General features: G+C 40.0%; 56 protein-coding genes, 1 pseudogene and 1 other annotated feature (2 of these 58 cut by a window edge). Of the genes and pseudogenes, 47 read left to right on the forward strand and 10 right to left on the reverse strand.

All coding sequences use genetic code 11. The features are described from left to right. The 4 genes and pseudogenes from J7E38_RS16095 to J7E38_RS16105 all read left to right on the forward strand — a co-directional run. Positions 1 to 171, forward strand: partial view of an immunity protein YezG family protein gene (locus tag J7E38_RS16095; RefSeq protein ID WP_214706702.1) — the 3' portion only. The gene continues 240 nt to the left of window position 1, outside the view; only the last 171 of its 411 coding nucleotides appear in the window; its start codon lies off the left edge, out of view; the stop codon is at positions 169 to 171. 72 nt (positions 172 to 243) lie between these two features. Continuing rightward, complete coding sequence (locus J7E38_RS16100; protein WP_214706701.1) at positions 244 to 708, forward strand: hypothetical protein; 465 nt, start codon at positions 244 to 246, stop codon at positions 706 to 708. Between the two features lie 62 nt (positions 709 to 770). Then, positions 771 to 989 (forward strand): annotated as a pseudogene (locus J7E38_RS24355) (hypothetical protein); the annotation flags it as partial. 11 nt (positions 990 to 1,000) lie between these two features. Then, on the forward strand, positions 1,001 to 1,462 hold the full coding sequence (locus J7E38_RS16105) for a YrhA family protein (RefSeq protein WP_214706700.1): 462 nt from the start codon (positions 1,001 to 1,003) through the stop codon (positions 1,460 to 1,462). Between the two features lie 173 nt (positions 1,463 to 1,635). Here J7E38_RS16105 and J7E38_RS16110 read toward each other — a convergent pair whose 3' ends face one another. Further along, positions 1,636 to 2,124, reverse strand: coding sequence for a helix-turn-helix domain-containing protein (locus J7E38_RS16110; protein WP_214706699.1), 489 nt, complete (start codon positions 2,122 to 2,124; stop codon positions 1,636 to 1,638). 141 nt (positions 2,125 to 2,265) lie between these two features. Between J7E38_RS16110 and J7E38_RS16115 the strand changes: the two genes are divergently transcribed. The 9 genes from J7E38_RS16115 to J7E38_RS16155 all read left to right on the forward strand — a co-directional run bounded on the left by J7E38_RS16115 (position 2,266) and on the right by J7E38_RS16155 (position 15,881). Beyond that, the gene (locus tag J7E38_RS16115) at positions 2,266 to 3,564 is read left to right on the forward strand and encodes an MFS transporter (RefSeq protein WP_144475569.1); all 1,299 of its coding nucleotides are present in this window, start codon (positions 2,266 to 2,268) and stop codon (positions 3,562 to 3,564) included. A 37-nt stretch (positions 3,565 to 3,601) separates the two neighbouring features. After that, on the forward strand, positions 3,602 to 4,576 hold the full coding sequence (locus J7E38_RS16120; RefSeq protein ID WP_214706696.1) for an ornithine cyclodeaminase family protein: 975 nt from the start codon (positions 3,602 to 3,604) through the stop codon (positions 4,574 to 4,576). Between the two features lie 399 nt (positions 4,577 to 4,975). Then, positions 4,976 to 8,818 (forward strand): KAP family P-loop NTPase fold protein, encoded by a 3,843-nt coding sequence (locus J7E38_RS16125; RefSeq protein WP_214706695.1) that lies wholly within the window; start codon positions 4,976 to 4,978, stop codon positions 8,816 to 8,818. 586 nt (positions 8,819 to 9,404) lie between these two features. Beyond that, positions 9,405 to 9,704 (forward strand): nucleotide pyrophosphohydrolase, encoded by a 300-nt coding sequence (locus J7E38_RS16130; protein WP_214706694.1) that lies wholly within the window; start codon positions 9,405 to 9,407, stop codon positions 9,702 to 9,704. A 6-nt stretch (positions 9,705 to 9,710) separates the two neighbouring features. Next, positions 9,711 to 11,660 (forward strand): DUF2075 domain-containing protein, encoded by a 1,950-nt coding sequence (locus J7E38_RS16135; RefSeq protein WP_214706693.1) that lies wholly within the window; start codon positions 9,711 to 9,713, stop codon positions 11,658 to 11,660. Between the two features lie 179 nt (positions 11,661 to 11,839). Then, entirely contained in the window at positions 11,840 to 13,063 is a 1,224-nt protein-coding gene (locus J7E38_RS16140; protein WP_214706692.1) for a YHYH domain-containing protein, read from the forward strand. A 12-nt stretch (positions 13,064 to 13,075) separates the two neighbouring features. Continuing rightward, positions 13,076 to 13,747, forward strand: a complete 672-nt coding sequence (locus tag J7E38_RS16145; RefSeq protein ID WP_214706691.1) for a PH domain-containing protein — start codon at positions 13,076 to 13,078, stop codon at positions 13,745 to 13,747. Positions 13,748 to 14,028: 281 nt separating this feature from the next. After that, positions 14,029 to 14,625, forward strand: coding sequence for a hypothetical protein (locus J7E38_RS16150; RefSeq protein WP_214706689.1), 597 nt, complete (start codon positions 14,029 to 14,031; stop codon positions 14,623 to 14,625). Positions 14,626 to 15,050: 425 nt separating this feature from the next. Continuing rightward, positions 15,051 to 15,881 (forward strand): hypothetical protein, encoded by an 831-nt coding sequence (locus J7E38_RS16155; RefSeq protein ID WP_214706688.1) that lies wholly within the window; start codon positions 15,051 to 15,053, stop codon positions 15,879 to 15,881. Positions 15,882 to 16,046: 165 nt separating this feature from the next. Here J7E38_RS16155 and J7E38_RS16160 read toward each other — a convergent pair whose 3' ends face one another. Together J7E38_RS16160 and J7E38_RS16165 are read right to left on the reverse strand one after the other, a co-directional pair. Further along, positions 16,047 to 17,198, reverse strand: a complete 1,152-nt coding sequence (locus tag J7E38_RS16160) for a toll/interleukin-1 receptor domain-containing protein (RefSeq protein WP_214706687.1) — start codon at positions 17,196 to 17,198, stop codon at positions 16,047 to 16,049. A 141-nt stretch (positions 17,199 to 17,339) separates the two neighbouring features. Continuing rightward, positions 17,340 to 17,855: a hypothetical protein gene (locus J7E38_RS16165; protein ID WP_214706686.1), complete on the reverse strand. Its 516-nt coding sequence runs from the start codon at positions 17,853 to 17,855 to the stop codon at positions 17,340 to 17,342. A 527-nt stretch (positions 17,856 to 18,382) separates the two neighbouring features. Here J7E38_RS16165 and J7E38_RS16170 point away from each other — a divergent pair. The 12 genes from J7E38_RS16170 (at position 18,383) to J7E38_RS16225 (ending at position 28,482) form a co-directional block, all read left to right on the forward strand. Beyond that, a complete protein-coding gene (locus J7E38_RS16170; RefSeq protein WP_214706685.1) occupies positions 18,383 to 19,210 on the forward strand; it encodes a hypothetical protein in 828 nt (275 codons plus the stop codon). Positions 19,211 to 19,427: 217 nt separating this feature from the next. Then, the gene (locus tag J7E38_RS16175) at positions 19,428 to 20,591 is read left to right on the forward strand and encodes an FAD-dependent monooxygenase (protein WP_214706684.1); all 1,164 of its coding nucleotides are present in this window, start codon (positions 19,428 to 19,430) and stop codon (positions 20,589 to 20,591) included. A gap of 343 nt (positions 20,592 to 20,934) precedes the next feature. Beyond that, a complete protein-coding gene (locus J7E38_RS16180) occupies positions 20,935 to 21,174 on the forward strand; it encodes an SseB family protein (protein ID WP_214706683.1) in 240 nt (79 codons plus the stop codon). After that, positions 21,171 to 21,680, forward strand: coding sequence for an enhanced serine sensitivity protein SseB C-terminal domain-containing protein (locus J7E38_RS23955; protein ID WP_214706682.1), 510 nt, complete (start codon positions 21,171 to 21,173; stop codon positions 21,678 to 21,680). Before J7E38_RS16180 ends, J7E38_RS23955 begins: the two co-directional genes overlap by 4 nt. Positions 21,681 to 21,691: 11 nt before the next feature. After that, a complete protein-coding gene (locus J7E38_RS16190) occupies positions 21,692 to 23,092 on the forward strand; it encodes a hypothetical protein (protein WP_214706681.1) in 1,401 nt (466 codons plus the stop codon). 14 nt (positions 23,093 to 23,106) lie between these two features. Next, positions 23,107 to 23,493: a hypothetical protein gene (locus J7E38_RS16195; protein WP_214706680.1), complete on the forward strand. Its 387-nt coding sequence runs from the start codon at positions 23,107 to 23,109 to the stop codon at positions 23,491 to 23,493. A 58-nt stretch (positions 23,494 to 23,551) separates the two neighbouring features. Further along, the gene (locus tag J7E38_RS16200) at positions 23,552 to 23,776 is read left to right on the forward strand and encodes a hypothetical protein (protein ID WP_214706679.1); all 225 of its coding nucleotides are present in this window, start codon (positions 23,552 to 23,554) and stop codon (positions 23,774 to 23,776) included. Positions 23,777 to 24,140: 364 nt separating this feature from the next. Further along, complete coding sequence (locus tag J7E38_RS16205) at positions 24,141 to 24,623, forward strand: DUF2975 domain-containing protein (RefSeq protein WP_214706678.1); 483 nt, start codon at positions 24,141 to 24,143, stop codon at positions 24,621 to 24,623. Positions 24,624 to 24,633: 10 nt separating this feature from the next. Continuing rightward, a complete protein-coding gene (locus tag J7E38_RS16210) occupies positions 24,634 to 24,849 on the forward strand; it encodes a helix-turn-helix domain-containing protein (protein WP_041964742.1) in 216 nt (71 codons plus the stop codon). 53 nt (positions 24,850 to 24,902) lie between these two features. Next, positions 24,903 to 26,150: a hypothetical protein gene (locus J7E38_RS16215; RefSeq protein WP_214706677.1), complete on the forward strand. Its 1,248-nt coding sequence runs from the start codon at positions 24,903 to 24,905 to the stop codon at positions 26,148 to 26,150. 147 nt (positions 26,151 to 26,297) lie between these two features. After that, entirely contained in the window at positions 26,298 to 26,804 is a 507-nt protein-coding gene (locus tag J7E38_RS16220; protein WP_214706675.1) for a hypothetical protein, read from the forward strand. Between the two features lie 346 nt (positions 26,805 to 27,150). Then, positions 27,151 to 28,482 (forward strand): CoA-disulfide reductase, encoded by a 1,332-nt coding sequence (locus J7E38_RS16225; RefSeq protein ID WP_215038717.1) that lies wholly within the window; start codon positions 27,151 to 27,153, stop codon positions 28,480 to 28,482. A 228-nt stretch (positions 28,483 to 28,710) separates the two neighbouring features. Here the strand turns inward: J7E38_RS16225 and J7E38_RS16230 are convergent, their stop codons facing one another. Further along, positions 28,711 to 29,259, reverse strand: coding sequence for an EcsC family protein (locus tag J7E38_RS16230; protein ID WP_214706671.1), 549 nt, complete (start codon positions 29,257 to 29,259; stop codon positions 28,711 to 28,713). A 120-nt stretch (positions 29,260 to 29,379) separates the two neighbouring features. Between J7E38_RS16230 and J7E38_RS16235 the strand changes: the two genes are divergently transcribed. Together J7E38_RS16235 and J7E38_RS16240 are read left to right on the forward strand one after the other, a co-directional pair. Beyond that, positions 29,380 to 29,643 carry a hypothetical protein gene (locus J7E38_RS16235; protein WP_214706670.1) on the forward strand — a complete coding sequence of 88 codons (264 nt, stop codon included), beginning with the start codon at positions 29,380 to 29,382 and terminating at the stop codon, positions 29,641 to 29,643. 132 nt (positions 29,644 to 29,775) lie between these two features. Continuing rightward, the gene (locus tag J7E38_RS16240) at positions 29,776 to 30,564 is read left to right on the forward strand and encodes a hypothetical protein (protein WP_214706669.1); all 789 of its coding nucleotides are present in this window, start codon (positions 29,776 to 29,778) and stop codon (positions 30,562 to 30,564) included. 141 nt (positions 30,565 to 30,705) lie between these two features. Here J7E38_RS16240 and J7E38_RS16245 read toward each other — a convergent pair whose 3' ends face one another. Further along, entirely contained in the window at positions 30,706 to 31,506 is an 801-nt protein-coding gene (locus tag J7E38_RS16245; RefSeq protein ID WP_214706668.1) for a nuclease-related domain-containing protein, read from the reverse strand. Positions 31,507 to 31,690: 184 nt separating this feature from the next. Between J7E38_RS16245 and J7E38_RS16250 the strand changes: the two genes are divergently transcribed. The 9 genes from J7E38_RS16250 to J7E38_RS16295 all read left to right on the forward strand — a co-directional run bounded on the left by J7E38_RS16250 (position 31,691) and on the right by J7E38_RS16295 (position 38,646). Beyond that, complete coding sequence (locus tag J7E38_RS16250; protein ID WP_214706667.1) at positions 31,691 to 32,050, forward strand: ASCH domain-containing protein; 360 nt, start codon at positions 31,691 to 31,693, stop codon at positions 32,048 to 32,050. A 101-nt stretch (positions 32,051 to 32,151) separates the two neighbouring features. Continuing rightward, on the forward strand, positions 32,152 to 32,460 hold the full coding sequence (locus J7E38_RS16255; protein WP_214706666.1) for a hypothetical protein: 309 nt from the start codon (positions 32,152 to 32,154) through the stop codon (positions 32,458 to 32,460). A gap of 58 nt (positions 32,461 to 32,518) precedes the next feature. Then, entirely contained in the window at positions 32,519 to 33,178 is a 660-nt protein-coding gene (locus tag J7E38_RS16260; protein WP_214706665.1) for a hypothetical protein, read from the forward strand. A 250-nt stretch (positions 33,179 to 33,428) separates the two neighbouring features. Continuing rightward, a complete protein-coding gene (locus J7E38_RS16265; protein WP_214706664.1) occupies positions 33,429 to 34,322 on the forward strand; it encodes a vanadium-dependent haloperoxidase in 894 nt (297 codons plus the stop codon). A 332-nt stretch (positions 34,323 to 34,654) separates the two neighbouring features. Continuing rightward, positions 34,655 to 35,290 carry a YczE/YyaS/YitT family protein gene (locus J7E38_RS16275; RefSeq protein ID WP_214706662.1) on the forward strand — a complete coding sequence of 212 codons (636 nt, stop codon included), beginning with the start codon at positions 34,655 to 34,657 and terminating at the stop codon, positions 35,288 to 35,290. A gap of 21 nt (positions 35,291 to 35,311) precedes the next feature. Continuing rightward, entirely contained in the window at positions 35,312 to 36,037 is a 726-nt protein-coding gene (locus tag J7E38_RS16280) for a hypothetical protein (RefSeq protein WP_214706660.1), read from the forward strand. A gap of 260 nt (positions 36,038 to 36,297) precedes the next feature. Then, the gene (locus J7E38_RS16285; RefSeq protein WP_214706659.1) at positions 36,298 to 36,798 is read left to right on the forward strand and encodes an RNA polymerase sigma factor; all 501 of its coding nucleotides are present in this window, start codon (positions 36,298 to 36,300) and stop codon (positions 36,796 to 36,798) included. Then, positions 36,795 to 37,565 (forward strand): hypothetical protein, encoded by a 771-nt coding sequence (locus J7E38_RS16290; RefSeq protein ID WP_214706658.1) that lies wholly within the window; start codon positions 36,795 to 36,797, stop codon positions 37,563 to 37,565. The genes J7E38_RS16285 and J7E38_RS16290 overlap by 4 nt, the downstream gene beginning before the upstream one ends. Before the next feature lie 244 nt (positions 37,566 to 37,809). After that, positions 37,810 to 38,646, forward strand: coding sequence for a DMT family transporter (locus tag J7E38_RS16295; protein WP_214706657.1), 837 nt, complete (start codon positions 37,810 to 37,812; stop codon positions 38,644 to 38,646). Positions 38,647 to 38,946: 300 nt separating this feature from the next. On the opposite strand, the gene J7E38_RS16300 is transcribed toward J7E38_RS16295, so the two are convergent. Next, positions 38,947 to 39,282 (reverse strand): hypothetical protein, encoded by a 336-nt coding sequence (locus J7E38_RS16300; protein ID WP_214706656.1) that lies wholly within the window; start codon positions 39,280 to 39,282, stop codon positions 38,947 to 38,949. A gap of 289 nt (positions 39,283 to 39,571) precedes the next feature. Here J7E38_RS16300 and J7E38_RS16305 point away from each other — a divergent pair, with 289 nt between their 5' ends. From J7E38_RS16305 to J7E38_RS16320, 4 genes are all read left to right on the forward strand, one after another. Continuing rightward, entirely contained in the window at positions 39,572 to 40,318 is a 747-nt protein-coding gene (locus tag J7E38_RS16305) for an enhanced serine sensitivity protein SseB C-terminal domain-containing protein (RefSeq protein ID WP_214706655.1), read from the forward strand. An 11-nt stretch (positions 40,319 to 40,329) separates the two neighbouring features. Then, positions 40,330 to 41,559 carry an HNH/ENDO VII family nuclease gene (locus tag J7E38_RS24360; protein ID WP_214706653.1) on the forward strand — a complete coding sequence of 410 codons (1,230 nt, stop codon included), beginning with the start codon at positions 40,330 to 40,332 and terminating at the stop codon, positions 41,557 to 41,559. A gap of 15 nt (positions 41,560 to 41,574) precedes the next feature. Further along, complete coding sequence (locus J7E38_RS16315; protein ID WP_214706651.1) at positions 41,575 to 42,024, forward strand: SMI1/KNR4 family protein; 450 nt, start codon at positions 41,575 to 41,577, stop codon at positions 42,022 to 42,024. Positions 42,025 to 42,158: 134 nt separating this feature from the next. Beyond that, positions 42,159 to 42,407 carry an Imm59 family immunity protein gene (locus J7E38_RS16320; RefSeq protein WP_214706649.1) on the forward strand — a complete coding sequence of 83 codons (249 nt, stop codon included), beginning with the start codon at positions 42,159 to 42,161 and terminating at the stop codon, positions 42,405 to 42,407. An 80-nt stretch (positions 42,408 to 42,487) separates the two neighbouring features. On the opposite strand, the gene tatC is transcribed toward J7E38_RS16320, so the two are convergent. From tatC to J7E38_RS16335, 3 genes are all read right to left on the reverse strand, one after another. Beyond that, entirely contained in the window at positions 42,488 to 43,225 is a 738-nt protein-coding gene (tatC, locus tag J7E38_RS16325) for a twin-arginine translocase subunit TatC (RefSeq protein WP_214706647.1), read from the reverse strand. A 65-nt stretch (positions 43,226 to 43,290) separates the two neighbouring features. Beyond that, positions 43,291 to 43,482, reverse strand: a complete 192-nt coding sequence (locus J7E38_RS16330; protein WP_214706645.1) for a twin-arginine translocase TatA/TatE family subunit — start codon at positions 43,480 to 43,482, stop codon at positions 43,291 to 43,293. Between the two features lie 32 nt (positions 43,483 to 43,514). Next, positions 43,515 to 45,263 (reverse strand): alkaline phosphatase D family protein, encoded by a 1,749-nt coding sequence (locus tag J7E38_RS16335; protein WP_214706643.1) that lies wholly within the window; start codon positions 45,261 to 45,263, stop codon positions 43,515 to 43,517. A 418-nt stretch (positions 45,264 to 45,681) separates the two neighbouring features. Here J7E38_RS16335 and J7E38_RS16340 point away from each other — a divergent pair, with 418 nt between their 5' ends. Then, the gene (locus J7E38_RS16340; RefSeq protein ID WP_214706641.1) at positions 45,682 to 48,066 is read left to right on the forward strand and encodes a glycoside hydrolase family 31 protein; all 2,385 of its coding nucleotides are present in this window, start codon (positions 45,682 to 45,684) and stop codon (positions 48,064 to 48,066) included. A 156-nt stretch (positions 48,067 to 48,222) separates the two neighbouring features. Beyond that, positions 48,223 to 48,618, forward strand: a complete 396-nt coding sequence (locus tag J7E38_RS16345) for a hypothetical protein (RefSeq protein WP_214706640.1) — start codon at positions 48,223 to 48,225, stop codon at positions 48,616 to 48,618. A gap of 525 nt (positions 48,619 to 49,143) precedes the next feature. Here J7E38_RS16345 and J7E38_RS16350 read toward each other — a convergent pair. Further along, on the reverse strand, positions 49,144 to 50,877 hold the full coding sequence (locus tag J7E38_RS16350) for a methyl-accepting chemotaxis protein (RefSeq protein ID WP_214706637.1): 1,734 nt from the start codon (positions 50,875 to 50,877) through the stop codon (positions 49,144 to 49,146). Positions 50,878 to 51,367: 490 nt separating this feature from the next. Further along, positions 51,368 to 51,619: a binding site (T-box leader), on the forward strand. A gap of 54 nt (positions 51,620 to 51,673) precedes the next feature. Here J7E38_RS16350 and ilvE point away from each other — a divergent pair. From ilvE to ilvC, 5 genes are all read left to right on the forward strand, one after another. Further along, positions 51,674 to 52,567, forward strand: a complete 894-nt coding sequence (gene ilvE, locus J7E38_RS16355) for a branched-chain-amino-acid transaminase (protein WP_215038697.1) — start codon at positions 51,674 to 51,676, stop codon at positions 52,565 to 52,567. Positions 52,568 to 52,591: 24 nt separating this feature from the next. Further along, on the forward strand, positions 52,592 to 54,259 hold the full coding sequence (gene ilvD / locus J7E38_RS16360) for a dihydroxy-acid dehydratase (RefSeq protein WP_214706634.1): 1,668 nt from the start codon (positions 52,592 to 52,594) through the stop codon (positions 54,257 to 54,259). Between the two features lie 362 nt (positions 54,260 to 54,621). Continuing rightward, complete coding sequence (gene ilvB / locus J7E38_RS16365) at positions 54,622 to 56,340, forward strand: acetolactate synthase large subunit (protein ID WP_214706633.1); 1,719 nt, start codon at positions 54,622 to 54,624, stop codon at positions 56,338 to 56,340. Continuing rightward, a complete protein-coding gene (gene ilvN / locus J7E38_RS16370) occupies positions 56,337 to 56,633 on the forward strand; it encodes an acetolactate synthase small subunit (RefSeq protein WP_214706632.1) in 297 nt (98 codons plus the stop codon). Before ilvB ends, ilvN begins: the two co-directional genes overlap by 4 nt. A gap of 29 nt (positions 56,634 to 56,662) precedes the next feature. Beyond that, positions 56,663 to 57,671, forward strand: the 5' portion of a protein-coding gene (gene ilvC, locus J7E38_RS16375; protein WP_215038699.1) for a ketol-acid reductoisomerase. Its footprint extends 5 nt past the window's final position; 1,009 of the gene's 1,014 nt are visible here — the first part of the coding sequence; the start codon lies at positions 56,663 to 56,665; its stop codon lies beyond the right edge, outside the window.

Raw genomic sequence — 57,671 nt, forward strand, 5'->3', positions numbered from 1 at the left:
TTTTCTAGATTATGGGTGGAATTCAGGGAGCAAGAACAAGAACGGTGGACAAATTTAACTTTTATATTAGAAAACACCGGTAAAATGAAGATTGATTATGGCTATCAAGATATTTCTGAACTTAGCCCTGTGGAAAAACAGGATAAATGGGAAGCGGAATATCTACAGTAAAATATTACTATGAAGAAGCTTCTTTTCTTTTACTTGAAATGCCGAGATGATATATACAACTAGGGTGATTATGTGAAAGTATTTGAGGATTATTTTTCAGAATTACAAACGGACATGGTGGCTATTTGTTTAGAGTATGTCGAAAATAAAGCAGATGAAATCTTTATTTATTGTTCGTATGAACCCACAATGTATGTTTTTGATTTTTTCTATAGAATTAATGGAAAGGTTGTCCATAAACATCAACTAAACAAGGCTGTAAATGAATTGGATAGTCAAAAACCAGTTTATGATATTTCGAGAGAAAGACAGAAGGCGGCACTGCGAATTGGTAATCAAAATTTAAAGCTCATCCATAAAAAATGTGAAGAGTTCAGTAAAGAAATGCCTGCAGAAATTAAATTTTATTATAATGTAAAACAAAACAGTTTAAAAGGAAACTATAGATATGATTTAGTTTATTCGAATGATGGTGAACTATTACCTGATGATATTTTTGATTCTTGGTTCCATGAAGTAGAAAAAACTAATTTGTAAAACTACACCTTGATCGGCTATATGCCTTTCAAGGTTTTTTAAATTTAAAAAGGATTTATAGTAACCCCAAAGGTTGGCAAGTACATCATAATTTACCCTTGGATGATGGGGGAACAAATGAATTCACTAACTTGGTCTTAATTAAAAATGATCCATTTCATAAAGCTATTACAAATGAACAAAATTCATTAACAAGAGGATTATTACCTGGAGAAAGCAAAATTATTAAATGGCCAATAATTAAGGAGGAATTGTATCCTCCAAAGGCTATTAAAGAATGAGGAGGTTTATTATGTCCAATTTGAGAGAACTTTTAAATGAAATTGAGAAAGTGGAGCAGAGATATGGGAGCTCCTTGAGAAAACCCTCATCAGAAGGAGAAATAATGAAACTTTGCCAAACCTTCAAGGATAAGTTTGATGAAGTGGATTTACCTAAACAATATATCGAGTTTTTGAGGATTGTTAATGGTTTGGATTTTAATGGATTGGTCATCTATGGAGTAGACCAAGATTTACTAGACGGTGAGGCTGAGGAAGAAATACAGGGTTTTATCGAGTTGAATGATCTTTGGCATGAGAATAATTGGCAAAGAAAATACCTCTTTTTTGGAGACTCTGATACAGCATGGTATTGTTTTGATAGTGACGAGAAAATATATTATGAGCTTGATAAGCCTTCAGGTACGATCATGGACTCATTCCAAGATTTTAATTCTATGATTAGTAATGCCTTGGAAACGAGTTTATTATAATTTATATATTCAGTTTGGGAGCAAAGGAAGATTCTTTGCTCCCATCTTAATTAACGAGGTAATCATTGCCTGTAGGAAGACCGGACAAATAGGAGAACTGAGGAAAGCAAAAATAAAAATATAGGGAAACCTTCTTCCCGCCATATTATTCCGTCTTTAAGCACTGAACCTTTTTACCTTGAAGACACGACAAGGAATCGGATCGTCTCATCTGTATGGTTATACCAATAATGCGTTTCGCTGGCTGAAAAAAACCAGGAGTCTCCTTGGTGTAGTTCAATCATCTTGGTACCTATTTGCAGTGTCAATGTTCCTTCTATTACATATACAAATTCATGTCCGCTATGTGCAAAGGGTTGTCCATCGCTTTGGTTTGCTGGGAGAGTGACGAGTATTGGATGGAAGTCTGGGTTTGGGACTTGCTGTGTCAGGTCTTTATAATGAAATGATGGTCCACTCACTGGCTCATTGTTACTTGGAAAAAAGGTACTTGGATTGACGCCCAGAACTTCAGATATTTTTCGCAGGGACTCCAGTGTGACGCTGGACTTTCCGCGCTCTACTTGTGATAAAAAGCTTATAGATACACCTGCCCCTTCGGCAAGTTCTTTTAAGGTCATATTTTTCTCTTTACGGATTTCTTTCAGTCGTACACCGATCATAAATCTCACCTTCCTAATTCCTATTTTTCCCTTATATATGGATTGTGTCAATCTGAACAAAGTTGACAGAAAATTAACCATTATCTAAAATTTAATTGAAGTACTACTTCAATTTTAAAAAAGGGGGAAGGAAAAATGCAATTGGATAAGAAAACGACTTATCGTGTATTGATCGCCAGCCTTGTTGGCAGTTCCATTGAATGGTTTGACTATTTTCTATATGGAACGATGGCCGCACTTGTATTTAACCAATTATTCTTTGTCAACGAGGATCCAACAGTAGGCTTGCTTTTAGCGTATGCATCATTTGCCCTTTCGTTTTTCATCCGGCCATTTGGAGGAATCATTTTCAGTCATATCGGGGATCGAATCGGCCGGAAAAAGACACTCGTTTTAACATTGAGCTTGATGGGTGCCGCGACATTCGCAATGGGTATTCTGCCTACATATCAAGCCATCGGTGTAGCTGCACCAATCATTTTGATTACCCTTCGTCTGATCCAGGGGCTTGGAATCGGCGGGGAATGGGGAGGAGCTCTGTTGCTTGCGACTGAGTATGCTCCAGCAGAACGCAGAGGATTCTTCGGTTCGATTCCGCAAATGGGTGTGACGATCGGGATGGTGATGGGTACACTCGCTCTTTGGCTCATGAGCTTATTGCCAGAGCAGCAATTCATGTCATGGGGCTGGCGCGTGCCATTCATCTTTAGTGCATTGCTCGTGGTCTTCGGTTTATGGATCCGAAAAGGAATCGATGAGACACCAGAATTCAAGGAAGTTCAGCAAAAAGGTGAAATTCCAAAGCTGCCAATCGTCGATACCCTTCGCTATTACTGGAAAGAAGTGCTGATTACCATCGGTGCGAAAGTGGTGGAGACGGCTCCATTCTATATTTTCAGTACATTCATTGTATCCTATGCGACAAGCACGCTAGGATTCAGCCGCTCCGCTGTGTTAGGTTCGGTCATGGTTTCAACCGTCATTACGACGATCCTTATTCCAATCATGGGAAGTCTGTCAGACCGCGTTGGCCGCAAGAAAATGTATATCGCCGGCACATTAGCGATGATGGCTTTCGCTTTCCCATACTTCTGGATGATCCATCAAGGCAGTGTACTCATGCTGGTGTTGGCGACGATCATCGGCCTGGGGATCATTTGGGCTCCGATTACGGCAGTACTTGGAACCATGTTCTCGGAAATATTTGATGCAAAGGTTCGCTATACCGGGGTCTCACTAGGTTACCAAATCGGGGCCGCAGTCGCCGGGGGAACAGCGCCGCTCGTTGCCACAGCGCTGCTCGCATCATTCGATAATTCCTACGTCCCGGTTGCACTCTACATCATGTTCACTGCAGTGGTGTCACTGATTGCCATCTGGGCAGTGAAAAGCCGCGTTGAACCAACCGTAATCACTGGTAAAATGAGCTCGGCCAAATAATTTGGCCGAGTTTTTACATACGAAGGAGAGATTCTAAATGCTTATATTGAACGAACAACAGATCCAATCCATTTATAAAATCGAAGATGCCATACGAGACGTCGAAGCCATGTTGGTGGCCATTCATGAAGGACGTGTTGAAAATCCTCACCGGACGGTACTGAATGTCCCTGAACGAAACGGATCGGTTCTCTATATGCCAAGTTCAGATGGAACATCAATGGCAGCGACCAAAATTGTCTCGATTTTTCCTGATAACAGCTCAGCCAATCTTCCGACCACACAAGGAGCCATTTTACTCACAGAACTCCAAACAGGAAGACATATAAGCTTACTGTCCGCTTCCTATCTGACACGCTTGAGAACCGGCGCATTAAGTGCCATTTCAGCCCGCCACCTCGCAAGGCCAGACAGCCAAGTGCTGACCGTCATCGGCACAGGCGGAATGGCGTTCGAGCAAGTACTGGGAATCGTGAACGTGCTGCCGATCCAAGACATTTATCTAATAAACCGTTCTATCGATAAAACATACACATTCGGCGAAAAGCTCAAAGAGGCGGGTATTACCGCTAAAATTCATACCGGAGTCGACCGGAACGAAGCCGTCGCCCAGTCCGATGTCATTTGCTGTGCGACACGATCAACCAAAGAAGTATTTGATGCACATTATGTAAAAGCAGGGACACATATCATCGGCGTAGGCAGTTACTTACCCGAAATGCGTGAAATCCCACTAGGCGCGATTGAAAAAGCAGCATTGATTTATGCAGATGATTATGACGGGATGAAAGCAGAAGCTGGAGAATTCATTGATGCTGCGGAACGAGGGAAATGGTCGTTTGATCAGCTTTCTGGGACATTGGCTGAACTTCATGTGAATCCAGTGGAACGTGGTGTTGATGATATTACTATTTTTAAATCAGTTGGAGCGGCGCATTTTGATCTGGCTGTGGCTAAGGGGGTTTTTGAGAAGGCGGGGGAAATGGATAAGGGTGAGGAGATATATTTGTAGGATAAGGAGAAGGGTTTAAGGGAAATGAGGACGGATTTCACGTCCCCTTTTTATTTAGATGTTTTTTAAAATCTGAAACATTAATTTTTTGCTGACAGAGCAACCACTTCAGACTGAAATATTTCGCCTTAAGAACAGTAACTTAAGTTCATCCTCCTTATAGCTCAACTAATTGAAACTTCATCCAAAAGATTCTAAATGCCTTGCTATTTCGATTCCCGAATGAGACGCGAAAACAGTCCCTGTGGCTCACTTCTATTTACGAGCTTAAATTCTTTTTCAAATGCCATATATATAAGAACTCATTGAGTATTTCCTTATCTTGTTAATTGGAGTAAACTAGAAATATGGTTTATTTTGGTGAAAATTGTTGAAATGGGTGAATGGGAGGATCATATATTGAATGAAAAATACTTTTTAAAAGACACTGCTTTAATAGATAAAAATAAAGATGCTTTTCATCACATAGATTATGTTAAAAATGTTAAAACAATAATAGAAGAACATACACCACCTTATAATATTGCATTAATAGGAAAGTGGGGTGTAGGTAAATCCTCAATAATAAATTTGTTAAAAAGGGAATTCCAAGGAAGAGATGAATATAAGATTCATGAAATAAATGCCTGGAAATATGAAAATGATTCTTTAAGAAAATCATTCCTTAAGAACCTATGGAAAACCTTTAATAATGAGCAGGATATAACTGTTTATAACCGAATAACAAATGCAATTAAACAACTGATAGTTGAGGTAACACCTAAAGAAGAAAAAATTTCGCTTAAGGAAGCTTTTACTAACTTTAAGCCTTATATACTGATGTTGACTACTTTATGGTTACTATCCAGTGTAGCTTTTTTATTAGCATTTTTTTTAGTTGATGTAGGAACTTATTTCATATTAAACAAGGATTTCAGTTTTGAATTTTATAAATCTATTGATTACTTTAAAGACAAAATTTGGATACCTTTAGCCATCCCGCCTTTTTTTGCATTATTTATGAATTATATTAATAGTTCTATACAAAAAAAGTCTACTGTAATCCAGATGAACAGACCTATTGAGACTCCCGATGAATATGAGGAACTATTTAAGAAAGAGATAAAAAAATATAAAATTGAGAATCCGAATTTCAAAAAACTGGTAGTAATTATAGATGATCTCGATAGATTAAGTCCAAAGAAAGTTGTAGATGCATTAGATGCAATAAAGGCATTTGTTGATGTTGAAGAATGTATATTTATAGTTTCGTGCGATGAACAAATACTAAAGAAAGCCTTAGAAAAACAAAGACTTTCAAAAACGTTTGAAGAGATTGACGGAGAGTTATTTTTAGATAAGTTATTTCAGTTTAGGATACCGTTACCACCTATAATTGAAAGCGACATGAAAGAATACTCTAGGAATTTAGCTATGCAAGAGGTACCTGACTTGGTTAATATGTGTAATGGTAAATTTAACGAAATAATTAATATATTAATTCATCCAGCAGCTACAACCCCTCGTCAAGTAAAGAAACTATTGAATACTTTTGCTAATAATTTACTCATTGCAAAAAGGAGAGAAGGAAGAAAACTTGAGAATGACCTTTTAACTGGTGACAATGGAATTAGAATTTTAGCCAAATTATCAGTTTTACAGTCTGATTATAGTGATGTTTATAATGGGTTAGTTAGTAACTATAAACTGCTTGATGAGATTTTAGATTTCTACAATGGTGAAGAAGTAACCAATGAAGTTACCTTAAGCTATTTCTACAAAAAAAATAACAAAATAAAAGATGAGTATGAGGGGTTAATTAATTTCTTACTTAGGACTCAACATATTACTACTGAAAACATCGGTCCATTCTTGTATTTAGGACAAGGTTCTGTTGGTTTATTAGCAGGTGACGAAAAAGAACGCCATTTACGTAAAAATTTATTAGGTGCCAACGAAAGAGGCATTATTCCATATTTGCAATCAAGTCATGCTGAAACAATGGCGAAGGCTATTATTGAACAAATAAAAATAACATCCATTGAAGATTTATTGTATGTTCTTAAAGCTGCGTATCAAGTAATAAGTTTTGTTCCGGAGAATGTTAAAGAAAATTTTGCGGATACCATATCATATAGAATTCAGGAGATTCCCCTTGAAAAGACTTTACTTTGGCAAGTTGATTATAAAAATTTAATAGATGTTTATTTGTTTGCCGAAAATAAAACAGGTGTAAAAAAAGCCCTTCTTTATGTAATGGAAAACCTTTTTGAAAATGATAAATGGAAAACTAAAGACAACAAAGAGATGGACAGTGAGGATTATGTAGTCTCATCCTATGAAATTTTAGATATTCTTTTATCAAAAGATGAAGAAATTAATGATGCTGATATAAGCAAAACGATAGAAGAATTTATTACAAATTCAAATGAGAAATATGACTTTTTCCCAATCTACGAAATACAACAATTGTATAATGACCATGAAAGTTTGTTTGAAAAATACTTTGGACTTCCTTTTTTTTATCAACTGGCAAACCATGTTATCGATAATTCAAAGGACAAAAATGCATTTAAGGATTTTAAGGCGTCATTGTATTCTATTCTTAAAAAAGTTAAGAAGAAATATAAACAAGACTTTTTAGATTTTTTACCTTCTTTGTTAAGTATTAATAAGGAAACTTCTCTTATGATAATAACCACAATGTTACATGACATAAGTGATTTCACTGAGGATTTAAGTACAAAATTATTAGAAGCCATAATAGAAAATGAATTTGATCATGAGGATGAGGTTTTGGAGGTACTTAATTTTTTAGAAAAATTGAACTTAATGGGAATTAAAGGAAATGAAGAATTGTTAACTAATTTTGACAAATTTATGCACTCGATCTTACCTGTTAAAGGCCAAGATAAAACAGAGGAATTACAGCTATTTAATAGATTTCTTAATAGTATAGTATCAATGTTGGATGAAGGTTTCAGCAATTTTCCTGAATTATTCGCTTATATTCTAAAGGAGATTATGAAAACTTCAATATACGATGATATTTTGGACTTAAACAACGATTTCTTTGGGGATGGCCAGCGCATCCAATTGATTGACACATTAAAACCAGGCATCACCTATGCTAATGTTGATATAGGACTATTTAACAGGACATACACATTATTCTCACTACTATTAAAAAATAAGTCTAATGAAGAAAAAATAGTCAATTCAATTGTTCCTAACTTTGCTTATTTTAGTAACAATCATTTTACCAGTGCACCAGTTTGGACTGAGAATTTTGTGAAAATACTAAGAATAACAAGGGACATAATTGATGTAAATCTCCAAAGTTCTATGGTAAAAAAGATACAAGAAGTAAGTATAAATAATAGCAATTTCATAGATTTATTAATTAAGAGTCTTTCCTATCTCGGTGATGTTCTTCCGGATAAAATTAAAGAAGATGCCATCCCTGTAATTCTTAATAAAGCTGACAGTGATACTGCAAAACTTGACGCTTTAGAATTCTTTAGAGCTGTAAGAGGTAAAAATATTAGTAGTGAAAAAGGAAACCTTGGCGGTTATGCACAGTTTTTAGTTGACAATATTGAAATAAATCCTGAACTTTTTATAAATGATTTACATTGGTTCTCAATAATCGGTAATTCTAGATTCGTTACTTTAATGAAATCAATAAGTAATTTACCAACGCCACTGGACCAAAACACTCTTAAGGTCTCTATAAGAACGGTGGGGAATCTTTTCAAACACTTAAATACAGAGGAAAAAGCCGAGTTCTTTTTTGACATACTTGAAGAGGTTAAGTTTGATGTATTAAAGAATATTCTCTTAGAACACGTAAATGATAAGGAAGTATTTCTAACTGATTTAATAGCAGGAATGAGAGACAAAGATAATAGTCTAAAAGTTAAGTTGCTGGAAGTAATTGGGTCATTTAAAGAAGTTTTATCTATAAAATTAGTAGCTGAAGCATATTCTTATGTCCTAAACTCTCTTGTGCAAGACGAAGTATCAGACGTTTACGAAATCTCCGTTAAATACTTTAATAACTACAGATTTAATAAATCAAAAACTGTGGTTTATGTAGAATTATTAAGACTCTTCAAGAGTGTTAATAATGATATGAAAATAATTGTATTAAAACTGGCCAAGAATTTTGGGATGGATAGGGACTTTAAAGGAGAACGAAAATCTGGTGATCTATCCAATGAAGAAATCAACATTATAAAAAGTGAATACCAGATAAGATAACAACTGAATTGGTGGAGGGAATTTTCATAAGAAGCAGAGGATGAAATACGTCCCTGCTTTGAACGGTCTTAAAGTATGCAACTTTAATGATTTGGCTAATAGTCTTTTAAATGGATAAGAACCAGCCATACCTGCCAATATTGCTACTTTGTTACGATTTCACCTTATTAAAATATGAAATAATTCTTGCTTGATGAATAATTGTTACTGTTCATCTCCATAGAAGGGTATATCAAGACTCCTAAGATTGGGGTCTTTTTCTTTTGAACTAGTAAAATTATACTTCATGCCAGTTATTCGCCGTGAACCGTATTTCAATTAATGAGGAAATTAGACGGTGATTTTTTCAAGGGGTATAGGGACGTACCTTGTGGTTCTTTTCTAGAGGTAACCTAAAAGAAAGTATGGTTCTACCTTAATAATATAAATATAAATAAACCTATAATGCTGTAACAATAAAGTCGAATCTTTAAAAGATTATGCTTTTTTGTATAAATCTATATTCCTATCCTAATTCTCTGCACTAGTGATAAAATAAAAAAGAATTAATTTACAAATTAAGTAAAACACCTGAGGTGAACATAAAATGAATAAAATCCGCCAAACAATCCTAAACTTCCGTGACGAACGCAACTGGAAGCCGTATCACAACGAAAAGGACCTAGCAATTTCGATTTCTCTTGAAGCAAACGAACTACTGGAGAACTTCCAATGGAAAAGCAGTGAGGAAGCTGTCAGGGATTCGCAACAGAATATTAAAGAGGAAATGGCTGATATTTTGATTTATCTTGTTCAGTTGGCGGATAAGTTGGATATTGATCCTGAAGAAGAAGTTTTGGAGAAGATGAAGAAGAATGCGCTGAAGTATCCCGTACAGAAGGGGTGAGGGTAGTTGATCGTATATGAGGCGACGAAGGATGAGTTTTTGAAGGATGTTTTTGATGATGAGCTGGTAAATAATATTGTCAGCAATTATAACAGCAAAATTGGCCGAATTAATGAGCGGGAGGTTCGGTCGTGGGACAACTCGATGCAATATATGTATAGAGTGTTAAGTGACAGTGAGATTCCTAAGGATGCAGGTGTTGCGATTGAGTTCAAGATTCCTCACACCTCGAAGCGTGTGGATTTCCTCATCTCTGGATCGGATCTGGATGCCAAGCAATCGATTGTCATTGTTGAGTTGAAGCAGTGGGAAAGTGTTGAGAAGATTGAAGGCAAAGAGGCGATTGTAAAAACGGTGATTAACAGGGGAGTGCGGGAGACGACACATCCATCCTATCAGGCCTGGTCCTATGCTGCATTGATCAAGGATTATAATGAGAATGCGCAAAAAGAGGAAATTCAACTTTATCCGTGTGCATACCTTCATAATTACATAAACCAGGGTGAACAGGATCCGCTGACTGATCCTGTATATGATTATTATATTGAGGAAGCGCCGGTTTTTGTAAAAGGGGATTCTGGTAAGCTTCGCGACTTTATAAAAAGGTATATCAAGCACGGTGATAATAAAGAGATTTTATATACGATTGATAAAGGAAGGATTAGGCCGTCCAAATCGCTGCAAGATTCTCTGAACAGCATGCTCCAGGGGAATAGAGAGTTTGTTATGATTGATGACCAGAAAGTGGTTTATGAGACTGCGTTGCATCTGGCGAGTGAAGCCTTACGGACAAACACGAAGCAGGTATTAGTTGTTGAGGGCGGACCGGGTACTGGGAAGTCTGTATTGGCGATTAACTTGTTGGTAGAGGCTACGAACCGCAGTTTAGTCGCTCAATATGTCACTAAAAATGCGGCACCGAGAAACATCTATGCGACCAAGCTGAAGCAGAATTTCCGTAAAGGCCATATCGATAACTTATTTGTTGGTTCAGGCAGCTATATTAATGCACCGGCGAATGAATTTGATGTTCTGGTTGTTGATGAAGCCCATCGGCTGAATGAGAAGTCAGGACTTTTCAGCAACCTTGGTGAAAATCAAGTCAAGGAAATTATCAATGCTTCAAAACTGGCTGTCTTTTTTATTGATGAGCGCCAGCGGGTGACTCTGAAGGATATCGGAAGTATTGGCATGATTAAGAAGTTTGCTGGAGAACTCGGAGCAGAGGTGTCGACGGTCAAGCTTGAATCACAGTTTCGCTGCAATGGCTCGGATGGTTATCTGAGCTGGATTGACGACGTGCTGCAGATTCGGGAGACAGCTAACTCGAATTACATTGGGACAAATTATGATTTCCGTATCTTTAAAGATCCTAACGAAATGCGTCAGAAAATTGAAAAGCTGAATAAAAAGAACAACAAGTCGCGGATGGTGGCTGGCTATTGCTGGAACTGGATTAAGGAAGGAAAGTCTAACACCAATTTTCATGATATTGAGTTACCAGAACATAAGTTTAGTATGAGCTGGAATCTCGATAACTCCGCCACATGGGCGATTGACGAAAGCTCAGTAAATGAAATTGGCTGTATTCACACCTGCCAGGGACTTGAGTTTGACTATGTTGGTGTTGTTATAGGAGATGACCTCGTATATAAGGATGGAGAAGTAATCACCGATTATACCAAACGCGCTAAAACTGACAACTCATTAAAAGGCTTGAAGAAAATGCTGAAGGAAAAACCTGAAGAAGCTAAGCAGCTTGCGGATGAGATTATCCGAAATACTTATCGTACATTGATGACACGAGGGCAGAAGGGATGCTTTGTTTATTGTACCGATAAGGAATTAGAGGGTTATTTGATTGAGCGGGTTAGTGATATTCAGCAGAGTTATGAGGAGAATGAGTTTTTTAGGGAGATGCCACAAGTGGCGGAAGATAAGACCAAGTATAAATAATACAAAAAGACAATTAACTAGAAACTCAGTCTGAAAACGACTGAGTTTTTTTATTGAGAAAAAAATAGGAGATAGTTCAAAAGTGTATTGTAAATATGTGGAATCTACCTTAAGATATAACTTGAAAACAGCATTGGCAACATAAAAATAGCGCCTTAGTTATTTTGAGGGGGAGAAACATGTATAAGAAAATCGCCATCTTAACGTTGTTATTTACTTTTGTATTTGGGACTGTTTCTTTTGCACACTCTGGTAGAACAGATTCTAGTGGAGGACATAATTGCAGTGAGAAATCTAAAGCAAAGGGCCTTTGCACAGGGTATCACTCCCATAATGGAGGATCTTCTGGGGGAAGTTCGTCTGGTGGCAGCACTTCGGGGACTGCTCCGGCAGCAACTAGAAATGATAAAGATTGTTCTGATTTTGCAACCTATGATGAAGTAGTTGAATACTGGAATTCAAAAGGATATTCCGCTACATATGATCCTGAAGGATTGGATGGATGGGGAAATGCGGTTGATGATGGAATACCTTGTGAGGCCCCAGGTGGCTATGACAAAACCAAAATAAACAACAGCCCTGAGCAGGTACAATTTAAGAAAGATCAACAAGATAGTAAAAACGGTGAGCAGCAAGGATATGCTCAAGGTCAGAAGGATGGATATCAGGGGAACACTAGTAACAATGTAGCTGAGAGTGAAAGTGATGCTTTCAAGAATGGCTATAAAACTGGTTATGACAAGGGATTTGAAGAAGGAAAAGCAAAGTTAGAAACTGAAAAGGAAAAAGCTAATGAAGAAGGTTATTCATTAGGGAAGAAACAAGATAAAATCTCAATTCCTGAAACATATGCAGCTAACGCTCAATTAAAGGCAGCGTTTGAAGAAGGTTTTAATAAAGCTGTTAAAGAACGAATAGAAGCTAAGAAAGAAGAGTACTTTGCTTTAGGTCTAAAAGATGGAAAAAATGATGTGAATAATCCACCAAAAGAAAAAGACTTTGTTGAAGCTTATCAAGAAGGGTACGAAAAGGGTCAAAAGGAATTAAAAGACCTTTACGTGAAGCAGGGTTATGAAGCTGCTTTTAGCTTAGTGGAATATAAGAGGCCTGACTTGAAAAATGAGAAGTTCATAGATTGGTATAAAGAAGGTTTTGAGTCTAACAAAGAGGTATTGAAAATTAGAGATGCGGCACTTGCACAAGGGAAGGAAGGGGCAGAGCTGGCAATCTCTAAAGAATATAAAAAGGGAGAAGTAGTCTATAAATTTTACTACGAAGAGGGCTTTAAAGAATATGAAGCTGAACAAGAGGCTAATCAACAGACAACTGCTGGGGGATTAGGTATAGCTGCACTTGCATGGTTGGGAAGACGATTCTATGTGGCAAAGAAAATGATTGGTTAAGGGGAGGCCGCTATGGGAATTTACCGAACTGTCAGTCGTAAGGTTGAAGATGTATTTGTAAAAATTTTAGCAGGGAAGCAAGACCCTGAAGTAGTAAAGGAAAAGGTTGCAAAGTACAGGACAGAAGCAGATCAAAAGCTGCAAGCGAAAAAGCTTGAGAAGGAAAAGAAAAGAGCAGAACAGACGAAACTAAACAAACAAAGATATGAAGCCCAAGAAAAGCAGCGTAAAGAGAAGGAAGAGACTCAGAGAAAAGAAGTTGAGGCTTTGCTATTAAAAGTGTTGGAGAATGGAGTTAATGGTGCTTCACAATATGAAGTTAACGAGATTAAGAACAATAAACAGTTTTTCCTAAATCTCGTACAAAGAGTATTTGATACCAATGAAAAAGCTCTTGCTTTTATTTTTTGTGAATTTGATAAATCAAGTAAGAAAGAGATAAAAGGATATCTCATACCAACAAATAAAAGGGTTTTATTTGTAACCAAAAACCTTACCTTCATGGATAAGTTCAGATATCAGACAATCATCAACGTCAACTGGTTCAAAGACGGCTTCCTTGAAAGAGGATTAAGGATCCAATATGGCAAAAGGAAATTGGAATTCGATGAGATGTTTGACCAGGAACAAATGGAGAGAGTTGGAAATACTATTTTGAACAAGGCGACGAGTAGAGCGATATAATAGGGGACGGTCTAATGTTTCGAGAGCATTAGACCGTCCTTTTTAATTTCATCCCCTCGCAATCCATTTTAGTGTTGGTATACTTTTGATTAAATCATAAAGTATTTCGTTAACCAAACAAATGCTATTCCAATATTCTAAGTGATCTAAAGATGGAAGTGAATTGAGAAGTGGCATGTCATGATATATCGAGAAAAAAAGCCTAAAACATCTCTATCTATCCATTTGGATATTTATGTTAAAATTAGAATTAAATTGACTTATATATTGGGGAGATACAATTGTTAGAGAAAATAAAGGACATTAACCTTGCTCTTACTAATAAAAGTTATTTATCAGCGCTTGCACTATCTTTAACTATACCTGATATTTGTGGGCAAATTGAATATCCAGATTTGAAGAAAAAAAATGGAGAACGAAATATAAGAAAACAATATGTAGCATGGTTTGATGATTGGGTAAACCAATATTTTGCAGATAACACAGGTTGGACAAAAGATGGATCAAAGGCAAGTAATCCCTATTTTACGGGAGAGATGTGTTATTCTCTCCGTTGTTCTTTCTTACATGCTGGAAATTCGGATATAAAGAAATGGGGCGAAGAAGAAGACGCGAATTTTTATTATTCCTACGAATTTGAATTAGCAATAGGTGGAGCAGATAAAAATGGTATATCTTGGGTAACTCCTACTAAAAATAACTTGAAAATATTAAAGAAAAGAACAGTCAGAGTAAATATCGATAAATTGTGTGAGTACATATGTCTATCTGCTGAAAAGTATTATGGAGAAAAAGATCCTAATTTATTCAAAGACCATAAAATCAAAATTATTGATTTTAATTCCTTTAAAAACCACGAAAAGGATTTTAATAATTAATTGATCTTCTACGATTGGGTGCGATCGTTAGTCTAATTCCTCGATTAATGTGGAGAATTAGATTTTTTCAAAGTCCTAAACGTAATAAATTTATTTTTTGATATTACTTCTTTGATACTCAGGTTGGTAAAAAGTGGTTATATATGCAAAAACCGCTTATGAAAACATGAAAGAAGTAGTACATGCTTATGGCGGTAATCCAACTAGGCATTGTTAATTGTAGTATACGTGCACGATTAATTGAGAAATCCATAAAACACGATAAGCAGTCACGTTTCTAATCGTATTTTTTTATATAAGGCAGCAAACTTTCTTATGAAATCTCCTATCTAATTTGTTCACAAAACGGCCACAATCCTCTGCTTCCCACCCTGTCCTTTCCGCCCTTTCATCCATATATAAAGAGTGAAGGGTGGTGCATTAGCATGACAATTAAATCGGCGGTTATTGAGAGTTTTGCGGAGTATTCACAGTTTGGTTCGTTGAAGGAGTTTAACAATCATTTTGAGATGTGGATGGCGGATAAGAAGCGTTTTTTCAGTAAGGGTGAGTTGATTGGGTTGAAGCGGCTGGCTCGTTTTGCTGCGAAGGTTCCTGGTGTGGCCAATGCCAAGATTGGGACGGTGCTGAAGGCAATATATGAGGAGTATGGGGAGATGGGGATTTCCCGCTCTACTTTTAAAAGGATGTTCCTGAAGGCTAGTGAAATTGGTATTTTCACTGTGTATGAAACTGGGCGCAAGAACGGATCACAATCCAGCAACCCGTATGTGTTCAATCGTTTCCCGATGAATGAACTACCGGATGGCGATCAATTGAGCCACCCATATAAAACTATCATTCCTTCTGAAACTAATATTAAAAAGAATAATAAACGTGAAGAAAAGGCTGCTGAAGAACAATCATCCGAACTCACAGAGGTAAAACCCATTGCTGAAAAAACACCGGAAGAGCATCTTTTTGTGAGTGACAGGATTCCAAGTGATTTCGTTAATCTTGTAAAATACTTTTACCCAGCTGAAAAGTCGATCGAGGAATTCTGGCGGATGAGCAAGGTCGCTGCATACCGTAACAACTATGAACAGGAAACAGACCTCCTGTTATCACTGTCCCTTGATTCCTTCAAGCAGCTCGTCCGGAAGCTAAAATTGAAGGTGGAAGTGAAGAATCCGATTGCTTATTTTACCGGGATTCTGAATAAGAAGTTTCAGGAGCTTTATTTTGAGGAGCTTTATAATATGAAGCAGGTTGGGTGAAGTAAGCCAAAGAGTTTTTTTCGAGGGACAAGGGGAAGGTTTTGAATGTCTAATGAATTGTGAAAATATGTAACTATGAGACAGTGGAACCGTCCCTCGTCTCATAGTTACACCTCACAAAAGAGAATTAGTATTTGTGTAATACAATTTTTACGAATTATTTATTTAAAACCCTCTAGTTTCTCTCCATGTTCCATCCTCGGAATAGTTAAGCGATTGTTCATAGCCGAAATGATTCCATAATAAATCAAAACTCGGCTTTAAAGTTTTTGCGATGTCATCATCCCATGAATTAATAAGGACAGTTGGAAGTCTTAATGTTGTTTGGTCGATAGTTTCTCTTGAACGTCCAAAATTACCCGCTAGATAATAATCTCTTATATATAAAAGAGTGATACTAACAGCAATAGGTAGTTTTACATTTATCGCCTTAAGGGCTTTTAAATAGTGATGTCTGATGCTTTCTATTATATCTTTTTCCAACTTAGCGATTGGAATATACTTCTCTCCACTACGTTCCATCAGCATTCCCATATCAACAGATTCGATTATTCCATTTCTATAGAACTGAACATAGGAGTGTGGGGAATTATCGCTTGGCCATTTTGCAAAAGTTAGATAACCGTCTTTATTTACTTTGTAGTCCCAACCTGTAGTGAAAAAGGGTTTTAGATTTGAAGGATTGTTAATTTCCTTTATTTCATATCTTTTATTAGTTGAAATAGACTCTATTGGTAAGAGATGGAGGACGATCTTTGCGCCTTCCCGAATTCTGTCGTTAAACTGACCGTTTTCTAATTCCTTAACACGTTTATCCAGCCACGGATTGTACCATCCTGTAGGAATATCCTCAGATTCTGTTTGTTTTTTTTGTACCATTCCAGGAAACGCTGGAGGGTCAACTGGTTTTGCTCTCTCTAACTGAACTCCAGTTAATATAGCTTGTTTAGCTTCTTCTTGTTCTTTACCAACCAAGCTAATATAACTAATTTGTGGCAACAAACCTTCTAGTTTAAAATCCTCAATTAAGATTGGGATTAGTTTTCTTGTTTTTCCTGTTGGATCTGCACCGAAAGCAGCTGCCCATTCAGGCTGTGTAAATTGAGATAACATATAATTATTTGATAATAACGCAATAGTACAATCAGCATCTGCAGCACCTTCTTGCATTTTTAAAACAATGTTATGGCCAGGTCTAAAATCCCATGCCTGGACAAACACATTATATCCAGCTTCCTCAAGAATCCAACTGATCCATTTAGCAAAGGCTTCATCTCTATGATTATAACTAATGAAAAAATCATATCTTTTACTCATATAAGCACCTCCGTAATGTAAACTTTGTGGATAAATTTTAATCTTTAAAAATATGGCGTGCATCATGGTAATCCTGTTAAACAGGAGTAACTTTGTTTTTCCTCCTTTTATAAATGAAACTTATCGCCTCTAAAAACGATTTCACTTATTATCATTGGGGTTCTCATCTAAAAAACTTTCTAACTCTGTTATTGCTTCTTCCAGTATAGGAATACTAATAATGGGCTCCTTAGCGCAAGCCTTTTTTAATTCCAATAGTTTCTTGTAAGAGTTTTCAACATGTGTCACTTTTTCTTCCTTAGTCGAATTTATATACAGTCTAATATCTCTTTTAGTTTTTATCCCTGATAGTTCTTGCAAAGAGGTAATCATTAATGCCGCAAACAGTGAACCAATAAAAAATAATCCACCGTAAAATGCGCTCTCATAATTCGGCCATTCTTCCTCACCAACAGTCCAGGAGGGGAATTCTGGATAAAAAAGCGGAATCCCAAATATTAAAACAGCTAAAGCAATGAAACAAGAAAAGAGTACTCTTTTAGCTCTTTTTTCTTCTTCAATTTCTGATAGGACTTTTCCTTTTCCGAATACAAAACGTTTCATAGGCATTGCAACTAGTACAACAATAAGTATAAAAAAGATTACTACTCCAATCATTTTCATTCCCCAATCGTTTATAGAATCGTTTAAATCAAAATTTACCTTTAATGTTATATTATAACAAACATGTATTCTCTTAGTCTACAATTCGTTAAATTTATATTATCCGTATAGTTTATTAAAAAGGAGTCTTACTTTATGTTCTTTGCGCAGCGTTGGACCTGCCATCATGATGGTCTCACTAACAAATTTAATCAATATTCCGATAGCTAGGGTTTTTAGGGCAAAATATTTGTATTTTGCTTAGGCAGCACCTCGAGAAACGTGGGGACGATTCTTCTGTTTCAGTAAATTGCATATGTTAACAATTTACGAAACGCTGAACCGTTCCTGGGGTTTTATTCAGAAATCTAATGAGGGAGATAAGCAGTCCGCACTGCTTATGGTATTTTTTGGCAAAGAGCCATCTCTCCTATAAAAGTTTCTATTTAATTGTTCACAAAACCGCCACAATCCACCGCTACCCATCCTGTCCTTTCCACCCTTTCATCCATATATAAAGGGTGAAAGGGTGGTGCATTAGCATGACAATTAAATCGGCGGTTGTTGAGAGTTTTGCGGAGTATTCACAGTTTGGTTCGTTGAAGGAGTTTAACAATCATTTTGAGATGTGGATGGCGGATAAGAAGCGTTTTTTCAGTAAGAGTGAGTTGATTGGTCTGAAGCGGCTGGCTCGTTTTGCTGCGAAGGTTCCTGGGGTGGCGAATGCCAAAATCGGCACGGTCCTGAAGGCGATCTATGAGGAGTATGGGGAGATGGGGATTTCCCGTTCTACTTTTAAAAGAATGATCCTGAAGGCTAGTGAGATTGGTATTTTCACTGTATATGAAACTGCGCGCAAGAACGGCTCACAGTCTAGCAACCTGTATGTATTCAATCGTTTCCCGATGAATGAACTACCTGATGGCGATCAATTGAGCCACCAATATAAAACTATCATTCCTTCTGAAACAAATATTAAAAAGAATAATAAACGTGAAGAAAAGGCTACTGGAGAACAATTATCCGAATTCATAGAGGTAAAACCTGTTACTGAACAAGCACCAGAAGATTATCTTTTTGCCAGTGACCGTGTTCCGAGGGAATTCGTGAATCTTGTAAAATACTTTTACCCAACTGCAAAGTCGATTGAAGAATTCTGGCGGATGAGCAAGGTCGCTGCCTACCGCAACAACTATGAAAAAGATACAGATCTCCTGTTATCGGTTTCCCTTGCCTCCTTCAAACAGCTCGTCCGGAAGCTGAAATCGAAGGTGGAAGTGAGGAATCCTATTGCCTATTTTACAGGGATCCTGAATAAGAAGTTCCAGGAGCTTTATTTTGAGGAGCTTTATGAGTTGAAGGTTTGTTAAGCTGTGTAGTTGTATTAGGAAGAACCCAAATATTATTAAGAAATGAAGACGGATTACGAATCTGGAGTCATATAATAAAACATCTTATTAACATAGTGTAATTCTTATTAAAAGCATTTACTTACAATATATCCATGGTGGAAGATTTCCGGAGGGGCGTCTCACTATTTATAGCTATTTCAGGGCTGGATCACATGTATTGGAAAGCGGTGATACGATGAAAGCAATCATTATTGGCGCTGGTATCGGGGGGCTGAGCACAGCCATTGCCCTGCGCAAAATCGGGATGGATGTGAAGGTGTTTGAACGCAAGCAGGAAGTGCGTTTTGCAGGTGCCGGACTCGCAATTGGAGCAAATGCTGTTCGAGCCTTGCAACAGCTTGGTACAGGCGGTTCAGTCCTTCGGGAAGGGATGGTGTTGGATGAGCTTCGCATCCTTACGCCTTCAGGGAAAATCCTGCAGCGGACGGACACAGCCCTAATTAGCCACAAGTATGGACCTAATAATGTTACGATTGAGCGAGGAAAGCTCCTGGAGCTGCTTATGGGCGCCCTAGGTCCGGAGCAAATTGTCCACACAGGAAAGACTTGTAATCGTTTTGAACAAAATGACAACGGGGTCAAAGTATGGTTTGAAGATGGTTCAACGGTGGAAGGTGATTTACTGATCGGCGCGGACGGTGTTTACTCCACCATTCGCGAAACCCTGTTGCCGAATGTAAAACCACGATATGCAGGATACACTTGTTGGAGGGCGGTTGTGAAGGCCGGACCGGATTTGCGTGATTATGATCCGAATGTATTTATAGAAACTTGGGGCCGCAGGGGCCGCTTCGGATTGGTTCCCTTGCCGGACAACCGGATCTATTGGTTCGCATGCGTGAATGCTAAAGCCCGGAATCCCCAATTAAAAGCCTTTACACCTCGGGACTTGATGAAGATTTTTGAAGGCTATCATGAACCGATTCCTCAAATACTAGCGCAAACCTCCAATCACCAATTGCTACACCATGATATTTATGATCTGCCTCCAATCCGCCGCTTTGCATTCGGACGCATTGTTTTACTCGGAGACGCGGCTCATGCCATGACACCCAACTTGGGTCAAGGGGCCGGGCAATCTATTGAAGATGCAGTCATCCTGGCAAGCCATTTGAAACGGAATTCCCCCATTAAAGAAGCTTTAAAAAGATATGAACAGAAACGAACCGGCCGTACCAGGCAAATTACAAGAATGTCGAACCGTATTGGAATGGTGGCCCAGTTGAATGAGCGCGTTTCTGTCGCTCTTCGTGATACACTATTCCCGCTTATTCCAGATAGGGTCCTGGAAAAGCAGCTTCAGTTTCTATATGAAGTAGAGCTTAAGGGATTATTGTAAAGGATTTTTTTCGATAAGATGATGGATAATCCTCATCCTATTTCCATAAATATCGGTAGTTGTACATATGAGAATGTGTACGGCACCTTTAAGCTTAAAGAAAAGAATTGGGTAGAAGAACTTGCCCATCGGACTTTAGTGAGAGAGTATGGAATTACAACCATTTTAAGATATTAACGAGAGACCCCAGTTTAAGTGGGAGTCCTCATTGCTTGCTAACTCTATTGGAGATAGCGAGCTTTTTTATTTTATTTTTGAGTCTTTAGACTCGTATTTTTTTAACAGGGATAATTGGATATTTGTGGAATTATATATTGGTTATGTCTAATTTTCAGGAGTGGTTATGAATAATCTTACGAATGAGTCTTTTGATGATTTGTTGTCTGCGGCTATTGATGAGCCATCTAGCCGTTTTCAATTTTATAAAGCGTTGGTTGAACTTGAACTGATCGTGATTGGAACGGTTGCGGATGATGAGACATTGAATTTAAAGTACATCGAAGAGGATGGTGAGCTAGTCTTGCCAGTTTTTACGAGTTGGGAGAAGTTCGATGAGATCATCCATCCGAGTATCCATATGTGAAAATCCCAACGGATCTTTTGTTGGAAATGGCGGGGACGGACATTCCGTGGGTGTTGAATCCTTTTACCGGTTTGAGCAAGAAAGTCATAAGTGAAGAACTGGAAACGATGAAGGATGGCAGCATTCTGTATTATTTTTTCGAACAGTTAAGTGACGAAGAGAAGGAAAGGTTTCTGACTGGACAAATAGTGGAGCTTCCCGAAGGTGTTATGGAAAGGCTGCGCTCATGCCTTAAGAAGTTCTCAGCTGTAAGAAAAGCTTACCTGGTTAATATATATAATCCATCGGCTGCTGGGCCTCCTTTTCCTCTAGTAGCATTGGATGTGGATGACTTGGAAGAAGGCCTGACTAAAGAAGTTTTCGAAGCTATAAATCAACACGCAGAACAGCAGGTTGAAGTATTGATTCTAGATGAGGCTATCCCGCTGACCGGCTCCATTATTGAAGACACCAGGCCATTTTATTTCCGTGAACCAGTGGAAGAATTGCGGACGATGTTTGAGTAGGAGGTTACCGAGTGTCAAAGATTAATATAAAAGTGAAGCAGGTGAAGGCGGCCAACAAGGATTTAGTCAACTTATCCTCCCGGGTGAATGGGGTTGGAAACCAGATTTCGTCCGTCAGGCAACAGGTTGATGGCAGGATTGCCTCCCGAAGGAGCATAGGGAGGAATTTAAATGAAGCAGCTTCAAAGGTAAGAGAGGCTGCAAAGAAACTGAAGAAAATTCATCAGTTTGTTGATGTATCCATGGATTTGTATGTGAAAGCCGATAAGAAAGCGGACCGATTCAAGGAACCTGAAAAGAAGTCGGTCTGGGACAAAATGAAAGATATATTTGGAACGGCTGATGATGTTGTATCAGGATTTCGCAAAGGGGTAGCTGAAGCTGTCTTTTCATCCGTTGAAGGAATTTGGAACGCCATCACCCATCCAATCGAGACTGCCAAGGGAATTGTGTATGCCGTAAGCCACCCCGTTGAAACAGCCAAAAGCATCTGGAAGTCGATCTCCGATTCCTGGAAGAATGACGTTATAAATGGAGATGCGAAAAGCCGTTCGCAGTGGTTTGGCCGCGCCATAGGAGAAGTCGCTCTGGCAGTCATCGGAACCAAAGGCGTTGACAAGGCCATAAAGATGGCTAAAGGGGCTAAGGTTGTGGAGGAAGCTGGGGGAGTTCGGGTTGTTAGAAAAGATACTGCTCAGGCTCCTAATATAATAAATAATAAAGATGCAGGCATAAGTGGTATCAGTAATACTGTAAAAGGAAAGTTTGATTTTGATTCTACTCAAGGGTTGAAAGGGTTTAGTGAAAAGCTTCCTTCATATTTAGAGATGAATGGAATAAATATTGAAAGATTTCATGATTTACGTCTAAAAGCGGTTGATAAATTAACTGATTCAGAAGTAAATATTATAAAAAATATTAGGGATGCTGTACCACCGGTTAATAATAAAACTTTGTTGCAAAAGACCATTCCGGTGGGGGAAATTGAAAATTATTTATCAGGCAAGTATACAGAAATTGGTGGATATGTTGCAAAAGTAGAAGATGTAAGTAATGTAAGAATGTATGATGATGTTATAGAGACATCAAGGTTGGACTATACACTAAATGATGGTACTAGGCCATATCCTGTGAATGGCACTTCTTACGGAATGATAAGATTTAAGACAACTCAATCAGACATGGTGGAGATTCCATATGGTGAAAGGTTTGGCGGTAATAACAAAGATGGTCCACCATGTACTCAAAATGGATTCACTGCAGCCAGAAATGGAATGGTCGTTCCTGAATGGACATTTAATGGAAGGTTTAAGCCAAAGCCAGGAGCAGAATTATATCATGTAGAGAATGGGCAAGAAACATTAATAGCTATATTTGATGGCAAAAAGTTCGTAGATATTAATCAAAATTGAAAAGGTGAATAAAAATGATCAGAAACGGTAACTATTGCATCTACAATGGTAAAGAATATGAACTCTCAGAAGATATGAATGATAATTTAATTATATTATCTGAGAATCCAACTTTCCCAGAGAAACATGGGTTTATCGACCACTTCAATAGTGGCGTATATAGTAAAGTTGTTAACCCGAGTGAATTAACAAAATGTTATAGGGTATCCACTAAGGGGAAGTTAAACGGAAAAATTGTTAACATATCGAATGAAAATGGCAATGAATATTTTGTTGGTACCTCAAATGCAGATATAGCCAAAGACTTAGGGGCGGAACGAACAGATAAATATTATTACGAGAAATGGGTACCGAAAGAAATGGTAGAAGTTTTTGAAGAGATTCAGGAAATCAATATTTAGGTTTACGCAGAGGATTTATTTTAAGGTAAGAGAGTATAGATACAATGGATAAAGTAGAATGAAAAAAGAAAAATTGAACGAGTCTTTAATTAATGCAAATGTTCCCAAGGATTTATACAACTTGAATGGCGGGCTACCTAATGAAGCTTTTTGTTTAAATAAAGAAGGTGAAATTTGGGAAGTTTACTATAGTGAACGTGGAGTTAAATCTCAATTAAAGCATTTTCACTCTGAAGATGAAGCATGTAATTACTTGTATAAAACGATTTTAGAAGTTTTATGAGACATAGGGACGGTCCAATAAGTCCAATGAAAATCCTGAAACAAAACGATAAGCAGTCATGCTGCTTATCGTATTTTTTTGCCCATCCAGCAAATTCACCTCGAAAATTTCCTCTTTAACTGTTAAAAAAAGAAACATTGGGACGGTTCTTCTGTTTCAATAAATTGTATATTTTAACAGTTTATGAAACGCCGGAACCGTCCCTTTGTTTCAATATGAAGTACTTGAGCGTTTCTTTGGCTGGGGAACGCTTTTTATTTATGTTGAATTATAATAAATAAATCATTAAAATTAATAAATATTTATTGTAAATCAATAAATCGTGTATTAAAATCAAAATTAGAATATGGTAGCGAGGTGCTTTATGGAAAAGGTTAAAACGTTGTTTTTAAAAATGGCGGTTATTCTTTTAGGAGTTCCAGTTCTCGGTCTGTGCATCTTTTTGGTGCCTGAGCTGGCCAATCTTTCATCAGAATTGCTTCCGGAGTTTCCTTTAATAAAATATTTTGTTTTCATCATTTTTGATGGATCGGCAATACCTTATTACTTTGCTTTGTATCAGGCTTTCAAACTCTTACGCTATATTGATAAAAATATTTCTTTTTCTGATTTATCTGTAAAGGCTCTAAGAAAAATCAAATACTCTGCAGTCACAATTAGTACTTTGCATGTGCTCGTTTTTCCGCTCTTCTATATCTTTGCGGAAATAGACGATGCCCCAGGAGTGATCTTGGTCGGATTGGCTGTCCCGTTTGCTTCGATGGTCATCGCCGTCTTTGCTGCTGTTCTTCAAAAACTTTTACAAGAAGCAATTGAGATTAAATCAGAAAATGATTTAACGGTGTGAGGTGTAAACAATGGCCATTATCATAAATATTGACGTAATGATTGCAAAAAGGAAAATGAGCGTAACGGAACTGTCGGAGAAGGTTGGGATTACAATGGCGAACCTTTCTATATTGAAAAATGGAAAGGCAAAGGCCATTCGGTTATCCACCTTAGAGGCAATTTGTAAGGCTTTGGATTGTCAGCCGGGAGATATTTTGGAATACAAAAGCGATGAAGACGTTTAAACCATGCGGAGGAAACTTGCTATACAGGTAGGTTATTAGGGGAGGGTAAAAAGATGGACAATAACAATTTGATCATTGAAAACATGGCTGATCCTCATGAGCTGGAGAGAATGTATAGAAAGGATCCGAAAGCCTTCAAAAAGTCATTCACACAGGCATGGAAACAAAATCCTGATTCTCATATTCTTCGTGTTTGGTATGAAAGATTGCATTTCAGGGAGACGGCAAATACAGATAAACCTCTCTTTCTTCAAAAAGGGTTCTTCATTATGTGCATGCTGGCAATTTTGGCCGGGATCAGCACCCGGATCATTTTCCATTTTGTCGAACAGGAAGCCATTGCTCCAATTAACCTGGCTTTTGGTATGATCCCCTTTGTAGCTGCTTATTTTGTTTACAATAATACTCCCAGAAAAAGGATTATTTATATCCTTGCAGCGTTGTTCCTCATTTCCGGGATTTATCTTAATACACTTCCGTTAGATTATAAAGACAGTATCATACTTGTTTATTTGCATTTTCCCGTATTTTTATGGGTCTTGGCAGGGCTTGCATTTACAGGAAATGAATATTCTAAAGGAAGCACAAGATTAGCCTATATTAAATTTAATTTGGAATTTGGCATTCTTTATACCAGCATGGCAGTTAGCGGAATGGTTCTAGCGGCACTAACCATGCAGTTATTTAGCTTTATTGGCCTGAATATAGAGGACTTCTATTTTAGTAATGTCGTTTTATTCGGTGCTGCTGCTCTTGCTATTGTGGCTACATACCTGGTATCAATGAATCTTAAGCTTGCTAAGAATATTACTCCATACATAGCCAAGATTTTTAGTCCTCTTGTCCTGACCACATTGTTAGTCTATCTCATAACGGTTATATGGGTCGGGAAAAATCCATTCCTGGATCGGAATTTCTTGATAGCCTTCAATGGAATACTCCTTGGTATACTGGCCATTACCATATTTTCCATTACCGAAAGTGAGTCAGACGAGAAAAAGAACATTTCTCATTATATAAATTTCGCCTTAATTGCTCTTGCACTCATCATTGACAGTGTGGCGTTGTCAGCGATTGTTTTCAGACTTTCTACTTTCGGGGTTTCGCCTAATAGAGTAGCTGTCTTAGGAGTAAACATACTCATCTGGGCCAATCTAATTTGGATCATGCTCTCCTATTTGCGTTATCTGCAGAACAAATCTGGACCTTCAGGTATCCAAGAGGCTATTACCAAGTATTTGCCGGTCTACGGACTTTGGGCGGCTTTCGTTATTTTCGTGTTTCCTGTCATTTTCAATTAGTGAAGAAGCATGGGGACGGTTCTTTTGTTTCAGTAAATTGTGTATTTTAACAGTTTATGAAACATTGGAACCGTCCCTTTGTTTTCAAGTAAAACTTGAAACTTTCTTACATATTGCTTCGTAATTTAAAGGAAGGGAAGTGATTAGTTGGAAGAGAGAAAGTTTTATACTTCAAGAATTTATATGTTTGTATCATTTATTGTTTCAGTTCCTTTATTCATCATGATGGGGTGGATTATTTACTCTGGTTTAGATTATGAAAAAGATTGGCTGTATTGGGCAGGACTGATACTTAGTTTATTATTTGAAATGCTTTTTTTGCATATGGTAGTTTATTCGTTGAAACAATTAATAAATCCAAAATTACTTATAACTGTAACTGAAACAGGAGTGATTGTCTTTCAAGATAAAAGAAACGTTGAAATTGGTTGGGGAGATATAGAGTCTTATATGATTTGCAGAAACCCTGGCTCAGGCAACGTTGTTTACTTTTATATTTTTGTGAAAGACGGGGTAATCTCTCCAACTATTCCTAAACAGATAAAGGTTGAATTTCATTTTATGAAAAATCAACAAAAACTGAAAGCGATCTTCAAGGAAAAGAATATTAAAGAACTTCCACCTGATTATGAACTTGTTAAACACATGAAGTGAGGTTTAGGGAACAAAACCTTTAGAAGCACGGGGAGCGTACCCTGTGTTTTTTAATAAAGTTGGACGGAAAAACCATGATAATTATGAAGGTTTTTCTCGTATAGGTTGTCGCTTTTTACTAGTCCTAAAAGGCGTGCTAACCGATATTATGACGCTTTAAACAGATGTCTAATTCTTGGTAATATCGGAATTCTAGAACTCCAATCCGGTACATCGATGGGATGATTATAACAAATATTAAATAGTGTCTTTATCAGTATTTTTCTAAAGTTACCTATATATAGATATAAATGTTTAAAACTCAATCATAAATGGATACACAAGGAATGGAGGGATGAAGATGAAGATGAAGATACTTATTATTGGTGGAGATGCAGCGGGTATGAGTGCTGCAATGCAAATGGTACGGAACAGCTCTGGACATGAAATCACTGTGTTGGAAAAGGGTGGCGTGTATTCATACGGACAATGTGGCCTGCCTTATGTAATCAGCGGGAAGATTGAGTCCACAAATGAGTTAATCGCGCGCACTCCGTCTACTTTTAAAGAGAAATATGGTATTGATGCACGTGTATTTCATGAGGCCCAAAAGGTAGACGTAGAAAATAAAATGGTAAGTGGAATAAACCATAGTAATGGTGAAACGTTCAGCCTTCCATATGACCGCCTTCTGATTGCGACTGGTGTAAGCTCGGTCGTTCCAGAGTGGGAAGGTGTGACACTTCCAGGTATTTTCTCACTAAAAACCATTCCTGATGCAAAAGCGATAATGGATTATCTGGATAGAGATATACATAATGTGACCGTGATTGGTGGCGGATACATTGGGCTTGAAATGGCCGAAAGTTTTGCAGAGCTCGGCAAGAAGGTAACCATCATTGAAAGAAATGAGCAATTAGCCAAAATATTTGATCCAGACATGGCGGAACTGATTCATGAAGAAGCAGTAAAGCAAAACATTGTGTTGAAAATGGGTGAATCCGTGGAAGCATTCGGCGGAAGTGACCATGTGGAATCTGTGAAAACCAATAAAGGGGAGTATAAAACAGATTTGGTGCTAGTCGCTGTAGGTGTGAAGCCCAATACTTCCTTTATAGAAGGAACAGGGATCACAACAATTGGGAATGGTGCGATCCAGGTAAATGCCTATATGCAAACCAGTATCGAGGATATCTACGCGGCAGGAGATTGTGCCACACAATATCACCGGGTAAAAGAAAAGGATGACCATGTCCCATTAGGAACACATGCCAATAAGCAAGGACAAATCGCCGGATTGAACATGGTGGATGTACATAAAACCTTTAAAGGAATCGTAGGCACTTCGATTATTAAGTTTTTCGATTTAACCCTCGGGAGAACAGGGCTATCAGAAAAAGAGGCAAACACGCTGAACATTCCCTGCGGCTCTGTAACCATTACAGCAACTGATATCGCTGGTTATTATCCCGATGATAAAAAAATGAAATTGAAACTTGTCTATCATAAAGAGACACATAAGATTCTTGGCGGGCAAATTATTGGGGAAAATGGCGTCGATAAACGAATCGATGTACTAGCGACGGCCATCTTTCATTCGATGACGACCGAAGAACTGCTTGATTTGGATTTGGCGTATGCACCACCGTATAATGGGGTGTGGGATCCTGTTCAGCAGGCGGCTAGGAGGGTGGAGTAAAGGTAAATGGGGACGTATCTTTTGGAAACGAAAGGTACGTCCCTCTGCTTTTTGGTACCCTCTAATTATTCGAAGTCTTAAATACAGACATCCAATGCTATAACATATCAATAATTTCAGGTTCATCCATTTTTTTAGATTTTTGCTCTTGAATAAACAGCTTGTGAGCAACATTCCCAATAGTATTTGTAGTAACTGCATCTACGGTCCCGCCAATGATTCCCCCGGCTAAAGGCACCACTTACCTAAATTTATGACCCCTTTTTCTCCAAACTTTGTTAGTAAACGAAAGCCTACAGCTTGATTGATTTTTTTTATTACTTCAAAAGGGATTTTTTTAATACCGTTTACTGCAAGTTTTTTTCCTATCTGAATGCCTGCATTTTTAAGAATATCTTTAGCTCCATTTCCAGCTAAACAGGCATAAACGAAAGATTTAACCTGATCATCTTTTAAATCATAACCGCCCATATGTGCGATAGCCGCAACCATTCTCATTTGAACTAAAATAACACTAGTTATATTGGCTGGTACAGCCACAGGCAATGTAATAAGTCCGCCCAGGCCTGTTAAAAATCCACTAGTAGCACTTTTGGTGTTTTGCCAAAGGATTAAACTTTTAACTTTTTCGTCTAAGGTACCACTTTTTTGTAAATAACTATCAGCTAATTCTATAGCGGTGTCCATTCCAGGTACACCACCGTTAATTGCTTTATCATAAGACCAATCTAATGCCTTCATTATGGAGTCGTGTGTTAAGGATTTTGTTTTAGACAATTTAAGTCTCACCTTTCTTCTATGGGGGTATGGTAATATTATACTATTAAAACTGAGTTTGGGATTTAGAATATTATCAAGGCATTAAACTACTTAAAATAATTAAAAGAAAGGTGTCCTATGGAGAGAAGAAGACCAACAATAAAAAACAAAGTCGAAATCCCCGTAAATATTTTCAGAGGAGAAGAGTTAATCGCTGAATGTCCGAGTATACAGGCGGCGGCAAGATTTTTCAAAAAAGAAACGAATTCTACACGTTTCAACTGGTCTGCTATTAATAAGGGGATTTGGTACGGTGAATCGTATTCTAAAGATGGAGCTACTTATTATTTTACAACAGATAAAGAAGCTATTAACAAGAAAACTGGAAACGAGGTAGTCTAATACTAGCTAAGAGGATAATCCAGATTACCTTAAGTTGTATTATGAAAACCGAACACTTTAATGAATACCAGAAGAATGAGCTGACCAAATTTAAATCTGTTATATAAAAATAATGAGGAGAAGAGAAAAATTATGCCAGAATATAGAGTTAATAAGAAGCAATCATCCAAGAATAGAATTATTATGACCATTATTTTTGCGTTACTCTGTGCCTCGATTGGATCAGCAGGAACATATATGATCTTGAAAGGTGATAAAAAAGTAGTTAAACCAACTACAGAAATAAAAGGTGAGGTCATCATAGAAAATATCGCATACGATAAGGTGAGAGAAATCAGCAAACACTTCGGATATGAGGATGTCCAAGACTTCGATTACACCGAAGATGACACTTATGAATTTTTAAAGAATCAAGAGGATGATATTTGGCTTGAAACAACAGGGAAAAAATTCGGTAAGTATCTTTTCGGAAAAGAATACAACATTCATTTGTTTGGTTATTTTATGCTTGGTTATGATTTAAAAAATATTAAAAAAGAAGATTTTTATTATGATGAAAAATCCAAGGTTTTACACATTAAAGTACCAGCATTAGAATTAGCTTATATTCCTATGTTTGACAAGAGTTATTTTGATAGTTTTGTAGGAGTATTTAGAAAGGAATACACTGAGGAATACCGAAAGTTGATTTATGAAGATGCGATAAATCAAGGCATCCAAGCTATCCTTGATGATAAAAGCAAAGTTAGTGAAGGATATAAATTAACAAATGATTCTCTTAAAGAAACATTATTCGACAAACCAGAGTTAAAAAAACATGTCAAAGATATTGTTTTTGAAAAGTCCGATCAAGAAGCAACTATTAGAGTCGAAGAAACTAGACAAGCTGTTCTTGGTGAGAAAAAAGAAACGGAAAAGTAAAATCTATTCTATTTATAGTGTATATAAAATAAATACTGTCGACAAATTCGGTTTCATCGAGTTTGCCGACAGTGACTATAATTCATATAGCTAACAAATGGCTTGGGAACTTCCTAAGCTTTTTTTCTTAATAACCTGTTATTAAACATCCTTCTGATGCTCATAACAATATATCTTTCCATTGAATTTGTGGTTTGATAAACAATATGATTTAACTTTATCAGACACGTATTTATTACAGATTGAACAACTTGCTTGAGTGGGGGTGTCTGTAGTAACAGCCTTCAATGCCTGCTCGTGTACTCGTCTAATGGCAGGGTCTTTGATATCTGCATTTAAGAAGACATCGTAAATCACTGAAATCTCCCTCTCGCTTAGGAGAGGTTCTTTGTGTTGAATTTTTAAAACGGAAACCTTTCGGTGAATGAACTCTGATAGCTCGATATCATAAACGATCAGTTCGTTTGACTGTATTTTCCGGTAATCTAAATCAACTTTAAACGTTGATCGCTTAGTAAAAGAAACAAATGAAACAAAAAACTCCTCGTACTTTTGATCAATCAAGGACGATAGTGCTTTTATATGCCCGTAGTTTTGGACAAAGGGGTTCATCATTTTGAACTTCCCATTGACGGACCATGTTTTTCTGTCTTTCCCCCCGTAAATTGTTCCTTGATAATTTTTTGTCTCAATAACAAAGATGCCGTATGGTGTCAGCACAACATGGTCAATCTGTGAATATCCAGACTTTGCTTTTGGGTTTTTTATCAGAAGGTCACTCAAGTATCGGCAGTCCTTTGGCAGCTGATCTAGCTGTATATCAATCTTGTATTCTCCAATTTCACCTTTTCTTACGGCAACCTGTTTTGGAGCGGCAGTCATCGCTTTTACAGGAGGCGCCTCTGTCTTTTTCTTCTTCAAGAAATTAAGAAATAATAACATGATAATATCTCCTTGCTGTAAAGTTTCCTCTCTTATACTTTCGTTCTAATCCCCTCCTTATTTAAACTTTTATTTGATATAATGGAAAAAATAACTAGTTCCTGGCTTGCGTTTAGGAAGTTTGTTAACCAGCGGAATCAGTCTCGCTTTCTCTTCTAATATTAAGCATTAAAGGAGCAAAAATATGCTGCATCGAATGGGTTTGTATGAAGACTACTTTCCATCAATCATTAAGGGGAAGAAGAAAGTAGAAGTTCGTTTGAACGATGAGAAGAGAAGGAAAATTCAAGTTGGCGATTTGATTGAATTTGTTAAGGTGCCTGAACAAGATGAAACATTGATTGTAAAGGTAATAGAACTACGGCACTATGATACCTTTAAAGGGATGTATAAAAACATACCGTTCGATGACTTTGATTGTGAAGGCTGGACAATGAAAGAAATGGTGGACGGTACATATGAAATTTATACTCCAGAGCAGGAGAAGCAATGGGGCGCATTAGCCATTACAATCAAATATCTGCGGAAAAGCAATGGAGGATAAGTGTCATTGCTTTTTTCAATTATTAGCTAGAAAATTCAGTAAACACCTATAAATTTCCAATAAAACCATGTATCCTAATATTAACATTCTCACGAAGGGGTATGATTGCCAAAATGGTTTACGGTGGTCTGTTGGGAAGTTTCTTTATCCTGCTTGGTCTGTTCATATGGAGAAAGGGAAGTGTCTCTTTTTTAGCGGGTTATGCGAAGGACAAAGTGAACAATGAGAAATTATTGGCAAAGCGGATTGGGCTGGTGATTATCTTATTTGGGTTCGAGACGATCATACTAATTGCTGTCAGCTTGTATGTCATGCCGGTTGATGCCTTGTTATATGGGATTCTAACCGGATTGCATGTGCTGGCAATTCTATTTTTGATGGTTGTAACCCAAATGAGTAAGCCTGAATAACTTGAGGCGGGATATCATGAAAGTTTGTCTCTGTAACTAAGACAGAAAGGAGTTTACAATGAAGTCGGTAAAAGCCCGGTCAGTACATACAACTCAAGAAGAGATGCAAAAAAACTTCAGATTTGTAATTATTGCTTTTTTCATAATCAGTCTGTTTATTTCAGTGATCAATATACAATCAATCTCGACGCTGCCAAGTTGGTTGAAAATAAGTTCCATCATTCTGCTAATCTGTTCGATTATGCTCTTTGTCTATGGATTAACACTTTCTAAAAAGAACTTATCCTGGGTTAATGGAGGATACCACTTCTTCTTTTTCCTGCTTGTCATAAGCTTTCAGCTCCTCCTGACTTCAACCGGAATGTATACATTGGGAGTTAGGGAGGGGCAAATTATTGAGGAGGTAAACTACTCTTGGTTAACCCTAGTTGTATATTTTGCTAGTGCTGTCATTTATGTTTTTTTGTCTCTATTTATTTCTTCCCCAAAACTACGGAGAGTGAATAGTTACAAGGCGTATGTGGCAGGAACCATTATAGCCGTGGTTATTATTGCGTTAATATTTATCACACTCAATGTCATAAGGTATAAAATCTTCACCCAGCCAGATACGGTAAAGGAATCTTATCAGTTTTTTATAGGTGCTGTCCTGGCACTTTTTCCGGCCACAGTATTAGGAATTAGTATGATCCGTGTGAAAACGCGCGGCATTGAGTAAATTATAAAGCCAATTCTAAAAACGGTTCTTGCGTCTCACTAAATGCGAAATTATGTTAATGCTAGAGACGCAAAGGAAGCATGGGGACGTACCCTATGCTTTTTTTCGGGGGGAAAAGGAGAGGAGCCGGTGAGAAGCTAATTCTATATATTCGTGAACCGTCCCTATGACCCTCCAATTAATCCGCCAAAGCCTATCCACATTTTATTTTCATTCATATAATGATAAAAAAATCTGGAGGTGAAAACATTTGAGATATAGTTATTTAAAGTGGTCTGAAGTACCATATGCTGGAGAAGAATCACCTCCACGCGATCCGGTTACACCTTTAGCGGGACGGTGGCCGCTATTTTTTTTGAAAAGAGATGAAGAAGGATATTTTTCTGATCCTTTTGGGCAAAGACTGAGGCTTCCCATAAGACATCCACGATTGATACACTTTGAAAAAGAACTGAAGGTCGTACAGCGGACACTCGAGAATCTAACTCCAACCCAGGAGAAAATAGCTATCTATTATGGGACAGGAGTACCGACTAAACAGTGGACTCCTGTTGCTGACCGCTTAATAGATACGTATAATGTTACTCCTACCCAGGCGGCTCGAATCCAGGCCGTATTGCATGGAGCAATCAATGATACAATGGTTGTTGTATGGGATTTGAAGTATGAATGGAATGTTGCAAGGCCGAATCAGTATGATCAGGAATTGGAAACCGTTTTGTGTACCCCCAGGTTCCCAACATATCCGTCAGGACATGCTGCAGTGTCTGGTTGTGCGGAAGTCATCTTGAGTTATTACTTTCCTGCTGAAAAAAAGAAGCTGGAAAGAATTGCTGAGGAAGATGCAATAAGCCGTTTACTTGCCGGGGTCCATTTTCCTTCTGACAACTCAGAAGGAATTGAATTAGGAAGAGCCATCGGACATCAGATTATTAAACTTTTAAAGAGAGAACAAGACCATGACATGCGGGCAATTGATCAGCAGTACAGGGAAGATTTTGATGCTGATATTTTCGCCATAGATTTCGAACAATTTATTCCTTTTGATTTTTCTGCAGAATGTACTTCCCTCATAAAGTCAGAATCCAAAAAGTTATTTGAAAATGTGAATGTTCCAAAGCCTCTCTTAAAAAAACGGAAGTGAATGCTTCCCGATTGTCAGCCTGAATTGCCTTGTCGTCATACTTGCTGGCATCTGGCTTTTTAAGGAGAAAATCAAAAAGTACCAGCTTGTTGGAATTTTTTCAGCTTTGCTTGGGATTACTTTTACAAAAATTTGAGATAAAAGGCAGCCGCCAACGGTTGCCTTTTTCTATGGGGAAACAGGGGAGGTTAAGATTATTGTTTGCACAAACCGTGAAATGAATAGGGTCTTTAATCTCGTTTTCTAACTTATGGAAATTTCTGCTTTAAATGCATTCCGTGTTGATTTAAACTTAGTTCAGTAACCAAGTTTATAGAAATGAAGTGATAAAAATGAAACTTAAAATACAAATCCCCTTTTTTATAATTGGTCTTATCCTTTTTAGTTACGGTATAGCGGTGGCAATCAAGGTTAAGTACTTAGGGATCCATCCTTGGGATGTATTGAATATTGCACTTTATGATAAGTTTGGATTAACAATCGGAACATGGAACGTGATTTTTGGTGTCATGTTAGTTGTTGTAACGCTTTTGATTGATCGTACTTATGTTAACGTTGGTACTTTTATTAATGCGCTGATGGTTGGCACGATGGTTGACTTTTTTCTCTGGCTGGATGTTTTGCCCCAGGCTTCCACGCTCATGTTTGATGTTTTGGTATTGCTGCTTGGTGTGTTCATCATGGGGTTTGGAGGCGGAATGTATAATGCTGCCCGAATCGGATCAGGTCCAAGAGACGGGTTTATGCTTGCGATTTCAGTTAAGCTCGGGTATTCAATCAGCAGAGTGCGAATCATTGTGGAGAGTATTGTGCTGGTGGTTGCCCTATTACTGGGCGGGCCGGTCTTTATTTTCACCTTCATTTATACATTTATCCAGAGTCCGATTTTCCAGGCTTCCTACAAGGTCTGTACTGGATGGATTGAAAAGTTATCTTGCTCAATAAACCAAAAGGGTATTTCTATGTAATAGAAGAAAAGAGGTTTGAGTATGGGGAGAAAAAATGTCATTGTTGGTGTTTTAGTCGTTTTGTTGATTGTTGGAAGTTGGTTGGTGCATCAGAAAATGACAGATGAAACTTACTTGGGGATGTCCATCATTCCTGAGCAGCACGAAGATATTCCCTTATATAAAGGGTTGGAGCCTACAAGAACGCATTATGTAATTGAAGGAGATCATTGGCAAGACATTTATGATTTTTACTTTAAGGAACTCCCTTCGCTCGGATGGGTAAAGGAATACAGTGGTTCCGCGCTTGATGATAATGACTCGGAGAATGATTGGGGAGGATTTGATTCACGCTGGACCAAAGAGGGGTTCGTGGGAGAACTGAGCGTTAGTGCTTCGTATAATCAGTATGAAGATCAAACGGAAGTAATGTTTGACCAAACTCCGATTCACCATGCTACTAAGTGGATAAATGAAGTTCCAGATAGTCTCTGTATTTATGATACTGTAAATGAAGAAGGCTGCGTGGTAGTGGACGATCATGAAAAAATACAAAAGATTGTAGGATTCATTAATGATGCTATTGATTGGGAAGGGGAATCTCCAAAAGGACAAAAAACCGGTGCCATTGTTATTGGGGAGAAGACCATAAAAGTTCTCTATGGAGATGAAATTGAACTCTATTTTCAATCGGAAATGGGCCTGAAGTTGATGAAGGCAGAACCTGAATTTTTTGAAATGACAGGATTGAAATCTAGACAAGAGTAGACTAGGGAACGGTTCTCGTGTCCCACAAAAGGAGAAACAATGGGGAGCTTTAGCGATCACAATTAAAATATCAACAGAAAAGCAATGGAGAATAAGTTCCGTTGCTTTTTTTATTTATCTTAGCGTGGGACATCAATTTTCATATTAAACTAATTAAAAATAATTCTTAAAAATAATCGTAATAAGTGAAATAAATGTTGTGCGGATTCGACTAATTTATAAGTATAAAAAATTGATGGGAAAATGGAGTTGACCAGCTGATGATTAGCAACAAAATTTCAGAGTGGTTTTACTTGTACAACAAGGATATATACCATTTTTTAGTTTATTATATCGGGTCAAGTGATGTGGAAGATCTTGTGCAGGAGGTTTTTATCCGGGCCATTAAGGGCTTTGATACGTATCAGGAAAAATCTAGTCCTAAAACCTGGCTTTTTTCGATTGCGCGCCATGTGGGGATAGATGAAATTAGAAAAAGGAAGCGTCTTAGGATGAAGCAAATGATCAGGTTCTGGGATGAGCAAACAGATAAGGCAACGCCTGAGGAAATCCTCCAGCTTAATGAAAATAACAGATTGCTTTATCAAGCAGTCCAATCGCTTAAAGCAAATTATCGGGAAGTCATCATCCTTAGAGGGATTAAAGAACTTTCTGTATCTGAAACAGCATCCATTTTAAATTGGACCGAAAATAAGGTGCGTATTACCTACCATCGTGCGTTAAAGATCCTGCAAAAAAGCGAAGGAGGATTTTCACTATGAAAGACCATGAGAAATTTTATGATTTAGAGAGAAAAATCAAATCATTACCAGAACCTGATTATGATAAAAAGTTCACTAAGGATACACAAGATATGATCCATGAAAATCTGCTGCAATTTACAAGGTCAAATGGTAAGAAGAAAAAAAGGAGAGCTGCGATAATGAAGAGGTTTATTGCGGGTTTAGCGAGTGTTGCTGCCATTGTGTTATTCGCCATTCTTATTATTCCGTTAAATGAGGAACGTTCATCAAGTCCTGATTCAAATCAACAAGGGCAACAAAGCACGGAACATCCTCCCATGGGTGAAAACCAAGTTGACGATGATAAAGATCCTATAGATCAGAATGAACCTAATGATAAAGTAACAGATACTATTCTTTATGAAAATACAGAATATGGATTCAACTTTGAACTTCCAAAAAGTTGGGAGGGCTACAAGATTGTCTCTGATTCCTGGGAAGGGATTTCTGCTGATCAACAAATAATTGAAAGTGGCCAAATCCTTTCAATTAGACGTCCTGATTGGACGGAGGAAAAACCGAAACAAGATATTCCGATCATGATTTTTACACTTGATCAGTGGTCCTTACTTGAAAAGGAAGAATTTCATATTGGGGCAGCACCTGTTCGCCCGTCCATCCTGGGACAAAATAATAAGTATGTTTTTTCACTTCCAGCTAGATATAACTATGCATTTCCAGAGGGGTATGAAGAAGTAGAAAACATTTTAGAAAACAACCCACTTCAACCGCAAAATCCAGAATAAAAGACAACCAAAAATAATAAATGAAAACCAGGACGAACAGAAGAAAAAGGCGAGGAATGTTCATTCATTAAAATCTATTGAAACACAGGAAACTCTGGATAGGGGCACTTTTTTATCAGGCTAAGTTAAAAGAACCTTTATTGAGGTTCTTTTTTTTATTTAGAAACACGAAAAAATAGATTGCGAATACACTGATAGAGTCTTAAAATGAGGGAGTCAAAGTGATAGAGAGAGAAGGATCAGCATGTGGATTGCCGCGGCATTAGTAACGACGTTAAGCTTTGGGATCAATAATACGATATTTAAATGGAGTACAGCACGACATCTATCAAAGGTACATATTCAATTTTTCTTTTACTTGGTAGCCTTTCTGGTCACCCTTGGTTATGGAGTGGTGTCTGGGGCGCTGGAATTTAACTTACTTGCAATGGTCCTTGGCGGCCTGATTGGGATATTGAATGCGAATGGGAATATCCAAATGTCGAGGGCCTTTGAGAACGGACCGGCCAGCCTGACATCGCCTCTGGTAGGTGCAAACGCAATCTTTCCGATTCTCGGTGCAGCGATTATTTTTCACGAACAGATCAGCCTGCTCCAATGGCTAGGGATTGTTTTCATACTGGGCTCGGCCTTAGTGATTCAATATTCGCCAGGTTCGAACCGCGGAACCGAGTATGGTCCATGGCTTTTCCGGGTACTTTTGGCCATTCTTTCGTTCGGGATTTTAGGAATCTTGATGAAGACTACTTCTTATTTACAAATCAGTTCGCTTAATACATTAATTTGCATGTATGGAGGCGGAAGTATTTATTTGGGGATTAACAGCATTCGGGGAAAAGAGCATTGGCAGCGTACAGAGGCCAATATCGGTTCACTCGTTGGATTGATCAGTGTCATCGGCTACAGCTGTTACTTTTATTCATTACAAGAGGGAACAGCCAGCATCATCTTCCCGATTGTCAGCCTGAATTGCCTGGTGGTCATACTTGCTGGCATCTGGCTTTTTAAGGAGAAAATCAAAATGTACCAGCTTATTGGAATTTTTTCAGCCTTGCTTGGTATTATTTTTACGAAAATATGAGTTTAAAAGGCAGCCGCCAACGGTTGCCTTTTTCTATAGAGGGAAAAGCGGCGGTTCTCATGACCGTTTGAGATTGGAAACAGTGTTACATTCCATAATCTTGGATAACGGTATTGTCCTTAAAAGGTTACAGCGCTATACCACCATCTAAGCTCAACAATTGAAGGGGACACAGGTACGGGAAGAGTGTCTCAATAAATCTAAATAACTCCTTTACCAAACATTGGTACGAAGTTGACATTTCAAATCTAATAAAACCGCACCCATCCCAATAAGGGATGAGTGCGGCAGGGGACCTACCTAATTCGAATTTGGATTGCGTGCAAACATTACATAGTCAGTTGAAATTGGAAGGATGTCAATAATACTATTTGTGTTTAAAAGATTATCGAGCTGGCTTCCTCTTACTGTTACGATTTGTGTTTTAGTATAGACATCCCCATTGGAAATCGTAGATATCACGACACCGTTTAGGAACACATTTTGTTGGTTTCCGTAAGTGACTGTTCTCGTTTCTCCTGGACGGATTGTAAAATAGACTACTCCATCAAAGTTGGCCGGATCAGCACCTTGACGAACAAGAAAACCAATCTGCAAAGTCGCTGCGCTGCGGTTATTAACCGTTTTTTGTGCCATTATCATTCACCTCCCATCCTTAGATTTAATACATCCTATTCTATTAACCAAAAGAGGACAGGGCTTGTATGATAGTTAAATTTATTATTTTTATATAAATGGGGATGTAACCTGTGCTTCTTAAATGAAAACTAGCATTGTGAAGAGAGGGTGTCCTAAGTTCTCTGTCTTTAAGTGGGAATTAAGCTTTTTATGGACTTTTGTGTCTTTTGACTCATATTTTTCCAAAAGGGATATTTGGATATTTGTGGAATTATATATTGGTTATGTCTAATTTTCAGGAGTGGTTATGAATAATCATGTGATTGAGTCTTTTGATGATTTGCTGTCTGCGGCTATTGAGGAGCCTACTAGGTATTTTCAGTTTTATAAAGCGTTGGTGGAACTTGAACTGGTCGTGATTGGGTCGATTGCGGATGAGGAGACGCTGAACTTAAAGTACATCGAAGAGGGTGGAGAGCTTGTGCTGCCAGTTTTTACGAGCTGGGAGAAGTTTGATGCGATCATCCAATCAGAGTATCCATATGTCAAAATCCCTGCAGAGCTGCTTTTAGAGATGGCAGGGACAGAACTTCCGTGGGTGTTGAATCCTTTTACCGGTTTGAGTAAAAAAATCATCTGTGAAGAACTTGAAACGATGAAAGACGGCAGAATTCTGCACTATTTTTTCGAAAAGTTAAGTGACGAAGAGAAGGAAAGGATTCTGACTGAACAAATAGTGGAGCTTCCGGAAAGTGTAATGGAAAGGTTCCGTTCTTGTCTAAAGAAGTTTCCATCTGTAAGGAAAGCTTATCTGGTCAATATATATAACCCATCGGCTGCTGGACGTCCTTTTCCTCTAGTGGCATTGGAAGTAGATGACTTGGAAGAAGGCATGACTCAAGAAGTTTTCGACGCTATCAATCAACGGGTAGAACAGCAGGTTGAAGTATTGATTCTTGATGAAGTCATCCCGCTGGCCAATTCCATTGTTGAAGACACCAGGCCATTTTATTTTCGTGAATCGTTGGAAGAATTCCGGACGATGTTTGAGTAGGAGGTTACCGAGTGTCCAAGATTAATATAAAAGTGAAGCAAGTGAAGGCTGCCAACAATGATTTAGTCAACCTATCCTCCCGGGTCGATGGGGTTGGAAACCAGATTTCGTCCGTCAGGCAGCAGGTTGATGGCAGGATTGCCTCCCGAAGGAGCATAGGCAGGAATTTAAATGAAGCGGCTGTAAAGGTCAGAGAGACCGAAAAGAAACTGAAGAAAATTCATCAATTCGTTGATGTATCGATGGATTTATATGTGAAAGCCGATAAGAAAGCGGACCGATTCAAGGAACCGGAAAAGAAGTCGGTCTGGGACAAAATGAAAGATCTATTTGGGATGGCTAATGATGTCGTATCAGGATTTCGCCAAGGGGTAGCTGAAGCTGTCTTTTCCACCGTTGAAGGAATTTGGAACGCCATCACCCATCCAATCGAGACCGCCAAGGGCATCGTTTATGCTGTAAGCCACCCCGTGGAAACCGCCAAAAGCATCTGGAAGTCGATATCAGACTCCTGGAAGAATGACGTCATAAACGGCGATGCCAAAAGCCGATCGCAGTGGTTTGGCCGTGCCATAGGTGAAGCCGCCCTGGCAATCATCGGAACCAAAGGCGTTGACAAGGCCGTGAAGATGGCTAAAGGGGCTAAGGTTGTGGAGGAGGCTGGGGGAGTTCGGGTTGTTCAGCCGGGGACTATTGAGAAGAAGGACAGCGGAGCAGCAATTGAAAAACGTGTGACTCCGGGGACGAAAGACAATGGAGTAGGGGTTGAAAAACGAGAGGTTCCTCAGAAGATAGACGGAAAAGTAGGAATTGGGGATAATGGTGTTAGGAATATAGGAAAAGACTATAAAAACTATAAGGCTGTAGAATATACAGGAACGACAAAGGTAAATGGAGAAATAAGGGATATTAGTAGAAGGGTTTTCCAAAGGGTGGACATTGATTATAAAAGAATAGATCCTAATAGTGGTCTGACAAATTTTGAATTAATGAAAAAGGGCAGAGCACCCATTTGGAAGGATGGAACAACTATTGAACTTCACCATTTAATTCAAAGAGAGCCGGGATCAATGGTGGAAATTCCGGCGAGTATGCATGATGAATATAATAGAATTTTGCATGGTTTGGTGGAGAATGGTGGAAGTTTTAGAAATGATCCTGTTTTAAAAAAACAATACGATAACTTTAGGAGTAAATATTGGAGATGGAGAGCAAAGCAAATAGAGACGAGTGGATTCTAAAGGGAGGGTTCTTGAATGGGTAAAGAGGAATTATTAATTTTTATTAACGAAAACAAGGAATCAAATGACTTTACAGGAGGAGTAGATGAAAGTGAAATAGGGCTTGTTCAAAAAGAGCTAGGGGTGGAACTACCAGATAGTTATAAATGGTTTTTAGCTACCTTTGGATCTGGCGGGTTATTCGGAGTAGATATTTTAGGAGTGGGTAAGTCAAATAGAACCCCTGTCGTCGATATTACAAGAAGATATAGAGATTTAGGACTCGATAAGGATTTAGTAGTTGTCGAAGATGCTGGAGAATATGTTTATTGTTTATATACAAGCAAAATGAAGAATAATGAGTGCCCAGTAATAGCCTGGAATAGGCCAGATGGGCTTGATGACTACAACACTGCAAAGGATTTTAATGAATTTTTGTCACAAAGATTGTTGGATGCAAAAGAAGCATGGGAAGAAGATTTTTAATAGGATAGACAAGGGGACGGTTCTCGTGCCTTAGAAAAAGTGAAAATATGTAAATATCAGAGATGGTAGAACCCGCTCTCTGTCTCATGTTAGAGGGTTTAGGTGTGTTGGTAAAAATCAGGTAGGTGGAAATGGTGAATAGAGAACAAGCATTGCAAATTATTAACCAAGAAAAATTGAACGGATATAACTGGTTCGATGAGCATGATACTAAGCCTGACGAAATTGTGATAAGCGAAAATAACGGGAAGTGGCTAGTTTTTACAACAGATGAGAGAGCAAAATCTATTTCTAGGAAAGAATTTGAAAATATAAATGATGCACTTGAAAATTTCATTAAACGTCTTAGAGCACAAAAGAAATTTAACGATTTATATAGATAAGAGAGGAAGGGGGAAGGTCTTTGCATCACGTAACATAAATTCATGAGACAACGGAACCGTCCCGCTGTCTCACTTTGTCCCTATGCATCTGAAGCAAAAGGACCGTTCCTATGCTTCTGCTTCTTCCGATAAACAGTCCTTGATAAAAGCACGCTGATTTCGTACAAGAGCAGGAGTGGGATGATGACTAGTATATCTGATAGAAAATCTGGCGGGGTTATTACAACAGATGTAACAACCAGTGCAAAGTATGCGTATTTCCTGAGATGCTGCAGTCTGTATGGGTTCAGGATTCCGAGACTTGTCAGGAACATGATCACGACAGGCAGTTCGAACAGGAATCCAAAGGGCAGCGTCATATGTAAAAGAAACGTGAAGTATTTTTCCGTCGTGAAAAATGTTGTCATCATTTCATCTGATAATGACAGCAGAAATTTGAACACGATAGGAAAAATCACGAAATAGCCAAATGACAATCCCGCGATGAACAACAAAAACAAGGCTGGAATATAGGCGAGTGTCAGTTTTCGTTCCTCTGTCTTCAAAGCTGGTTTTACAAAACACCAGATTTGATGGGCAGCAATCGGGATCACTCCGGCAACTGCAATGATTCCGGCCAGCATGAAATATACCCATAAGATATCGCTCGGCCCCAGTACGGCAAGCTTTACCTGAAGGTCCCTTACCAGCCAGGCATAAATCTCTTCCACATAAAGAAAAGCTAAAATAAACAGGCACACGAATGCAGCCATTATGATAATCAGCCTTGTCCGCAGCTCGGAAAGATGGCCGGTAAGGTCCATATCATGACTTTTCACTAAAACCGCCTCCTTTTTTAAAAGAAGATGCAAGCGGAATTCCAGCCTGCATCTCCTCATTTAAGCTAAACTGTTTTCTTCTCTTTGTTGTCTTGTTCCGAATCTGCATCTTCTACTAATTCCCTCGTCGATTTCTTGAACTCCTTTATCGTTGTGCCGAATGCCCGTCCGATATCAGGAAGCTTAGATGGACCGAAAATGATCAGGGCAATGACAAGAACAAGGATTAACCCGGGAATCCCGATATTTTGCAGCATAAATGTATACCTCCATTCCTCATGTAAGGCTATTAGTTAGTGACTTTTTGTTTCTTTTTTTCAAGTTGTTTTTGATGTGCTTTTGCATGTGCCTTATGGCGGTCTTCCTCTGTTTCACTTGATAGCTTGACACCGTTTGGAACGATTGTGGACGAGGCTTCTTTGATTCCTTGCTCATCCTTCTCAAGAACGAATGATGCTCTCGTTGAAATATCGGCCCCTAGAACGGTGACGTAAGGAACCACACGATAATCTGCCTGCCATTTTTCCGGCGTTACATGGCACCGGACGTAGCCGCGGTAATTATTGAAAAATTTAATATGCGGATTCCGCTCAAGCGTTGCTGCTGTATCGGCACGGACGTCAGAGCCATTGCCTCCAGAGGTGATCGAGGTGCCAACAAATTCCGCACCGAGAATCTTCGCATTCAGGTCATTGAAATCCTCCATCAGGTTCGACGCCCAGCTTGCATGAACATCACCGGTGAGGACAACAAGGTTGTTGATGTTGTTGCTAGCGGCAAAATCGATGATGCGTTCACGTGCAGCCGGGTAACCGTCCCATGAGTCCATGCTGTATTTCGGAGCAGTGCTTGTCCCGAATTTTCGCTGGGCAAAGAAGATTTGCTGGGCCAGTACATTCCAGTGAGAAGTTGATTTACCCAGGTTACTAAGGAGCCATTTTTCCTGCTCTTCGCCAAGGGTCGTGCGATTCGGATCGAGTGATTCCTCAGAATGCGGTTTTGTTCCATCCCCATTTGCCTGGTCATCACGGTATTGACGTGTATCGAGTACATAAAAATCAGCCAGGTTGCCGTATGAAAAGTTACGGTAGAGTTTCATTCCTTCATTATGCGGCATGGAAGATACGCGCAGTGGCATATGTTCATAATAGGCTTGATAGGCAGCAGCCCGGCGCTTTATGAACTCTTCAACTGATTGTCCTTTTTCCGGAATGATATTGGCATAATTGTTTTCGACTTCATGGTCATCCCAGGTGACTACCCATGGGAAAGCAGCATGAGCTGATTTTAAATGCTCATCCGAACGATACTGTGCATGCCTGTTGCGGTAGTCTTCAAGAGTGACGATTTCTGAACTGCTGTGTGCCCGGACATTGCCGGTTGGGGACACGTATTCATTCGGGCCATATTCGTATATGTAATCTCCGAGGTGAAAAACAAGATCTAAATTTTCTTTGGCCATATGCTGGTATGCAGTGTAGTAACCATGCTCGTATTGCTGGCATGAAGCAAATGCAAAGGTCATCGCGGCTACATTTGCTCCAGGTACAGGAAGTGTTTTTGTTTTGCCGTCCGGGCTGAATTCCTCTCCGCTTTTAAAACGGTAAAAATAAACGGTGTTCGGTTTCAGGTCTGTTACTTCGACATGGACGGAGTGGGCTAAAGCAGGTGTGGCAAGTTGAGTCCCACGCTTGATGATTTGGCGGAAGTGTTCATCCGCTGCAATTTCCCATTTCACCGGTACAGAATGCTGCGGCATTCCTCCGCCTGCAAGCGGGTCTGGCGCAAGCCTTGTCCAAAGTACGACACTATCATGCAGAGGATCTCCGGAAGCAACTCCGAGCTTAAATGGGTATTCGTTGAAAACAGGGGCAGCATTGACCTTGAATCCTCCTCCAAGTGATTGAGCGATCGCAAGTCCAAGCGAGAGCCCTGCAAGCTTGCCAGCCCCATTCAAAAAACTGCGGCGGTCCATGTTCTTTTTCAAACCTTCTTGACTCCAGCTGCTGATCATTTCATCAAACGGTCTCTCATTCATTGTAAAACCTTCCCCTCTACAAAATGATTTTGATCACGAACCAGATTATAAAGGGGTTCTTTTAAGCTAATGTGAATATATGTAAACCCAAAAAGAGTCTTCTCTTTCTTCATGGGTAATTGTTAACAGGTCTTTTTTCTGTTAGTTCAAGAAATTGGATTTTTTCAGCCCGAGGCGTGCCCAAAACACAGTACCATCTTCCTGAAATTCCTTAAAAATTCCTTTAAGAAAAAATTACAAAGTAGGTACTGTCAGATGGCTAGAAAAGAAGGAGTCAAGCAGAAAAAAATAAGGTATATTGATGAAGAAGGGTGATTTTTCGAATGAGTGATGAATTACTCACATGAGGCACAGTGAAGACGCCCCGCTGTCAGGAAATAATACTAAATGGTACATCACAAGTCTGGAGGACAGATACATGCAAGATACTAGCTTTGCGATTCAACCTGGAATGAAGAGCCAGAGGAAAGGGCCTGCTTTCCGCAGTGTGGGAGCTGTTGTTTCTAGTAAGCTTGATAACAGCAACCTGAACCTAAGTTGTGAAAATGGGTATGTAACGGTTCGTTTTTACCGGGATGATATTGTGCGGGTGGTCATGAATCCTAAGGAACAGCCATCATTGGGTTCGAGCTTTGCGGTGGTGAAGGAACCTGAAGATGTGGAGGTTTCTTTAACCGAGAGTGAGGATGAAATCAAGCTATCAAGCGGGAAGTTTACGGTTGTCATACATAAAAGTCCGATAAGGATTACGATGCTGGATGAACAGGGACGGATCATCGTGCGCGATCATGAGTCGTCGATGGGATTCAATGAGAAGAAAGAGGTTATTTGTTTTAAAGAGATGCATCCTGATGATCATTTCTATGGATTTGGGGAGAAAACGAGCTTCCTGGATAAGCGGGGAGAAAAGATGACGATGTGGAATACGGATGTGTATGCTCCGCATAATCCTGAGATTGATGCGCTGTATCAGTCGATCCCTTATTTTATGGCTATTCGCAATGGAATGGCGTATGGGCTGTATTTTGACAATACTTTCAAAAGCGTTTTTGACATGAAGTCTTCGGACGAAACGTATTCTTTTTGGGCGGAAGGCGGTCAGCTGGATTATTATCTTTTTGCAGGTCCGAAGCCGAAAGATGTGGTGGAGCAGTATACGGAAATCACCGGAAGGATGCCACTTCCTCCTAAGTGGGCTCTTGGTTATCATCAATCGCGTTATAGCTATGAGTCGGAGCAGGAAGTGAGGGAGCTTGTGAAGGAGTTCCGGGAGAGGGACATTCCGCTTGATGCCATCTACTTGGACATTCATTATATGGATGGGTATCGTGTGTTTACCTTTGATGAAGAGAGGTTTCCGAATCCTGAGAAATTGGTGGAGGATTTGAAGCAGGAAGGGATCCACGTGATTCCGATTGTCGATCCTGGTGTGAAGGAGGACCCGGAGTATCCTATATACCAGGAGGGTGTGAACGGGGATTACTTTTGCAAATATCTCGAGGGGAATCTTTACTTCGGGGATGTCTGGCCAGGCAAGAGTGCCTTTCCTGATTTTACGAGCGTGGATGTGCGTAAATGGTGGGGTGAGAAGCATGAATTCTACTCAAGGATGGGGATTGAAGGCATTTGGAATGATATGAATGAGCCGGCTGTTTTTAACGAAACGAAAACGATGGATTTGAAGGTCATGCATAAAAATGATGGCAATCCAAAGACCCATCGTGAACTGCATAATCTGTATGGCTTGCTGATGGGTGAGGCGACCTATGAGGGGATGAAAGCACAGCTCGATGGCAAACGGCCGTTCTTGCTGACAAGGGCTGGTTTTGCTGGGGTGCAGCGCTATAGTACGGTTTGGACCGGGGATAACCGCAGCTTCTGGGAGCACTTGCAGATGTCGCTTCCGATGTGCATGAATCTTGGGATGTCAGGTGTTCCGTTCTGCGGCCCCGATGTCGGCGGCTTCGCGCATGATACAACAGGGCAGCTGCTGACACGCTGGACCCAGGTTGGCATGTTCACTCCGTACTTCAGGCATCATAGTGTGCTCGAATCGATCCGCCAGGAACCATGGTCATTCGGTGAGGAGTATGAAAAAATCATCAGGAAGTACATTCAAGAGCGGTATGTGTGGCTGCCATATCTGTATACCTTATTCCGTGTGGCTAGCCTGACGGGAGTTCCGGTCATGCGCCCGCTGGTGTTCGAATTCCCTGAAGATAAACATACCTTCAACCTTTCCAATCAATTCATGATCGGTTCCGACGTGATTGTCGCGCCGATCATGAAGCCGGATACCTATCACAGGGTTGTGTATTTGCCTGAGGGCATGTGGGTGAATTATTGGACTGATGAAAAACTGGAGGGCGGAAAGCATCATCTGGTTAAAGCAGACATGGCAACGATGCCGATTTTCGTAAAAGAAGGTGCGGTGCTGATCCATGGTTCTGTGAGGAGTTCTACTGAGCAAAAAGAGTCCGAAATCAAGGTTCATTTATATCCTTCAGAGAACGGATTGTCCCCGTTCAATTATTATGAAGACGACGGCAAAACCTTTGACTATCAGCAGGGGAATTATTTTGAGTTGAAGATTGATGGAAGAAAAGAAGAAGACTCCCTGGAAATCACGGTTGATGTTTTACACAATCAGTACGATCCTGAATGGGAACGGGTGAGTTTTATTGTGCATGGAGTCGAGCAAGAGTTGAAGGTCCAAATAAATGGAATACTTCAAGACGAAGCAAAGTTTGAACCGGCGTTTGGATTGATAACCTTTTCGGTCGGGAAGAGTGGTTTATTTTAAACGAAGGCGGAGCATAGGGACATACCCTGTGCTTTTTTTCGTGGAGAAAAGGGAGAGGAGCAAGTGCGAAGCTAATTTTATATATGTAAATTCGTGAACCGTTCGTCTGTCTCTTTCGTCTAATAAGTAATGTATGAATTTAGGGGGATGTGTTTAATGAAAAAAGCCTTGTTCCTAACTTTGTTAGTAAGTCTGTTTTTTGTCTCCGCTTGTAACAATGGAAAAACGCAATCATTAGAAGGGTTTTACAAAGATGGTGAAATTGAGAATGTGGACAAAATCATCATTCAAGATGGCTCGACTGGTGCAACAAAGACGATAACCGAGCAAGAAAAAATGGATGAATTTCTTGGACTGATTAAAGATATAAAGTTTTCTCCTCAAAAAAATCAAGAAAAACAAAATGGTTGGAGGTATGGCATTACCCTTTTTGATGGTGAGAAAGCTTTTAACTTCACTGTTAATAAAATTGGCAATACCTATTATGATACAAACCCAGATATTGTTCCGATTGTAGACCAATTTTACAAACAGTTAGAAAGTGCAGAGTGATGTATTAAGCAAAACGGGCAGCTTTTATTTTTCGTGAGAGTTCCTTTCAAAATTAGGGGATTCGGGGAACGGCAGAATCGACCCTTTGTCCCTTGGTGTAAAAAAACACTTTAAAGACAAGGGGACGGTTCTCGTGTATCACAAAGAGAGAATATATGTAAATATCAGAGACGGTAGAACCGTTCCGCTGTCGAGAGATAAGAGCAAGCGGAGTAAGTTCAGCGGTATTGGGAAATCCGGCTAATTTTGTAGCGTTATTAGCCAATATGTTATATGAAGAAAAAAAGGAGCAACTGAAAAAGGGATTTGTCATTTGGACAGGAGGAATCACGGAGACTGTGCTATTAAAAAAAGGTGACCATGTTATAACGGACTATGAAGGCATGGATGAAATCTCATTCAATTCAATAAATAATTATATGAACGAAGAAATTTATGGAAAACCTTTTTCGAAAGAAATATAGAAATAATATTTACAGTCGATTTATCAAAGAACCCCGCCTGAAAATATGGCGGGGTTAGGTGTTAAGTTATAAACTTTTTAACGCTGTTCTCCAGTTTTTGTGACAAATCCCTCAGTGATGTCGTAAGTTCCGCAATTTCCCCGATAGAGTCTGCCTGAACATCTGTCGAGGCAGACGCTTCTTTTGAGGCAGATGCCGTTTCTTTGAGCAGTCTAGTAAATTCATTAACTGTGGAAGAAATTTCTTCAGCCCCGGCTGATATTTGTTCAGTCACCGCAGAAACTTCTTCAATTTCTGCGCTTACTGCTTCGATGGATTGAAGCATGCCAATGAATTTGTGGCCGGTATTTTGGATAGAACTCGTACCCAGCTTGACTTCGTTTACACTCTTGTTCATCGACTCAACAGCGGTTTCAATTGTTATTCTAAATGTATTCAGCAATTCCTCAATTCTGGCTGCTGAGTTCTTTGATTCCTCTGCCAGTTTCCGTACTTCTTGCGAAACAACCGCGAATCCCTTTCCATGTTCTCCCGCTCTTGCTGCTTCAATTGCTGCATTTAACGCAAGCAGGTTCGTCTGTTCGGAAATTCCAGTAATCAGGGCGACGATGGTTTTAATTTCATCTGCCTTTTTACCTAGGGTCAAGACGGTCTCAGAGGACATTTCCACAGATTCTTTAACCATTTCAATTCTGCCAATGACGGACTCTAGTTCGGAATAGCCTTCCTTTGCCTGCTCAGTTACCGAAACGGAAGATTCACTAACTTCTGAAGCAGCTTCTGCAATACGGTGGACCCCGATTGCTATCTCATCTATTGCCTTAGTAGTTTCCATGCTCGATTCCAACTGTATGTCGGTAGCTGAGGCAACGTGCTGGATACTATGTACAATGGTACCTGATGACTCGTGGATTCCACCCATTTCATGGCCAAGCTTGTTGGCTGCAGACAATAACTGATTGGCAGAATGTTTGATATCGAGGATCATTTCCGAAGTATTCAAAGCCATTTTTTCAAAGGAGGCCAGAAGCTGCGGAATTTCATCTTTACCCTTTACCTTTATCCCATGTAAAGCGTTTTGTGCATTTACAAAGTTTCCTTCAGCCATTTGATTGGAGGCCTCCATAAGAACCCCAATCGGCCGTAAGCGTTTGTTCAAGAAAATTGTCAGAATAGCAATTATTGCAACAACTAACAGCACCATAAAGCCGATGATAACTGGAAGTACACTAAGATTCACTTCGTGTGTAATTATGCCCACCTTCCGGGCATCCACGTCTATACCGATTATCCCAATCACTTCTCCGGCGGAATTTTTAATTGGCGCAAAAGCGCTTAAATAATCGCCATATTTCTTGTCTTTCACTATCTCTTTACTCGTACTTTTGCCTTTCAATACCGGCTTAATGTCCGCATAGGAGGTAGTTGAGGTTTCCTCCCCAATTGGACTAGCGACTTCGGAACCTGCAGGCTGGCCATCAATTAGGATTACAGGTTGCTTATCTTCAACGCCAACAGTATAAACGTAAAATGCGCCTGTCAATTCACGAGCTTCATTTAGTCTTTTTCTAAGTGTCCAATACGTATCGGTTTCAGACGGATTATTCAAAAACTGCTCATATAAGTTAGTGTCAACCTTTGCAGCCAGGCTTTCCGCAATGCTCACGCTGTAACCAGAAATAGAGCGTTCAACCGTTTCATTGTTGTTTTTAAATATGATGCCAATCATCCCTGCCAAAACCACTATCATTCCCATGGCAGTAACAAGGGCAATTTTCCAGCTTAGCTTTTTCATAAAATCCCCCATATGTAGTTATTCACCTTCTATATCGGTAAAATTGTCATGTTGATTTATAGAAAGGAATGAGAAGGAAGTGCTGTAATTTATGGAAGGGATGGAATAATTAAGGGTAAGCCGATTTTGAAAATACAATAATCATCATTTCCTAGGACGGTATAGGAAAAGAATCCAAATGGTTAACGGGATTGGCAATCTAGTATCCTAATATTTTCCGCTGATTTTCAAGTTTTAAGGGATAAGTAAAACAACAAATGTTTCATGAGGAGAACGAGCATCAGGAAAATTCATAGCGATTTTAATAGACTGAAGAATGGCTGGAAAATATATCGATATAATTATAACAAGACTATAAACGATCAAGATAATAAAAAAAGTCACAATAATTCAGGAAAAATCTTTATGATTTACAATAAAATAAATTTAATAAATTGTTTGACAAGTGTAAATTACCATGATAATTTAATAATTAATAAATTTCGGAAAATAAAAATCAATGACGAGAAGAGTAAGATGAGTGCCCTGTTCTACAGAGAGTCGGTAAATGGTGCAAGCCGATGTTCAGAACTGATCCGAAAATCATCTCCGAGATGCAATGCTGAACTTTTCAGTAAGTATTGCCGGGTGGTCCGCCGTTAAAAGGAACGCGTATGATTGTACGTTGATTGAGTGCCGTAATGTGGATTTTATGATCCATGAACGGAACTAGGGTGGTATCGCGAGCTAACTCGTCCCTATTTTAGGGGCGAGTTTTTTTATTTTCCAAAAAACATATGGAAATGAGGAATGGATGATGAAGGAGCAAATGATCTTTTTGAATGGCCAGTTTGTCAGTAAGAAAGACGCTGTTGTATCGGTGTATGATCATGGTTTTCTATACGGAGATGGTGTCTTCGAGGGGATTCGGGTGTACGAAGGCAATGTCTTCAGGCTTCAGGAGCATGTGGATCGGCTATATGACTCGGCGAAGTCGATTATGTTGTCCATTCCTTACAGCAAACAGGAGTTAAGCGATCTTGTGGTTGAGACTTTGAGGGTGAATGACCTGTTGAATGGCTATATTCGCGTGGTTGTCTCGAGAGGGGTGGGCAATCTCGGATTGGACCCAGCCTCCTGTTCACGGCCGCAGGTCATCGTCATTGCGGAGGAGCTCGCGTTATTCCCGAAAGAGTTATATGAGTCGGGGATTGAGATTGTCACGGTGGCCACGAGACGGAATCGCTCGGATGTGCTTTCGCCGAAAGTGAAATCACTGAACTATTTGAATAATATCCTTGTCAGGATTGAGGCGGGTTTATCCGGGGTGAATGAAGCGCTGATGCTGAATGACCAGGGCTATGTAGCTGAAGGTTCTGCGGACAATGTTTTTATTGTAAAAAATGGCGAGATCCTGACGCCGCCTGGGTATGTGGGAGCGCTTGAGGGAATCACCAGAAATGCCATCATGGAAATCGCCCACGATCTTGGATTCTCGATGAGGGAGGAAGTCTTCACAAGGCATGATGTCTATGTGGCCGATGAAGTCTTTTTAACCGGAACGGCAGCAGAGGTGATTGCGGTTGTGAAGGTGGATGGCCGGACGGTCGGTGATGGAAGGCCAGGTACCGTCACTAATCAACTTTTAAAAGAGTTCAGAAAAACCGTCGTTGAAGACGGAGTCAAAGTCTATGAACAGCAAAGTGTATAGAGATGAATCAAGGGGGAATTAGGTATGCGCAGTGACATGATTAAAAAGGGAGTCGACCGGGCTCCGCACAGAAGCTTGCTTTATGCAACCGGCGTGAAATTAGAGGATCTTGAAAAGCCGTTCATTGGCGTCTGCAATTCGTATATCGATATTATTCCGGGACATGTCCACTTGAGGCAGTTTGCCGATGTCGTCAAGGATGCCATCAGAGAGGCGGGCGGGATTCCTTTCGAGTTCAATACGATTGGCGTTGATGATGGAATCGCGATGGGGCATATCGGGATGAGGTATTCCTTGCCAAGCAGGGAGCTGATCGCAGATTCGGCTGAAACCGTCATTAATGCGCACTGGTTCGATGGCGTTTTCTACATCCCGAACTGCGACAAAATCACTCCAGGGATGCTGATGGCGGCAGTGCGGACGAATGTTCCTTCCGTATTTGTTTCAGGCGGCCCGATGGAGGCAGGTGTTTCAAGCACAGGACAGCCTTTATCGCTGGTTTCTGTTTTTGAAGGCGTTGGTGCCTATCAATCTGGAAGAATGTCTGAAGAAGAATTGCTGGATATTGAAAAAAATGCGTGTCCAACCTGTGGTTCTTGCTCGGGGATGTTTACTGCCAACTCTATGAATTCACTTATGGAAATGCTCGGTGTCGCGCTTCCTGGTAACGGAACGCTTGTTGCGACATCGGAAGAGCGCCACAAATTAATCTATGACGCAGCCCGTCATTTGGTAGAGATGATTAAAAAGGATATCAAGCCAAGAGACATCATCACCAGGGAAACGATTGACGATGCCTTTGCACTCGATATGGCGATGGGCGGATCGACGAATACGGTTCTTCACACACTTGCGATCGCGAACGAAGCGGAAATTGACTATGACCTGAGCCGGATTAATGAAGTAGCGAAACGGATTCCTTATTTGTCTAAAATCAGTCCGGCTTCCCATTATTCGATGCAGGATGTCCATAATGCCGGCGGTGTCAGCGCGATTATCAAACAGCTTTGTGAAATGGAAGGAGCTGTACACCCGGACCGGATCACCATTACGGGTAAATCGCTTTATGAAAATGTAAAGGATGCCGAGGTTTTAAATGGTGACGTCATCCGCAGCAAGGAAACGGCTTATAGTCCTGTCGGCGGTTTATCTGTTCTGTTTGGAAATATCGCACCAGATGGAGGCGTCATCAAGGTAGGAGCGGTGGACCCTTCAATCAAGACTTTTAAAGGTGAAGCGATCGTCTATGAATCTCAGGATGAGGCGTTGGCTGGAATCGAAAGTGGCGATGTACGTGAGGGACATGTGGTTGTCATCCGCTATGAAGGGCCAAAAGGCGGTCCGGGAATGCCGGAAATGCTTGCGCCAACAGCCGCGATTGCCGGCAGAGGCCTTGAGAAGAAGGTTGCATTGATTACGGATGGCCGATTTTCCGGCGCCTCAAGGGGGATTTCCATTGGCCATATCTCACCTGAAGCGGCTGAGGGAGGGCCGATTGCGTTTGTGGAAAATGGGGATACGATTTTCATCGATTTAGAGAAAAGAACCATTTCCCTAGAGGTTCCTGAAGCAGAATTACATGATCGGAAAGCCCAATGGAAACAGCCGGAGCCGAAAATCAAGAAAGGCTATCTGGCTCGATATTCAAAGTTGGTCACCTCGGCGAGCACGGGTGGCATCCTGAAAATTTAATAGATAACTCGATGACGAGGTTTAGGGATTGGATTCCGTATTCACAGAGAGCTGGTCGCGCTGGAAGCCAGCAATACGCCAATTCCTTCATCCCCTCTGAGTGCTGTCCTGAAATCACAGTAGGGGCAGCCGGGTATACACGGGTATACTCGTTAGCAAAAACGAGACAGTTCAGAGCCCTTTTTTTAAAAGAGACCTGAGCTGCCTTTTAAGGCTGTGTTTTGCAAGAGATGCAGCGAATGAGGGTGGTACCGTGGAATGCTATGAGCCTTTCACCCCTGCACAATGATTGATGTTGTGTGGGGTGAAAGGCTTTTTACTTTGCCCTGAATGGTCAATTGGAAGAAAAGGAGGAAATGGAGATGGCAGCAAAAGAGCCAATGGCAACTGTTGAAGCTGAAAAAATAAACATGAATGGGGCGGATCTCTTCATCCAGACACTGAAAAGTGAGGGTGTAGAGCTATTGTTCGGCTATCCTGGCGGAGCTGTTTTGGGTATTTACGATGCCCTGCACCGGTCCCCGATCAAGCATGTTCTTGCGCGGCATGAACAAGGAGCGATTCATGCGGCGGAAGGCTATGCACGTGTTTCGGGAAAGGCTGGAGTCGTGATCGCAACCTCGGGACCCGGCGCAACCAATGTCGTGACAGGAATCGCCGATGCGATGATGGACTCGCTGCCGCTTGTCATTTTTACAGGACAGGTTGCTTCACAGGTTATCGGAACAGATGCTTTTCAAGAAGCAGATGTAGTCGGGATGACTGCGCCAATCACAAAGCAGAATTACCAGGTGAGAAGGATAGAGGAGCTACCCAGAATTGTGAAGGAAGCCTTCCATCTGGCGACAACAGGACGGCCGGGGCCTGTGTTAGTCGATATACCGAAGGACCTTACAGCACTTCAGACTTCTCATTTGCCAGAGGCTGAGCTCCACCTGCCGGGATATCGGCCAAGAGTCAGCCCTGATCCATTGCAGGTTGATCGCCTGCTTGAGGCAATTCAACACTCCCGGAAGCCAGTCATCCTGGCCGGTGCAGGAGTTTTGCATGCCAAAGCTTCGGAAGAATTGCTAGCTTTTGCTGAAATGTATCGACTGCCGGTCGTCCATACTTTGTTGGGCCTCGGTGGATTTCCGGCACAGCATCCGCTGTTTTTGGGAATGGCGGGGATGCATGGCTGCTATACCGCGAACATGGCCCTTTATGAGTGCGATCTTTTAATCAATATTGGTGCCCGGTTTGATGATCGGCTGACAGGCAATCTGGCTGCTTTTGCGCCAAATGCCAGGGTTGCCCATGCAGACATTGATCCGGCGGAAATTGGCAAAAATGTCGAGACGCATTTTCCCATTGTGGGCGATGCAAAAGCCGTCTTGCAGATGCTGGTAAATCATCCCGTTCAGGGAGCAGATTCACTGCTTTGGCTCGATCGATTAGCGAAAAATAAACAAGAGTACCCATACTGGTTCTCTGATCGTGAAGAATTCCTTGCTCCGCAGCATGTAATAGAGTTAGTGCACAAGCACACGAATGGAGAAGCGAATGTCACGACGGATGTCGGCCAGCACCAGATGTGGGCTGCCCAGTTCTACTCCTTTTCGCAGCCAAACTCCTGGGTCACATCGGGCGGACTGGGAACAATGGGCTTTGGGTTCCCGGCGGCGATTGGTGCGCAGCTGGCAGAACCAGAAGCGACGGTCATTTCGCTCGTCGGGGACGGCGGCTTTCAGATGACGCTCCAGGAACTGATTTTATTAAAAGAATGGAATCTGCCGGTAAAAGTGTTGATCATCAATAATGGATCCCTCGGAATGGTCCGCCAGTGGCAGGAAACCTTTTATGAAAAACGATACTCTCATTCGATCTTTTCGCTGCAGCCGGACTTCCTGAAGCTTGCGGAGTCTTATGGAATAAAGGCTTTTAGGGTGAGCAGTACAGAAGAAGCAGAAAGAGTTTTCAGTGAAGTTTTAACAGACCGCGAGCCTGTCCTGGTTGATTGCCGAGTGAATCCTGATGAAAAGGTCTATCCAATGGTGGCGCCGGGGAAAGGGCTGCATGAAATGATTGGGGTGAAACCATGAATAAGCGGATGGTCACAGCTTTAGTCCATAATCAAAACGGGATTTTCACCAGGCTTATGGGCATGTTCCACAAGCATCAATACAGGATTGAGAGCCTTGCGGTAGGGGTTGCCTACCCGGAGTTGAAGGATGTTTCCAAAATGTCTGTCATTCTCGAGGTCGAGGATGACCATAAGTTCCTGCAGCTGGTGAAGCAGGTCAATAAACAGGTTGATGTCCTGTTTGTCACGGATGTGACAGACGAACTGGTGATCGAGAGGGAACTAGCACTGATGAAGAAGGTATTGGTCTGAACAATTTTTTAAAAAGGGGAGAGGCTGGAATGGTGAAGGTTTATTATCAAGCAGATGTGAATGAGGAAGTTTTAAAAGGGAAGAGAGTTGCTGTCATTGGGTATGGCTCACAGGGACATGCACATGCACAAAATTTACGGGACAGCGGGCATCGGGTTGTCGTCGGATTGCGTCAGGGGAAATCATGGACTCAGGCTGAGGAGGATGGATTCCGCGTATTGCCGGTCAGGGAAGCGTGTGAAGAGGCAGAAGTGGTCATGGTGCTATTGCCTGATGAAAAGCAGCCAGCTGTGTATGAATCTGAAATCAAACCAGCTTTAACTGCTGGAAAGGCACTTGCTTTTGCCCACGGGTTCAATGTTCATTTCCATCAAATTGTCGCGCCGGAAGATGTGGATGTATTTTTAGTCGCGCCAAAAGGACCGGGCCATCTGGTAAGGAGAACCTTTGAAGAAGGAGCGGGGGTTCCGGCGCTGATTGGGGTGCACCAGGATGTGACTGGCCAGGCGAAGGAGCTGGCATTGGCCTATGCGAAAGGTGTAGGAGCTGCCAGGGCAGGTGTGCTGGAAACGAATTTTCAAGAAGAAACTGAAACCGATCTTTTCGGTGAACAGGCTGTCTTATGCGGTGGCTTGACTTCACTCGTTAAAGCCGGCTTCGAGACGCTGGTGGAAGCTGGTTACCAAAAAGAAGTCGCCTATTTTGAGTGCATGCATGAGCTTAAATTGATCGTTGACCTCATGTATGAACAAGGCCTGGAAGGCATGCGCCATTCGATTTCTGACACAGCCCAATGGGGGGATTTTGTATCCGGCCCGCGGGTCATTAATGAAGAAACAAAGGAGCGCATGAAGGAAGTATTGGAGGACATTCAATCAGGCAAGTTTGCAAAAGGCTGGATCCTAGAAAATCAGGCGAACCGCGCTGAATTCAATGCGATTAATAACCGGGAAAAGCAGCATCCAATCGAAGCGGTTGGGAAAAAGCTGAGAAAAATGATGCCATTCGTCCAGCAAAAGCAAAAGAGGGAATTAGTGA

The sequence above is a fragment of the Bacillus sp. ISL-35 genome (assembly GCF_018613355.1).
Classification (GTDB): Bacteria; Bacillota; Bacilli; order Bacillales; family Cytobacillaceae; genus Mesobacillus.

Coding starts and splice junctions, on each gene's coding strand:
- J7E38_RS16165 (WP_214706686.1), bottom strand. CDS start 17,855: ATGATTGGAGTAGTAATCTTTTTTATACTTATTGTTGTACTAGTTGCA.
- J7E38_RS16170 (WP_214706685.1), top strand. CDS start 18,383: ATGACAATTAAATCGGCGGTTGTTGAGAGTTTTGCGGAGTATTCACAG.
- J7E38_RS16295 (WP_214706657.1), top strand. CDS start 37,810: ATGTGGATTGCCGCGGCATTAGTAACGACGTTAAGCTTTGGGATCAAT.
- ilvD (WP_214706634.1), top strand. CDS start 52,592: ATGCGCAGTGACATGATTAAAAAGGGAGTCGACCGGGCTCCGCACAGA.
- J7E38_RS16195 (WP_214706680.1), top strand. CDS start 23,107: ATGATCAGAAACGGTAACTATTGCATCTACAATGGTAAAGAATATGAA.
- J7E38_RS16340 (WP_214706641.1), top strand. CDS start 45,682: ATGCAAGATACTAGCTTTGCGATTCAACCTGGAATGAAGAGCCAGAGG.
- ilvB (WP_214706633.1), top strand. CDS start 54,622: ATGGCAGCAAAAGAGCCAATGGCAACTGTTGAAGCTGAAAAAATAAAC.
- J7E38_RS16290 (WP_214706658.1), top strand. CDS start 36,795: ATGAAAGACCATGAGAAATTTTATGATTTAGAGAGAAAAATCAAATCA.
- J7E38_RS16155 (WP_214706688.1), top strand. CDS start 15,051: ATGACAATTAAATCGGCGGTTATTGAGAGTTTTGCGGAGTATTCACAG.
- J7E38_RS16175 (WP_214706684.1), top strand. CDS start 19,428: ATGAAAGCAATCATTATTGGCGCTGGTATCGGGGGGCTGAGCACAGCC.
- J7E38_RS16260 (WP_214706665.1), top strand. CDS start 32,519: ATGAAGTCGGTAAAAGCCCGGTCAGTACATACAACTCAAGAAGAGATG.
- ilvE (WP_215038697.1), top strand. CDS start 51,674: ATGAAGGAGCAAATGATCTTTTTGAATGGCCAGTTTGTCAGTAAGAAA.
- J7E38_RS16255 (WP_214706666.1), top strand. CDS start 32,152: ATGATTGCCAAAATGGTTTACGGTGGTCTGTTGGGAAGTTTCTTTATC.
- ilvN (WP_214706632.1), top strand. CDS start 56,337: ATGAATAAGCGGATGGTCACAGCTTTAGTCCATAATCAAAACGGGATT.
- J7E38_RS16305 (WP_214706655.1), top strand. CDS start 39,572: ATGAATAATCATGTGATTGAGTCTTTTGATGATTTGCTGTCTGCGGCT.
- J7E38_RS16120 (WP_214706696.1), top strand. CDS start 3,602: ATGCTTATATTGAACGAACAACAGATCCAATCCATTTATAAAATCGAA.
- J7E38_RS16300 (WP_214706656.1), bottom strand. CDS start 39,282: ATGGCACAAAAAACGGTTAATAACCGCAGCGCAGCGACTTTGCAGATT.
- J7E38_RS16250 (WP_214706667.1), top strand. CDS start 31,691: ATGCTGCATCGAATGGGTTTGTATGAAGACTACTTTCCATCAATCATT.
- J7E38_RS16110 (WP_214706699.1), bottom strand. CDS start 2,124: ATGATCGGTGTACGACTGAAAGAAATCCGTAAAGAGAAAAATATGACC.
- J7E38_RS16280 (WP_214706660.1), top strand. CDS start 35,312: ATGGGGAGAAAAAATGTCATTGTTGGTGTTTTAGTCGTTTTGTTGATT.
- J7E38_RS16345 (WP_214706640.1), top strand. CDS start 48,223: ATGAAAAAAGCCTTGTTCCTAACTTTGTTAGTAAGTCTGTTTTTTGTC.
- J7E38_RS16130 (WP_214706694.1), top strand. CDS start 9,405: ATGAATAAAATCCGCCAAACAATCCTAAACTTCCGTGACGAACGCAAC.
- J7E38_RS16205 (WP_214706678.1), top strand. CDS start 24,141: ATGGAAAAGGTTAAAACGTTGTTTTTAAAAATGGCGGTTATTCTTTTA.
- J7E38_RS16215 (WP_214706677.1), top strand. CDS start 24,903: ATGGACAATAACAATTTGATCATTGAAAACATGGCTGATCCTCATGAG.
- J7E38_RS16145 (WP_214706691.1), top strand. CDS start 13,076: ATGGGAATTTACCGAACTGTCAGTCGTAAGGTTGAAGATGTATTTGTA.
- J7E38_RS16105 (WP_214706700.1), top strand. CDS start 1,001: ATGTCCAATTTGAGAGAACTTTTAAATGAAATTGAGAAAGTGGAGCAG.
- J7E38_RS16225 (WP_215038717.1), top strand. CDS start 27,151: ATGAAGATACTTATTATTGGTGGAGATGCAGCGGGTATGAGTGCTGCA.
- J7E38_RS16275 (WP_214706662.1), top strand. CDS start 34,655: ATGAAACTTAAAATACAAATCCCCTTTTTTATAATTGGTCTTATCCTT.
- J7E38_RS16240 (WP_214706669.1), top strand. CDS start 29,776: ATGCCAGAATATAGAGTTAATAAGAAGCAATCATCCAAGAATAGAATT.
- J7E38_RS16210 (WP_041964742.1), top strand. CDS start 24,634: ATGGCCATTATCATAAATATTGACGTAATGATTGCAAAAAGGAAAATG.
- J7E38_RS16160 (WP_214706687.1), bottom strand. CDS start 17,198: ATGAGTAAAAGATATGATTTTTTCATTAGTTATAATCATAGAGATGAA.
- J7E38_RS16200 (WP_214706679.1), top strand. CDS start 23,552: ATGAAAAAAGAAAAATTGAACGAGTCTTTAATTAATGCAAATGTTCCC.
- J7E38_RS16350 (WP_214706637.1), bottom strand. CDS start 50,877: ATGAAAAAGCTAAGCTGGAAAATTGCCCTTGTTACTGCCATGGGAATG.
- J7E38_RS16335 (WP_214706643.1), bottom strand. CDS start 45,263: ATGAATGAGAGACCGTTTGATGAAATGATCAGCAGCTGGAGTCAAGAA.
- J7E38_RS16330 (WP_214706645.1), bottom strand. CDS start 43,482: ATGCTGCAAAATATCGGGATTCCCGGGTTAATCCTTGTTCTTGTCATT.
- J7E38_RS16315 (WP_214706651.1), top strand. CDS start 41,575: ATGGGTAAAGAGGAATTATTAATTTTTATTAACGAAAACAAGGAATCA.
- J7E38_RS16235 (WP_214706670.1), top strand. CDS start 29,380: ATGGAGAGAAGAAGACCAACAATAAAAAACAAAGTCGAAATCCCCGTA.
- J7E38_RS16285 (WP_214706659.1), top strand. CDS start 36,298: ATGATTAGCAACAAAATTTCAGAGTGGTTTTACTTGTACAACAAGGAT.
- J7E38_RS16245 (WP_214706668.1), bottom strand. CDS start 31,506: ATGTTATTATTTCTTAATTTCTTGAAGAAGAAAAAGACAGAGGCGCCT.
- J7E38_RS16140 (WP_214706692.1), top strand. CDS start 11,840: ATGTATAAGAAAATCGCCATCTTAACGTTGTTATTTACTTTTGTATTT.
- J7E38_RS16180 (WP_214706683.1), top strand. CDS start 20,935: ATGAATAATCTTACGAATGAGTCTTTTGATGATTTGTTGTCTGCGGCT.